A 57,139-nucleotide genomic window follows, 5' to 3' on the forward strand; every position below is an offset into this window, starting at 1 on the left:
TGAAACCCCTGCGATCAACATCACCCATGCCAGCCGCGTTCTCTTCCCCGAGAGCGGTCAGACCAAGGGCGATCTGGCCGATTACTATACAGCGATGGCCCCCTTGATGCTGCCCTTTGCCGCCAACCGTCCGATGAGCCTGGTCCGCTGCCCCCAGGGCCGCGCCAAGGCCTGCTTTTTCCAGAAGCACGACAGCGGCTCCTTCGGCCCGGAGATCAGCCATGTGCCCATCACCGAAAAGGACGGGGGCACCGAGGATTATCTCTATCTGACAGATGCCGCCGGTATCCTTGCCTGCGTCCAGATGGGCACCATCGAATTCCATGGCTGGGGCAGCCGCGCGCAAGAGGTCGAACGCCCCGACCGCATGATCTTCGATCTCGATCCCGATGAAGGGCTTGACTTTGCCCATGTCCGCCGCGCCGCGCAGGACATCGCTCACCATCTCTCCGACATCGGCCTTGTCAGCTTTGCCATGCTTTCGGGGGGCAAAGGCGTGCATGTGGTTGTGCCGCTTACGCCGGGCCACGACTGGGACATCCACAAGGATTTTGCCAGACGCTTTGCCGAGGCCATGGTGCTGGCAGAGCCTGACCGTTTCACCGCCACCATGAGCAAGGCAAAGCGCAAGGGGCGCATCTTCATCGACTGGCTGCGCAACCAGCGCGGCAGTACCGCGGTGCTGCCCTATTCCGCCCGCGCGCGGCAGGGCGCTCCCGTCGCCCTGCCAATCACATGGGATGAACTGGAAGGCATGGACAATGCCCATCCTTTTTCGATCGCCGATGCCGGCTGTCTGATCGAACGCGCCTCCTACCCCTCATTGCGCGGTTGGGGTTTTGCCGAGCAGGTGCTGCCAGCGCTTTGATCTCCGGCACGGGTCTGCCTGTCCCGGGGGTCTGCTGGCCTCCGGTGTCAGAGAAGTGGGATAACTGCTGCGATCGACCAACGCCCCGCCAGCCCAGATTTCCAGCGCCTGAGTGCGCTGGCTGAAGATCGTTGAGGCAATCTCGAAGGGGGACAGCAAAGCGGAAACCTCTCATCACCGTTTGCTCTTTCGACGCCCTTCTTTTGTACGTGATCGCTCAATCCGCACGTATCGTCTGAATGCACTGTCCATTCGCTGGAGACCCGGTCACGAAAACTAGATGTTTATGGGGGGAACACAGAATGAGCCAGCATCCCGAAGGTGAACCTGGCGGACCGTTTCCGCCTATGCATGTCATCGGCGCGGATGAGGCGGGACTCTTCATAGCCCGACAGGCCTATCTGACCGCCATCAGGGCTGGCATTGAAGAGGTTCGGGAGCAAGGCGGCGAACCGGACTACGATGTTTTGGCGCAGGTGGCCTGCGACATCGCGCAAGAAGCCTATGATAGCTTCTGCGGCCGATGAAAAGGCTTCCATCCATTGAGCGTCAATATTCTTCCAGAAAAGTGACGGACCCGGACCTCTTCGAACAGATCAGCCTCTCCCACCTCACACCTTGCCCTCTACTCAAGTGACAAGACAACTGGCGACCTTGGGTCTCAGTTTGTCCAGCATGCGCTGGGCTCTGAAAGAAAGGAATTCCTCTTCCGATCCCTATTGGCCCCCAAGCCAAGCCTGACGTTAGATCCGCGGCAAATTGCTGCTTTGTCACGTCGCCCGTTTCACGGAACCGCCCGGCCAATCATTGCTTCCCTCTGAAGACAACCCTGCGGGCAACAGCAGAGGAGCGAGACGATGCGTGACTTGAGCGAAAAAGGCAGGGCGAACCTCGATAGCGCCGCGGCGCGCCAAGGCATCGATCCCGAGGCGGCCTTCATCCTTCTTGAGTCCCTTTCAAAGGGCGGGGGCCTTCAGGCCCGGTTCAACCATCCGGCACTTGGCGGCATGGGACAATGGTCGCAGGGTGCAATGACCATGATCGGGGATGTCTCGAACAACGATCTCAAACATCGCCTCGATGCCCTATGCTTCGAATTCACCGGCATGCTCGCGGATGAAACAAATTTTTCCGATCGCCAGGCGATGCAATCCGACGGTGCAGAATCGCAGGACCCGCACATGATACCTGCCTTCTTTCAAAGGCCGGATAGCGTCTGATCGTAGGGACTGGCCCGGCGACCCTGCCGCTAATCACCGGTCTGGGTTTGACGCCAGCGCCGATCCTACATTGTCGATGCGATCCCTGCCAAGCGCACTTGCCCGGTCGATCTCCCCCGGCGAAAGCGGGACTCTCAGCTCATCTGCAGAGTGAGGGCAAGCTTCTCCGCGAACCGCGCCGCGGGGATGCGCCGCTGGATTTCCTGCGAATTACGTATCCGGGCCGGGTCGCAAAAGGCCCGGATACGCAAGACAACGCCATGAATCGGTGGCCACGGCATCGATGTGAGCCGTAGTTGCTTCGCACCGGGGTGGCTACCCTCTGCTTTGACACATGCAAAGGCGGCGAAAACGGCCCGGCACCGCATGAAGCTAAGCCGATGGCTCCAGTTCAACCTTCATCCATCCCGGCTGCCTCTCGTCGAATGCCTTATAGGCCTCGATGGCACCCGTCATGGGTTCGGTCTGGGACAGGATACGTGTCGGGTCCAGCGTCCCGGACCGGACATGATCGATCAGCACGTCATAATAGCGACGGTGATTGCAGTTCCCCATGCGCATGGTGATGTTCTTGTTCATCGCCGCGCCGATCGGGAAATGGGTATCGGTCGGCGGGTAGACACCGATGATCGCCAGCGTTCCGCCCTTGGCTATGGCCTCCACCACCCATTCGAGGACCTGGTTCGGGCTGTTACCGGCAACAAAATGACTGCCGATTGCGCGCGCGGCCGGCTCGACAAACCTCTGCTCGACGGCAGTCGCCAGCTTGTCGAGCAAGCCGGGCGCTGCCGGCCCATCATGCGCATGCTGGGCATCGATGCCGACCGCATCGATGATCCGGCGAGCGCCATCGCCATCGGTAAGCTTGCGGATTGCCTCGACCGGATCGACCTCATCGAAGTTGATCACCTGCGCGCCTTGTCTCCGCGCAAGATCCAGGCGGTCTGGGAGCCGATCGACCGCGATCACCTTGCCGCCCATCACCATCGCCGAGGCAATCGCCAGCTGTCCCACCGGACCGCAACCGAAGACGACCACATGATCCCCCTCCTCGATCTGGGCGAGATCCGCGCCGAACCAGGCGGTGGGGAGAATATCGCTCATGAGGATGGCCTGATCGTCGCTGATGTCGTCCGGCACCGGAACAAGATTGGTATCCGCCCAGGGCACGCGGGCTTTTTCGGCCTGAAGACCCTTGTATCCGCCTGCCGCCACAGGCCCGCCAAAGAAGGCGGTTCCGGCCAGCTTGCCGCCGGGATTGGCATTGTCGCACTGGGCAAAGAAGCCCTTCTCGCAATATTGGCAGTGGCCGCAACCGATCGTCGAGGGAATGATGACGCGCTGCCCCACCTTAATGTTGCTGACGCCCTCACCGACGGTCTCGACCACGCCGACGCCCTCATGTCCCAGGATCTGGCCCTTGTCGACGCCGCTGAAGGTGCCGCGCACAAAATGAAGATCGGTGCCGCAGATGGCGCTGGCTGTCAGGCGGACAATGGCGTCGGTGGGCGCCTCGATGGTGGGCTCGGCCACCTCCTCGATGCGGATGTCGCCGATGGCGTGAAAGATAACAGCCTTCATTGCGCTTGCTCCTGTCGATTGCGTGATGCCTTGGCGCCCAGGGCGGTCAACAGCCCCAGACCGATGTGATTGATCGTATGCATGGCGATGACCTTGCGCGCGGAGGTCCATTCGGGCTTCTTTACCCCGAGGAGAGGACCTGCGATCCAATGGGCCAGGCCATAGAAAGCAAGGCCAAAGCCTATACCGCTGGCAAGAACCGGTGCGTCCTCCTCAACGGTGGCGGCGTAGGCCGCACCCGCCAGCGCCGAGAGCGCGAGATGGCCGGCCTGTACGAAAGCCTGCTCCCCGGCTGAAGGCAGGGAACCGGGTGGCGGAGTATCCAGTTTGAGCTTTTCCGCGCTCGCCCGTTCGAGCTGGGTCAGTTCCGAAGGCGCGCGGGCCCTGCGCTCGCCGGCAATCAGCATCGCTGTGATGGCCAGACCGGCGATCAGCCCGCAGGCGATAGCGCCGGCTGCGTGTGATTTGCTCATTGTCTTATCTCCCTGAGGGGTTGCCTAGCCGGTGATGTCCTTGAAAATCTGACGAGCCGTGTCTGCGATCACAGTCCCCACGCTCTCGTCGCCCTTCGCCATCGCACTCATGAAGCCCTTGGCCTGGGCGAGGGTCAGATGGGGCGGGAACGGCGCAACCGAAGGATCGGTTTTGACCTCGATCACCGTCGGGCGATCGGCGGCGAGCGCCCTCTCCCATGCGCCCCCAAGTTGCTCGGGATCGTCGACATAGATGCCGCCGAGGCCGATCATCTCGGCAAAGCGCGCATAGGGAACGTCGGGAATGTCCTGCGTGGTGGGGAACCGCGGATTGCCTTCCATCACTCGCTGCTCCCAGGTGACCTCATTGAGATCGCAATTGTTGAAGACGCACACGACAAGGCGCGGATCGCTCCAGCGCTGCCAGTATTTCTGCACGGTGATGAGCTCGGCCAGATTGTTCATCTGCATCGCCCCATCCCCGACCAACGCCACGACAGGCCGTGCGGGATGCGCAAATTTGGCGGCGATGGCATAGGGCACAGCCGCGCCCATCGATGCCAGGCCTCCCGATAGAGAAGCGCGCTGCCCCGCCTTGACCCGGTAATCGCGCGCATACCAGTTCGCGCAGGAGCCGGAATCGGAGGTAACGATGGCATCGCTGGGCAGGCGCGGCGACATTTCCCATACCACGCGCTGGGGATTGACCGGCTCGGCCCTGGCCATGGCACGCTCTTCGAGCGTCTGCCACCAGGCTTGGATGCCCTTTGCGATTTCATCCTGCCATGTGCGATCTTCCTTATGGCGAAGAAGCGGCAGGAGGGCGCTGAGCGTCTCGGCGGCATCGCCGTGCAGATTGACCTCGACCGGGTAGCGCAGAGAAAGCATGGCCGGGCTGAGGTCGATCTGGACGGCGCGCGCCTGACCGTCCTTGGGCAGGAATTCAGCCCAGGGAAAACCGGTGCCGATGAGCAGCAGCGTGTCGCACTCCCTCATTAAATCCGAGGAAGGCTTGGTGCCAAGCAAACCGATGGCGCCGGTAACGAAAGACAGATCGTCAGGGAGCACATCCTTGCCGAGCAACGCCTTGGCCACCCCGGCCCCGAGGCGTTGAGCCACCTCGACAACCTGCGGAGCCGCGCCGCGCGCGCCCGCGCCGATCAGAATGGCGACCTTGCTGCCGGCGTTGAGTATCTGGGCGGCCCGTTCAAGATCCGCGGCATGGGGAACGACCAAGGGGGCGGCATAACCGGTTCCCGATCTTATATATCCATGTTTCTGGGCCGGGGTTTCATAGGGCTGGTCCTGGACATCCTTGGGCAGGATGATCGCCGAGACATCGCGCTGCGCTATCGCCACCCGGATAGCTCGATCGGTGACATGCCGCGCCTGGGCCGGCGCCGACACCTCCTGAACATAGGAAGCGACGTCCGCAAAGAGTCGATCGAGATTGAGCTCCTGCTGATAACTGGCGCCGCGAACCGTTGTTTCAGCCTGGCCGGCAATCGCCAGCACCGGCACGTGATCGAGCTTGGCATCGTAGAGCCCCGTCAGCAAATGAGTGGCTCCGGGGCCACCCGTCGAGAGGCACACGCCAAGCTCGCCCGTGAATTTGGCGTGGGCGGTCGCCATGAAAGCAGCCATCTCCTCATGGCGCACCTGAATGAACTCGATGCCCTCGCCATTTTTTTCGGCCCTCTGCAGCGCCCCCAGCACGCCGTTGATGCCATCGCCCGAATAGCCGTAGATGCGCGTCACACCCCAAGATTTGAGCCGTTCCACTAAGAAGTCGCTTGTCATCTGCGCCATTGCCTTGAACTCCTTGCAGGAACGGGAAAATCCCACGCCCGTCACGCCGGACGGGGCTGTGCTGAAGGGAAGCTATCGGTCCTTGCCGACCGGGAATGCGCTCTCGATGCGCGCCCATTGCTCGAGCTCGACGAGGCCCTCGAAGGCCTTCATGTCAATGCTCGCGGAAGGGTCGAGGGGCTTGGCGGTCCGCAGGTCCGCCAGCGCCTGCTCCGTTGCAAAGGCAAGGCGAAACAGCACGCTCGTGGGGTAAAGAATCATCGAATACCCCATCGCCCGAAACTCGTCGGGCGAGAGCCATGGCGTCACCCCGCCGCGCTCCAGCACGCTGGTCGCCAGGGGAGCGCCTCGTAGCGCTTTGCCGACACGCTCGAGCTCCTCGATGCTTGTCGGCCCTTCGACATAGACCCCATCGGCGCCCGCATCGAGATAGGCCTTGGCACGGGCGATGGCGCTCTCGACCCCTTCGGGGGCGAGCGCGTCGGTGCGCGCCAGGATGAATGTGTCACCGTTCTGACGCGCGGAAAGGGCTGCGCGGATTTTCGCGACCATATCCTCGCGCGGAACCACCGATTTGCCTGCCATATGCCCGCAGCGCTTGGGCGCGGTCTGGTCCTCGAGAAAAATCGCCGAGGCACCCAGGGCCTCATATCCTCGCACTGTCCTTGTGACGTTCTTGGCATCTCCGTAGCCATCGTCGCCATCGACCAGCACCGGCAAGGCGCAGCCATCGATAACATCCTGGACCGCGCGGTTCTTCTCTCCGAAATGCTCGAGATCGATATCTGGCCTTCCGTAACGCGCGCCGACAAGGGCAAATCCGCCGACTTGATAGGCGGGAAAGCCTGCCCGCTCGATCAGCCTTGCAGTCAAGGCATCGTGAGCAGCGGGGAGCTGGAGCAGTCCTTCGCGTTCCAGCAAAGCTTTCCACGTCACGCGCGCACGACGCACGGCCGGGATGTCCAGTTCGGGTTCCTGCATAGCCGTGCCTCGCATACCGTAACGTCGAGCAGGGGAGTGCAGGAATGGGTATCCGTCCGGCGGGTCGCGCCTTGCCCTGCCGGTAGGCAAACGCTCTCAAGGGCGCTCTCGAGAGCACTCTCAGGAGCGGTGAATGGTAAGCGGTGTTCTGGCGCCACCTTGCAGGCTCTGCTGATTGGGGCAGATGCTGTCCGTGATGGAAGACGACAAGCTTACGAGCGCATTGGACACCCGCATTGGAGTGGGTCTGAAGCCACCTCGGCGCGTGGAGGTGTTGAGCACGATGGCCGGGCGACGACGGCTGTGGACGCTTGAGCAGAAGTTGGCATTGGTCGCCGATATGGAACATTGCGACAATATCGCGGCTTTTGCACGGGAACGTGATGTCAGCACCGCGCTGCTGTACACATGGCGGCGCGAGTTGCGCTATGCGGTCGAAGCCAGCCAGATGCCTCCTCGCCACGACCCCATGTTTGTGCCTGTCGTCGGCCCGGCCTCGGCCCCGGTGCCCAATGATGGGACCGTGGAGGTGGAGATCGGGGGTACGGTGGTTCGGATTGGGCGAAACGCCCGCACCGATCTGGCTGTCGCGGTGATCAAAGCTCTACAGGCAGGCCAATGATCGGGATTGCGCCGGGGGCGCGTGTCATGGTCTCGACCCGCCCGGTGGACTTCCGCAAAGGACCCGATGCCCTGGCGGCGCTGATCGGCGCCGAATATGGTGGCGATCCCTATTCCGGGGTGATTTATGTATTCCGAGCAAAGCGTGCTGACCGGATCAAGCTGGTCTGGTGGGACGGCACAGGTCTTTGCCTGATGGCCAAGAGACTGGAGACAGGCGGCTTCAAGTGGCCCGGCATTCAGGATGGCGTGATACGCCTGACCTCCGCGCAATTGGGCGCGTTGCTGGAAGGTCTGGACTGGCGTCGGGTGCACGGTGGGCGCCGCCCTATCGCTCCACAAATCGCCGGTTGACGGCGATGCTTCTGGCTGATTCACTGCCTCCATGCTCATCGAGGCGGATCTTCCTGACGATGTCGAAGCGCTGCGGGCGCTTATCCTCGCACAGGCCCGCGAACTCGACGCGCTGAAGGGATTTCAGGCCGAGGTTGAACGCCTGAAGGCGATCATTGCCGCCTTGCAACGCCATCGTTTTGGCCGCCGCTCCGAACAGCTTGAACCCGACCAGTTCGAGTTGGCTCTGGAGGAAGTCGAAACCGCTCTTGCCGAGGCCGAGCATGCCCGGGACAGGGCAAGCCGTACTCCGGCGGATCAACCGCGCAGGGTTAATCGCGGCTCGCTCCCCGCCCATCTCGAGCGGATCGAACAGGTTGTCGATGTCGAGGACAAAGCCTGCCCTTGCTGTGGCGGCCAGCTTCATCAGATTGGCGAAGATGTGGCGGAACGCCTCGATGTCGTGCCGACCACCTTCCGCGTGCTGGTCACCCGCCGACCGCGCTATGGCTGCCGGTCATGTGAGAGCACTGTCCGGCAAGCTCCGGTTCCCGCCCGGATCGTTGAAGGCGGATTGCCCACTGAAGCGCTGATCGCGCAGGTGCTGGTCGCCAAGTATGCCGACCACCTCCCGCTGTACCGCCAGGCGCAGATTTACGCCCGGCAAGGCATTCAGCTCGATCGATCCACGCTGGCCGACTGGGTCGGGCGGGCAGCCTGGTATCTTCGCCCGCTGCGTGACCATATGCTGGAACGGCTCCGACGATCCGAGCGGCTCTTTGCCGACGAGACCACGGCCCCCGTGCTTGATCCGGGGCGCGGGCGAACGAAGACGGGTCAGCTCTGGGCTTATGCCAGCGATGACCGGCCATGGGGCGGCACAGCCCCACCGTTGGTAGCCTACGTCTATGCCCCTGACCGCAAGGCCGAGCGCCCGGAACTTCATCTTGGTGACTTTGCCGGCATTTTGCAGGTCGATGGCTATGGCGGTTACGCCGCGCTCGCCAAGCGCCGGCGACAGCTGCGCCTGGCCTTCTGCTGGGCGCATGTGCGGCGCAAGTTCTATGACCTGGCCGACTCATCGCCGGTCGCGACCGAAGTGCTACGCCGCATCGCCTTGCTCTACGCCATTGAGGGCGATGTGCGCGGTGCGCCTGCACAGCAGCGGCAAGCCGCCCGCAGCGAGCGTTCCCGCGCCATCGTGGAGGATTTGCGCCACTATCTTGAAGCCCGGAACCGACAAGTCAGCGCCAAAGCCAAGCTTGGCGAGGCAATCCGCTATGCACTCACGCGATGGGATGGCCTCATCCGCTTCCTCGACGACGGCCGTATCGACCTGGACAGCAACACCGTCGAGCGCAGCATCAGGCCGCTGGCCCTCAACCGAAAGAATGCACTGTTCGCGGGTTCCGACGAGGGCGGTGACAACTGGGCGGTGATCGCCACGCTTATCGAGAACTGTAAACTCAGCGGGATCGATCCGCACCGCTGGCTGAGCGAAACCCTCACCAAACTGGCGAATGGCCATCATGCAAACCGGGTTCACGAACTCATGCCATGGACCGCCGTGGGCTGAAAACACCGCTTACGGTGAATGCGGCAAATCACGGTGATGAACGGGCCTGAGCGGCGCCGACGGTGGAATGACGAGGAGCGGCTGCGGATCTTGACCGAGGCTTTCGCTCCCGGCGCATGCGTCGCAGACGTGGCCCGTGAACACGATATTTCGACGGCGCGGATCTACACATGGCGCCGCAAGCTCCGGCAGCCGGTCGAGATGGCGGAATTTGCACAGGCTCTGATCTTACCCACTGACAATACGCCGACGCCCAAGTCGCCGGGCCCGGTTATTGTTGTGGATCTGCCAGGAGCTGGGCGCGTCAGCATCTTTGCTGCGGCATCGCCAACGCTGGCGGCAGCCACGCTGAAGGCTCTGCGGTGATCCCACCGGGCGCGCGGGTATGGATCGCCATGGGCCATACCGATATGCGCAGAGGCATGCAGGGTCTGGCGTTACAGGTCCAGCAGGGGCTGGGGCGCAACCCCCATGGCGGCGACCTTTTCGTCTTTCGCGGCCGGGCTGGATCGCTGCTCAAGATCATCTGGCATGATGGCATCGGCATGTCGCTGTACGCCAAAAGGCTGGAGAAGGGCCGCTTCATCTGGCCCTCCGCCAAGGATGGCATGGTATCGCTGACCAGTTCGCAGTTGGCTTGCCTGCTGGAGGGCATCGACTGGCGGAACCCGCAGCATTCCTGGCGACCGGAGAGCGCCGGATAGGCCCTATTTCTTTGGCGACGCGACTCTTTCCTGCTTCACCTTGGTGCGTTTCTATGATTCCATCTCTCCATGGATACCGCCGTTTCGCCCTTTCCGGACGATCTGGAAGCGCTCAAGGCGCTGCTGGCGGCCACCCTTCAGCGCGCCGATCAAGCCGAAGCGCAATTGGCCAATGCTCAGGCCCAAGCCAGCGCCACCGAGGCGATGATCGCTCACCTCAAGCTCCAGATCGCAAAGCTGCGCCGCGAGCAATATGGCGCCACCGCCGAGCGCAGCCGCCGCTTGCTCGACCAGATGGAATTGCAACTCGAGGATCTCGAGGGCGACGCCCGCGAGGATGACCTGGCTGCCGAGGCGGCAGTGGCAAAGACCACCAGTGTCCCGCCTTTCGAGCGCAAGAAGCCATCCCGCAAGCCGTTCCCCAAACACCTGCCGCGTGAGCGGGTTGTCATTCCCGCGCCATGCTCGTGCCCGGCCTGTGGCGGCAACCGCCTCTCGAAGTTGGGCGAGGATGTGACCGAGACGCTGGAGGTGATCCCCCGGGCATGGAAGGTCATCCAGACCGTCCGCGAGAAATTCTCCTGCCGGGATTGCGAGACCATCACACAGCCGCCGACGCCCTTCCATGTCGTGCCGCGTGGTTGGGCCGGTCCCAGCTTTCTGGCCATGCTGCTGTTCGAGAAATATGGCCAGCACCAGCCCCTCAACCGGCAGGCCGAGCGCTTTGCCCGCGAAGGCGTGCCGCTTGCCACATCCACGCTGGCCGATCAGGTTGGCGCGGCAGCCTTCGCCCTGATGCCGCTCTATCGGCTGATCGAGGCCCATGTCCTGGCTGCGCAGCGCCTCCATGGCGACGACACCACCGTGCCGGTCATGGCCAAAGGCAAGACCGATACGGCGCGCTTGTGGACCTATGTCCGCGATGACCTCCCCTTTGGCGGCGCCGATCCGCCCGCAGCCCTGTTCTACTACTCTCGCGACCGGCGTGGCGAACACCCGCGCGCCCATTTGAAGTCATGGTCAGGTATCCTGCAGGCAGATGCCTATGGCGGCTATTCCGAGCTTTATGCCATCGGGCGTGAACCGGGCCCGATCCTGGAGGCAGGCTGCTTTGCCCATGCCCGGCGCAAGTTCTTCGAACTGGCCGATGTCGAGGCAACCGTCCGCCGGCGCAGCCGTGGCGAGCGCGCCAGCCACATCTATCCCATCGCGCTGGAGGCGGTGCAGCGGATCGACGCGCTGTTTGACGTCGAGCGCGCTATCAATGGCAAGGGGGCGAGCGAACGGCTCGCCACTCGGCAGGAGCTGAGCGCGCCGCTGGTGGACGGACTGCATGTCTGGCTGACCGCCCAGATGGCCAAGCTGTCGCGCAACCACGATCTGGCCAAGGCGATCAACTACATGCTGCGCCGCTGGGATGCCTTCACCTGCTTCCTTGATGACGGACGAATTTGCCTGACCAACAATGCAGCGGAACGGGCATTGCGCTGCGTGCCCTTGGGCAGGAAGGCATGGCTGTTTTGCGGGTCAGATCGTGGTGGGCAGCGGGCTGCTGTGTTCTACACGCTGATCCAGTCCGCCCGGCTTAACGACATCGACCCGCAAGCCTGGCTAGCCGACGTGTTAGCCCGGATCGCGGATTATCCGGTCAGCAGTCTGGGCGATCTGCTGCCCTGGAATTGGCGATTTCGTCACCCACGGCAAGACCATTGCGAATTGCCTGTTCCCGACGCTTGAAAGGCTTGGCCCGATTGCAATCTGCCGCCATAAATTCCCGAACAGGGAGATGGTGATAGCATGGGGCAAGGTATGAAAGTTTCGCGCAGTGGGGTCGCACACATTGTTTTTGCGATCATTGCGCTTCTACCCCTCTCATGCAGCGCCCAACCTGCCAACATTGATCCTGCCCAAACGGCGATTACCTTGGAACGATCTGCCTGTTATGGAACGTGCCCCGTCTATCGGGTAACAATCCATGGAGACGGCCGCGTCGTATTTACCACTGGGACTGCGCCGGTTGACCCGGTGGATGCCCTGCATCGACGATTTGCCCAATCGGATGGCGTCCTCCTGCCCGGCACACACGAAGCGCGGATTGATCCCTCGTCAGTGGTTGAATTGATCGAGAAATTCAAATCCGCTCATTATTGGCAGCTCAAATCCACCTATAGAGCGCCAGTGACAGACAGTCCTACCTATGTCCTCACATTCGACATCGGTCACCAGAGGAAAACCGTTGTCGACTATGTAGGGCGGGAAGCGGGCATGCCCAAGGCAGTCACCGAGCTTGAAAATGCCGTTGATCAGGCAGCAGGCACGGATCGCTGGGTTAACGGGAGTCCGGCCCTCATCCCCTGGCTTGAACAAACCGGGTTTGATTTTCATTCGGATCAAGCAGTCGAACTGGTCAATGCCGCAGCGTGGGGGGATGGAGCGGAGGAAACCGTCATCGGGCTTATTGATCGAGGGGCGCCGCTGGACCGCATTGTCGGTATTCGAGGCAGTTCCCCGATGAGTACCATCGCCGAACCGCAAACCGCTGGTATCTTCATGCTTGAAAGCGCGATCAGGCGCGGGCAGGCCAATGTGTTCAAACGGCTCGTTGCGTCTGGCTGGCTTGATAAGCTGGGCAAGGACAAGGCAGCAGAAGTTTTCTCCAAAAACGCAGGCGGCTGCTCTCCGGCCCTGGTCGATGCAGCGGGAGAGGCCGGCATCGGCGTTGACAAGCCTTCGAAGGAAGAACCGTCCTATCCGGGAGCGGCTCAGGGCAAAACTGCACTCGCCGAGCTGGGTTCTTCATATGCTTGTGAAGAAAAGGAGGACCTGCTGGTCAAAGTCGCCGAAAGGTTGATCGCTCGAGGAGCAAACCCGAACGCACGTGATAGCTTGGGACGTACACCCATCTATGGGGTAGAGAATTTGGCGCTGCTGCGTTTCCTTCTTCAACACGGCGCCGATGCCACGGTCAAAGACAACGATGGCCGCAGCATGGTGTTCGGAAGCTGGACCGATGCGATCGTGTTGGAGCTTCTGGAAGCTCGCGCCAGCCCGGTCGGGAAATACGACATTGATGGGAACAAAACGTTGGCACAGCAGGCAAAAGATCGGAAAATGCCGCTCGTCGCCAAATGGCTCACAGATCATCCGGAAGCCTACAAACGCTGAACTTCTGCATGCCTTAGGCAGGTGACCGCAAAACGCGATCAAGCGCGGCTTTCACCGGATGCATACAGGAATGGCTTGCGGGTTCCTCCGGCATCGTCGGTGCGGGGCCCGCCAGGGACGAACCGAGAAGGGACAAATCCATGATAAGACGGTGGCGGCATTCCAAGCGCGCGCCATTGTATCCAACGCTATATCCTCTCACCCTATGAGGGAGACGCCAGCATTCTACTGGCGTGATCCTGCACCCGGTTTATGGATGTCGGTCAGGAGTTCGCAGCAACGATACCGTGATAGCCGGAATCGATGCGGATCGGAAAAGGCGGGGACTCCCAAACAGATCGGTGTTGTCGCTCGATTGGGATATCGTTCAGGCGAGAGGTTGCCTCGCCATACGTGCTGGCGCTACCTTGCGCAATTCGTCGATGAGCGCATCATGCACATCATCCCTTAGATCGAAATTACCGCGCGTCTCGGGCAAGATGCCGCCTTCGATGGCGCCGGACAGAGCAGCTCGAGCGCGGGCCATGCGGCTTTTCACAGTACCGAGCGGCGTGCCGCAGATTTCCGCGATTTCCTCATAGCTCATGCCGCCGATGCATATGAGGACAAGCACTTCGCGCTGGGCATCCGGCAGGATAGCCAACGCGCGAAGCACGTCGGCCGCCTCCAGCCGGCCTTCCTGCGAACCCTGCATCGTCAGGATCCGTTCGGCTTCGACTTCATTGTATTCGCCCACAAATCGGTCACGGCGGATTTGACCAAAATAGTGGTGGCGAAGGATGGTGTAGATCCAGGCGCGGAATCTGCTGCCTGCGATAAAGCTGTCTCGTGCAGCCCACGCTTTCATGAGAGCTTCCTGAGCAAGGTCGTCCGCTCGATCGCGGTCTCCACAAAGCATGCGGGCAAAGGCACGCAAATGAGGAATGACCGCAGTTAGCTCCTTATGGAAATCGGCGTCGGAAAGCCGGGTGCCCTCGATTTTGTCTTGCAGGATCACAGAGGTACTTTGCTTTGGCTCGGTCTGCCTAGACGGTCCATCGGAAGAAGGAGGGAGCGCCAGGGGGGAATCCTGATTGTTCCTTGCTTCCTGTGCGATGACGGTATCTCCATTAAGGTATGTGCCTACCTAACAGACGGCATGGATGGGGGTTCCACATCGCCTTTGCCGGGATGACCACCCCCAAATTCAGCAGCATGTCGGAGCAGTAGTTCGGGGTTTACGGCAACGGACACAGCGTGGGAGACAATGGTTGATCCTCACAGCGCCACCCTTATTTGGGAAGGACGCTGATCTTGCCGCCGCGCTCGAAGGTGACGAGACGAGTGTCCTCCACACGTTCAACCTGTTGCATGCGCAGGGCCTCGGCAAGGTCCTCTTCGCTGGCCTCATGGCGTATCATAGCTTCCCGATTGATGACCCCATCGCGTGCCAACACATCCGCCTTACCCTTGATAAAGCCCGACAGCCAGTTCGACCGCATGGTCGCCATGGCCAGCAGGCGATGCATGACCACCACGACCATCGTGGCGGTAAGCGAGGCGACGAACGGAACTTTCCCTGTCATGACCCGACTGATGTTCGAGCCGACTACGATCGCGATAAAAATATCAAAGGGGCTGAGGCTGGAAAAACTGCGTCGTCCAGCAATGCGCATGCAAAGCAGTCCGTAGAGGAACAGAATGAAAGCCCGGATACAAAGCTGCGGGGTGCTGGGCGAAGTCTCGTCCGGACCGATGATCTGGGTGATCCAGCCTGTGTCCATCGTGCTCATTCCTTGTGAAACAGGGCCCGCAGTTCCTCCTTGGCCTGTTCCAATATATCTCTCTGTTTCTTGTCCAGATTGTCTCCGGCCCGGTTGATGTAGAAGGTCAGCATGCCCATCGCCGATTGCAGGGGTGTGCCCTTGCGCCGATGGCTATGCTCGGCCGAACGTTTGAGGGATTGGGCGATTTCCTTGGGATCATCCTTTTTGAACACGCCTTCATCCAGATCGAGGGCATCGGAATGTTCGGTGACGTCCTGGGACCATTTGTGCTCGCTCATGGCGCAAATCCTTCACCCGTTCACCACCGTACCGCCATTGGGATGCAGCACCTGCCCCGACATGTAGCTGGCATCCTCACACGCCAGGAAGAGGAAGGCGGGTGCCACCTCGTTGGGCTGGCCGGGACGCTTCATCGGTGTCTTCTCGCCAAAATACGCGATCTTCTCCTTATCCGCGCCGCCGCAGGGGTTTAGCGGAGTCCAGATTGGCCCCGGCGCCACGGCGTTGACACGAATACCCTCACCAATGAGGTTTTCGCTCAGCGATCGTGTGAAGGCCGTGATCGCGCCCTTGGTCGCGCTGTAATCCAGCAAATCCTTGCTGCCCTGATACATGGTAACCGAGGTGCAGTTGATGATCGCGGCTCCTTCGCTCAGATAGGGCCGCACCGCCTGGACCATATGGAACATCCCGAAGATGTTTGTCTGAAAGGTGCGGTGAAGCTGCTCCTCGGTGATGTCGGTGATGTCCTCATCGGGATGTTGTTCACCGGCATTGTTGACCAGAATGTCGATCTGGCCAAAGACCTCCAGAACGCGTTTGGCGACTTGCTCGCACATTTCTCGCGAACCCACGTCCGCCTTGATCGTGATCGCCCGCTGCCCCTCGACCTCGACGATGCGCTGCGTCTCATTGGCATCGTCCTCTTCCAGCAGATAGACGATCGCCACATCGGCCCCCTCACGCGCATAAAGGGCCGCCACCGCGCGCCCGATGCCACTGTCCGCGCCGGTGATAATCGCCACCTTGCCTTTGAGCCGTTCAGATCCGGCATAGCGGGGCTGCCATTCCGGCTTGGGTTCCAGCGCACTTTCGTGGCCGGGCAGCGGGTCCTCGTGCAGCATTGCCTGCGTGTCGGGCATGATCCATCTCCTTGTTGGGAGATGCAACGCGCGATGGCAGTGCAGGTTCATTCTCCTGCGACCAGACGTTTCGCTGTTGCCAGATCTGCGACGAACGCCCTTCTTTCCCGCTGCTACTTCCCGCTTTTGCCGGGGCGCGGCAGAAGGAAGGATAGCTCGTGAGCGGTTATCCGCGTGAGGAAATCATCGAGTGAAACGATCGCTTTTCCTTGGTCGCGCGCGAAAATCATGGGTTACGAAGCGCCGCTTATCGAGAAAACAGGGATCCAACCGGCAGCCCGACGTCGCTCACAAGGGGGTTGTTATGGTGCAAACGACACCTGCTGGCTCGAAGGAGATATCAACCTTGCCATCGGGCTGCGCGTGCAGGCCAGTTTGAATCAGCTTGGTTCCGAAGCCTTTGCGGCTTGGAGGCGTTACCGTCGGGCCGCCCCGTTCGACCCACGTCAGGCTCAGCATCGAGTCGTTCGTCAATGACCAGGTGATCCGAACAAGCCCTCCATCAACGCTCAACGCGCCATATTTGGTCGCACTGGTAGCCAGCTCATTGATGCCCAAAGCGAGGTTTACTGCGAGGGCGGGAGACAACGCCAGCCTGGGGCCAGCCATTCTTATCCTGCTTTGACCGGGCGGACAGTAAGGGGCCAAGCACGTCTGAAGCAGGCCGTCGATGTTGACCCGATCATCCTGCCGCTTCGCGATCAGCTCGTGAGCGTGCGACAGTGCGGCCAGGCGGCCCTGGAAATCAGCCTTGATTTGAGCCGGTGCCTCCCGGAACGTCTGCCGGGCAATCCCTCCGGCGACCGCTAGCGTGTTTTTCACGCGATGGTTCAACTCTTGGACCACCAACTGACGCTCAGCGTCGAGCTTTGTGCGCGCTACATCGGCTTTCTCGATTGCGTTCTGGTAATAGGCGATAACCCAGAGCACCAAAAGCTCACTAAGCATGGTGACGACTATAGCCACCGCCTCTTTGGCCGAAGCAAGGGCGAATGAGTACCGCGGCGCAAAAACGACATACCAGATGAGGCAATGGCCGCTGATCAAGGCAGCTAAACCTGCCCGCCAACCCGCAAGGATGGTGGCGACAGCAACTGAGCCATAAGACGAGGGCGAAGGGCGTTTCCCCGCCCATTAAAGGGCTAAGAGCAATTCGCAGGCATGCAAGGCCAACCCCTAGCACCAATCCGACAATGATGCCCGCAAACCACGTTCCGAGCGGATGCCGCCGGTGGTAATAAAGGGCGCGAGCATGAATGTTTTGCTGTTCATGGCCGATGCTCCTTGAGGCGCAGCATCGCAAGCCGGGCAACTCATGCTTACAGATCAATCGCCTCCGCCGCCACCCTTCTTCGCTCTTCGCATTTCCAACCTTCGAAGAACGAGGCTCTGCCGCCGCCTTCAAGCTGATGCGACATGGCGACGTTTCTCCTTGGATCAGAGGCTTGTAGCTGCAGCAGCGAAGTCCACCTAAGGATTTCGGGGCAAGTGCGTTCGAGCGTTCTTTCAATGCGCCTAGGCGTCGCTAAGCTCGATCCACACGGGTGCATGATCGCTGGTTTTCTCCCAGCCACGAACACCTGTATCCACTTGAGCATCGCGCAGCATGGCGGTAGCGAGCGGATTGAGCAGCACATGGTCGATCCGCAGACCGGCGTTGCGTTCAAAGGCGTGGCGCAGATATTTCCAGAAGGTGTAGACAACCTCATCAGGGTGGCGCTCGCGCAATGCGTCACACCACCCTTGATCGAGGAGCCGGGCATAGGCTTGGCGCACTTCGGGGGAAAAAAGGGCGTCATCCCGCCAGCGCTCGGGCGCGTAGACGTCGAGTTCTGTGGGCATGACGTTGAAATCGCCCATGCAGATGACCGGCGCGTCGAGGGAGATCAGCGTTGCGAGGTGCTGTTCGAGCCGCGCAAACCAGGCGAGCTTGAAATCGAATTTAGGTCCGGGGCGCGGATTGCCGTTGGGCAGGTAAAGCCCGGCAATCAGCACGCCGTTGACGGCCGCTTCGATGTAGCGGCTTTGTGTGTCGTCCGGATCACCGGGCAGACCACGCCGTGTTTCGTGAATCTCGCCGACGCGGCTGAGGATAGCGACCCCGTTCCAACTTTTCTGACCATGCCATATTGACCGGTAACCAGCATCGAGCAGCGCGGCTTCCGGGAATTTGTCCTGCGGAGCCTTGAGCTCCTGAAGGCAGACGATGTCCGGCTCGGCATATTCGAGCCAGCGGAGGAGAACCGGCAAGCGCCCATTGACGCCGTTCACATTGTAGGTGGCAATTTTCAAGGTCAGCCCCATATGCATGTGCGCGGGGTGATCAGCTCGGCTTCAGGCAGCGGTTGCCTTTGAACGAAACAGTGCGCTGCCCCTCATCTCGGGGGTGGCGATATGGAACTGTGTGGGTATGCCGACTTTTCCATTTCTTCGGTCATTACCTGTCGCACATTGAACCGGCGGTAGTGTGTCAATCATCCGGGTCGATTTTGGCTCGGTCTGCCTCGGGATAATCTTCTGGCGTCACCTGGCCAACATTCGATCGGTCCTCGGTCTTTTCAGGCTTCTGACTGCCCGGTGTTTCCAGATCCGGAGCGTCGGGAGTCGGGATAACATCGCCCAATGGGCCTTCACGCTTCTGATCAACCATCGGTCAAATCCTTGTGGAAGAGTGATAAAGTCTCTGTCAGTGGATCGTAGGGCCTCGTCCGCCAAATCGTGTTTGGAGTGCCAGGGTCAATCCCAAAGATGCCGTCGATAGCGCTCAAAGCAGCGGGCGCCGCAACGCAATCGGATGAGCGCGCCTTCAGCAATGGCCCGTGCGCGAGCGGGATTCTCTCGAATGGCCGGTGTCAACGCCTCGCGGTTCCAGTCCTGGCTGTGCTTGACATCGAGGACAGCATGAAGATCGAAGTAACGCCGCTCCTTCCCTGATAAGCCAACCCGCCGCAGCCCCTGTGCAACGAGCGCGGAGCGACCGGGAGCTGTCAATTCGATCACTCCAAGCGCTCCCACAGAATGCCAGGCATAACGCCGCGACGATGCCATGGCTGTCATGGCGTTGGCCAAGGCAAGGCTTTCCCAAACCGTCGTCTGGATCGAAGGCTGGACCTCCAACGTGTCCACCAAAGCATCAAGCATAGGACCATGCATTCCGCGTAAGTTTCCGCGACCCATTTCATCCCAGTAATTGCGGGCCAGTTCCAGCTTGGGCCCGACAGGCAGCTTGACCTGCGTCATGGCGACCAGATCGTCGAACCCGGCTTCCCCGGCGGCTTCCTGTTCGAAAAACCAGCGTAGCTCGTCGCGAGACGCTTCCTCAGCCAGCCACGGAAAGAGCGGATCCCCTTGCCCCGGCCCATCTGCTTTGAGAGCCTCGAACCATTCCACGAATGTGGTAGCCTCCGTCGGGACGTCAGCAGCTTCGGCTCTCGTCTCGTCGCGCAGTTCTTCAAGGAAGCCGCCTTGAAGGCGAACCATTTTATGATCCCGCTCAAGTTCTTCCTGCCAATCACCATCAGCTAGGCCCGGCGCCAAACGCAGCCTGTTCCAATCAGCGAGCCCGCGCTGAAAGTCATCGTTGAGGAATTGCGAAGCTCTCTCTCGCTGGTGAAATCTCGTAGCCATGATGCACCCATTCTCGCAAACTTGTCTGCTGAAGAAAGGGGCAGGGCTTGGCTTTGTTCGTCGTCCAGCGCCGCAATCGCATTAACCCAGATCAACCTCATCTGAAGGCGGGGGCATGCAACTATCTGGAAACACGTGCTATGAAGGTGTTCTGCGAGACGCCGCCTGCTCGGCGCTTGAGGCGGGGTGAAAAAAAGACGGGATTAAATGCAAAGGTCGATGGTCGCGAGCCTAAAGCTCATGCCGGACCTGCGCATGGGCCAACACCGCAAACAGCCCCGTGCCGCCGATCACATTACCGATGAAGGTCGGCAGCATGATGCCTGCCAGCGCATGCAGCACTGTGGTCTTGCCCCTCAGCGCCAGCAGCCAGGCCTCGCCCGATCCGGCCACCACATGGGCAAAGCCGCCCAGGGAAATGAGATAGGTCAGCGTCACGATCACCCAGAACTCCTGCCCCTTTGAGGAGGGCAGCATCCAGGGCACCGCCGCAATCAGGAAACCGGCGGGAATGCCCATCCGCAAAGTCTGGACGAAATTGCGATCGAGAAGATGGCCCGAAAGCTCAAGCATTGCCTGATGCTGACGCGCGGTGATGATCCATTCCTGATCGAAGGTGACGGCGATCAGCAGTGTGCCCGCCAGATTGGCCCCCAGCACCAGAAACCAGAAGCGCAGCAGCCGCAACACATTGGACCTAGTCGGATGCGTGGCGACCGGAATCACCGCCGAGAGCGTGCTTTCGGTGAAAAGCTGGAGATGGCCCAGAATCACGATCAAAAAGCCCACCGTATAGCCAAAACAGGTCACCAGCGGGCGCCATGGCTCATCGGGCAGCATCATCTCCAGCTGCGCCTGCGCCAGGATCGAGGCGCAGATGCCGATGCCGCCCGCTAGCCCCGAAAAGAGCAGCGAGAGTGCCGGTCGCTCCATCTCCTCATCGCCGTGGCGGCGCACAACCTCGTGGATGATCCGGGTGTTGGCAGCCTGTTTCTCCACGACGACAGCACGCTCCTCATCGGTGAGGGCGATGTCGCGTTCACGTGCCGCCAGATCCTGGTCATCTGGGGTGGCTGTCTGGGCAGACAGAGTTTGATCTGGAGATAGGGGCTTGCCGTCGTGCGCGCTCGTCATGCTCGAACTCCCGCGCCCTTACCGCAGGGTGCTAAGCGTTCCAATGCTTGAGAAGGCTTTTTGCTGCAGCGCGATAGGGATGCCGTGCGAAGCCCAGCTTCGGTCAGCCGCTGAACTGATCCGAGGTGATTTCGGGCGGCGCGGTTTTCTGGAATATCGATGTCGGACAGCGGTTCAACACCGGGCAGATCGGTGTCAGTGGATCGGGTCGGCCGGCCATGGCTTTCCTCCGGACAGGAAGGGAGTAGCGCCCGACGCAACAGGTTCCTGCAAGCTGCAACAGGAGGTCTATCTGGCTGAGAGCAAACCGTCTCATCCCGTCACGCCTGATGGCCGCTATCTGGTGGTACGCGGCAGGCTGTGGCGCACCGCCAATCCGGCCCTCTCCGAGGACCTGCGTGACCGCCTCGTCCATGAACTTATGGAAGCGCGCCGCGCGATCCGGGACGCCCGATTGGCCGGAGACAAGCCTCGTGAAAACGAAGCTCACCAGCGCGTCCACGCCACCAAGCAGGCCTTGGGCGAGCGGGGTACCGTGTGGTGGGCGGATGGCGCACCAGATTACAACCGCCATCTTGCGAAAAATACGCCTTATGCTGGCTGGTTTGCTGCGCTGGCACCGTGATCATTGCGATCTGGGGCAATTCGCTTCGAAGTGACAGCCTTCATTTAAAGTTCGCTTCACTGTGTCACTTCATCGGCAACATGCCAGTCTTCTGAGTTCCGTTTATTTATGTTCCAACATAGTTCGGATCTTGGAGGACAGATGCTCAATGGTGAAAGGCTTTGTGATCAATTCCATGCCTGTTTCCAACATGCCATTACCGACCGCAGCCTTATGCGCATAGCCTGTCATGAAAAGGATTTTCAACTCAGGCCGAGCAAGGCGACCAGCATCGGCGAGGTGTCGTCCGTTAAGCCCGGGCAGACCCACGTCGGTGACGAGCAAATCAATTCTGACACCTGATTGCAGCACCTCAAGGCCGCCCGGGCCATCAATCGCCTCGATTGTTTGAAATCCGAGGTCTCCGAGCGCCTCGATGACAAGTCCCCGAACGGCTGGTTCATCCTCGACCACCAGAACGGTACCTTGGGCAGAAATGGTCGCTTGCAGCTCGCCATCGTCCGAAGGTTGATCTTCCTCTCCCGCCTGCATGTCACGCGGAAAAACCAGTGTCACACTGGTGCCTTGCCCCGGCGCGCTATCCAGGGCGATATGGCCACCAGACTGCCGAACGAAGCCATAGATCATCGAGAGCCCCAATCCCGTCCCCTGCCCGATCGGCTTGGTTGTAAAGAAAGGCTCGAATACCTTTGCTTGCGTGTCGCTGGTCATACCCGTGCCGGTGTCCGTCACGCGTAGACTGACATATTCACCGGATTTAACGTCTCGAATTCGATCATCCTGCGTGACAGTCACATTCGTTGCCTCAATTGTCAGGCTACCCCCATTCGGCATGGCATCACGGGCATTGATAGCCAGATTGAGAATTGCGCTTTCAAGCTGATTGACGTCACAACGGACAGGCCAAAGCCCGCTGGCTGAATGGGAGGAAAATTCAATGGCCTCGCCGATCGAGCGGCGTAAGAGCTCATCCATACCTTCGATCAGTTCCTCGACGTCCACCCTTCTGGTATCGAGCGATTGGCGTCGCGAAAAAGCAAGCAGCCGTTGTATGAGTCCCGCCGCGCGCAAGGCACAAACCTTGGCCACATCCACATAACGAGGGATATCAACGTCACGGCCCTGCGCCGCGCGTCGCTCCATCACCTCGAGCGAGCCGATGATCCCGGTCAGCAAGTTATTGAAGTCGTGAGCGATCCCGCCGGTGAGCTGTCCCACCGCTTCCATCTTTTGTGCTTGCCGAAGCGCCTCCTCGGCTTCGGCCAGGGCCGCTGCTGCGATCTTCTGCTCGGTGATGTCCCGCCCGTAGCCGTAGACCAGCCCATCTTCCTGGGCTGTACGCCATGAAATCCAGCGCACCTTACCATCGAGAGTACGGAACCGATTTTCAAAGCCGGCCAGATCCTTATCGCCCACCGCCTCCTCCAACGCAGCCTGGCTCGCGAGGACATCGCCGGGTTCCATAAATGTCTCGAAGTGCTGGCCAACAACCTCATGGGCCTCATGACCTAAAATCCTGGTCCATGCCGGACTTACCGAACGGAAAAGCCCATCCGCTCCGATCACCACCATAAGGTCGCGAGAGTGCGACCAAATGCGATCTGCTCGCTGACGTTCATGCTGCAGGGCCGCAACACTCACCAATGCGCCGCTGATTTGGCCTGCAATCAGAACCGCAAAATCCTCCAGTTTACCCTGTGTCCTGAAAGGCTGCCCACGGAATGGATTGAGAGCCAGGATCAATGATCCAAGCAAGTGTTCTCCCAGCCCCCCGCGCAATGGAACAACAATCGCCTCTACAGGAGAATTCTGCCAATCGCCGGTTGGATAGGTTGGGCCGACCGGAAGTGCGAATGTATCGACGCTGTCAACCTCCGTCGGCCAGGCAAGCGCCTCAAGGTGCCTGCTATCGTCATGACAAGCAACATATCCGTGGTCGCCGCCGTCATTGAATTGAAGCAAAGCGAAGGGGAAATCCTTGCGGTAAGCACTCAGGACATTCTGAACGGCCCGACGCACCGCCTGATGGTCGAGGCTGCCTGCAACCTCCGATCCGAGCGAGCGCAGCATGGCCAGGTGTCGCTCGCTGACCACCCTCTCGGTTTCTTCATTCACGATACATAGCAGCCCGGCAACCTTGCCCTGATCATCAAAAAGCGGGCTGTAGGAAAAGCTGTGATAGGTCTCCTCGGGGAAGCCGCTGCGTTCCAGCAGCAGTAGCAAGGCATCGTTCCATGTGGATTGACCTTGAGCCACAGCGGCAACCTGATCTTCAACCTCGGCATAGACCTCGGCCCAGACCTCACGGAAGGGCTCCCCCAGCATGGTGGGGTGCTTTATGCCAAGGGTCGGGATATACGCATCATTGTAGAAAAAATGCAGGTCAGGGCCCCAGCCCAACCACATTTCGAAACGCGAGGTCAGCAGCATACGCAGCGCTGATTTCAGACCTTCAGGCCAGTTGGTCGGGCAGCCAAGCGGTGTCGCGGACCAGTCCGTCTCCCGCATTCGCCGGCTCATATCGCTGTTGCCCGGGAAAATGGACTCCAAAAGCGTTGACCCGACCCTCAGCATAGCCCCCTCAAATGTAACTGGTTCGCAGTCCAAAACGCACGAACCTTCTGTTAGCTCCGGAAGAAGATCTGTCCAAGATCAGCGGCTCGTCCGGTCGCCGAGCACGAAGGCAAAAAAATGCGCGCGCATGCGCCACGGTCTAGGCGATCGCAGCCCATGGGGGCTAAAAAGGCTAGCGTTCACGCCTCTTCATCACCAACCGATGATGAGTCGCCCGTTGGCAGGGACATGAAAATCGACCCGCTCGTCCGTCCGCTTGACCGGACGCAGTCGATCCCCACCGGCTGTCTGAACGAGGAAACCGGGTAAATCCTCGGTTCCGACGCGGACCAGGCAAAGCAGGGCGGAGCATGTTTCACCGCCATCGAGCAGGATGCTCATCGCCCGCTCACCGGTGCGTTCGCTCGCCATGATGAAGTGATCGCAAAACAGATGGAATGGCGCTTCGGGCACCGGGTGGAAGGAGCGCGCGGCAAAGACAAGCGCCGCGCCCGCGCCATAGATCTCCTGACCGACCTGGCCCGCAGGCTGGCCATCGATGTAGAGATCTTCCAGCGGAAACGACAGGGCGCGATCAATCTCGCCGTTGCGGCTTTCTTGAGCCAGAGCCTCCCGCGGCAGCGTGTCGGGATAGTAATACCATGCTCTGTCGAGCGCGTAGCGGCAATATTGGCTTATGAGCATCCGCGCGGCCGGCTCGAGCTCGGGCCCGCTGTCACGCAGATAGTCCTCGAAGGCGCAGAAACTGTCGAAGCACTCATAGACGGCCATATAGGGGGCGTCCTGCAAGCAGGTGACACCCAGGAAATTGCGATAATGTGCGGCCTGCCCGATCTCGGACTCCCAGATGGCACTGTTGTGGAAGAAGCTGGCGAGATAGACATAGCTCTGCAGCCGGTAACGATCGATATTGGTGATCCGCCAGAGACGCAGACAGGCCGCTGCACCCCATGCCGTGAGATTGGCCTGATAGTTGAGATTGAAGCGGAGATCCTGCGCGGCATCCAGCGCCGCTTGCGCCTCATGCAGGAAGCGCTCCTCCCGGGTCAGCTCATAGGCCTGGAGCATGACCCAGGCATACAAACCGCCCACATCGGTCTGGCCGCGTTCGTCAGCGGGCGCCACCGCTGTAATCACCGAAAAATCAGTGATCCGGTACTGCACCGGCCATTTGTATTTGAAATGGCGCGCCGCTTTTATCCCGAAACCGACCGAGCGTTCAAAGAGGTCACGGGCCTTGGCATTGCCCGCGAGTGCCAGGCGCCCGAGGTTCATCAGGGGATGATAAAGATACCAGCTGTCGACCGCGTCGCCATCCTTCTCCTTGCCGACATTGGGCAGATAACGGCGCAGCGCTTTGAGTGCGGGATCGTAGAACTTCTCGAGCCCGGCCTCGAATTCCGCCTGCAAGGGGATCGGCGTCCCGCTCCAGCGGGCGAAATCGTGCATTGGCCCGATCAGCGCCATCTGAACCATGATGTCGGGATATTCGCTGGCCGTATAGGGATGCGCATAGCGATGGCCGTAATGGCGGATCGTCGCCTTTGGAGAGCGCGAGAGATCCCTGATCGTCCGCGCCGCCCGATCGACCCAGTCATGGTACTCGACCGCAGGCAATTCCAGCGCCGTATAGGCGGCGCCCAGCATCTGGATAAAGCGCCTGGCGGAATCGCGCTCATCAGGCGGCGTGCTGTCGCGCAGTACCAGGATACCCTCCGACATGGTCACAGGCTTGCCCGCCGGTAAAGGATGCGTAGGCGGCGTTCCGCTTTGCGGCGGCGTGGGCGGCAGGTAGCCGAGTTCCGGCCATTCGCCGCCGACCACGCCATCCGGCCTTGTATGGGTGTCGCGGAAAAAATCGTTCATCCCCGTCAGGTTCTGGAGATAGAGAACGCTTCCCAGCTCCGGCTTGTCGAGGTGAAAATAGATGAGGCCCGTGTTGAGGGCGCGCTGGGCCGCTTCGACGGTGCCGACAGCGCCTGCCGGATCGTCATGAGCATCGAGTGGATAGAGATCGCGCGGAAGAAAAGGCAGAAGGAGAGCAGAGACCGGCGTCAACTCGGTTCTGAAGCGCAGCCGCTGGAGGTCGAGGCCATCGGTCTTGAGCACGACGAGGTGACGTCCGATGGCACTTCGGGCCGAAATGCGCAGCCTTTCGCCCGCATGGCGGCGCAACTTGCGCACCTGGTCAAAGCCGCCCGGCGAGAAGGCGAGCCGAATGGCCAGCCCGCCCCGACCCGGCCGACGCAGGATCGCCCAGAGCGAATCGCTGCCTTCCGAAACGTTCAGGGTCATATCGCTGAGGCTGAAGGCATCGAGCGTCCGCATCGAGCCTTCAGCCAGTTCCTCGCGCAACGCCAGGACCTGGGGGCTCAAGCCTTCCCTCGCGTCCGTTCGCTCCCGCTTCATGATCGGCTCCTCTGTTCCCCACCACTCGCGGAAAAGCCGCTCGGCCGCCTAAAGCTGATTATCGATTTCCAGCAGACGCTTGCTCATGGGCCAAACGCGCCGCTGACATCAGGCTGTGGCCAGTCAGGGATGCGGCCTCCGGGGTCATCGTCACAGCCACCCCGTCAGGCCCGTCAAGGATGACGAAACCCTGTTCAGCGGTTGCAATGCCGGGCTCGGTTTCGGGCTGGGGAACACTGCCCTCTTTCTTCATGCATGCATCCTCTCACAGCATCGAGACCGCGCTTGCGGCCCGTTCGTTGTAAAGATAGCCGTCGTCGAACTGGCCGCGCCTGCTCAGGCGCTCCGGGTCAAGCAACTCGACCACTGACGCGCGGAAGACACACAGCCCCTCATCGCGCAGCTGCCGCAACACGCGGTTGATGTGCACCGTGGTCAGTCCGCAGATCTCGGCCAGATCCGCCTGCGTCAGATCAAGGGCAAAGCGTCGGCCATCGCTTAATCCAGCTGAAACCATCCTGGCGTTGGTCTCACACAAAAAATGCGCGACCTTGCCAACCGCGTCGAGGCGGCCCATCCGGAAGAGCCATGCCCGGTGGATGGCGGCATCGATCAATGTCGCGAACCACAGCTTGCGGTTCATGGCTGGAAATTCGGACAGCACATCCTCGAGCGCCGCGTGTGGGATGATCGCAACGGTGCTCGCCGTCATCGTGGCCACGTCATGTTCGAGGACCTTGAGCGGGAAGGCATGCAGGTCGACGAAATCGCCTGGCACATGCACCGCGACGAGTTGGCGGAGCCCATTACGGTCGTCGATGTAGCGCGACATGATGCCCTCGACCAGCAGCGTACTCGCGTTCACCGGCTGTCCGGCACGCAAAAGTATGGTGCGCGCGGGCACTTGACGCACATCGCTGATGGCGTTTTCGAGCGCGGCCCGTTCCGATGGGGCGAGGTTGACGCCGCGTTTGTCTTTGAGAAATCGCTGGGTGAACATGATCCGTTCGTTTCTCCCCTTGCTGACATTCTCCCCTGTCGCCGATCTCTAAGGGCAGAGAGGGCAAAAAGTTTCCACGGGGCGCGGTGCGGCCCGTGGGAATGCGCCGGCGCGTCGGCATGACGCGCCGGCGCGCAACGCTTACCCAGCCTGCTTCATAAGCTCGGCCTTGCGGGCAGCCATCTGCTCGCCAAGAGTCTTGAGATCGAGATCGCTATCCCGGCTTTCGGGGAACATCTCCCTCTCCTCTTCCTCGACGTGATGGTTGATGTATTCACCCAGCACCGTGACCTTGGCGTCGAAGAGGTGATCGCCCGCCTTCATGCCCTGGATTTCGGCAATGAGCTGCTTGGCGCTTGCATGCTCGACCTCAGCCTCGTCGAGGAGGTCATCATCATCGATCGCCTCGCGCGTGGCGGGGTAGTAGATTTCCTCCTCGATCTGGGTGTGGACGGTAAGGGCGAGGCAGATCTTGTCGGCAAGCGCCTGCTTGTCCGCATTGTCCTCCAGATCTTCATACTGCTTGAACCAGGCCCTCACCTCCTTGTGGTCGGCCTTCAGCAGCTTGATCGCGTCGGCGGGCTTGGCGGCGGCGCGCGCCGTCTTGCGGCCAGATTTCGAGCCGCTGCCGGTGCTTTTGGCCTTCGTCTTCGTGGCGGTCATCATGTCTCTCCGAATTTCTGGTGAATGTCTCGGAGAGAAAGCATCGATCGGGCCTCGGGACCCATCGCCTTGGTCAGAAGTTAACCTGCATCAATACGATTGTCGGCACGGTTCCTAAAAATCCAGGATCTCCGCCGCCCTTTCCAGATCTGGACGGTTCGCGCCAGAAGCTGCTAGCGGGAGCGAAGAGGGCGCTGGCCCAAAAGCGCCCTGAGGATGCCGCGAACCACCGGCCGTAACCCGCCCCGTCTCGCGCCCTGTCGCGACCGCACACCGGGACACTCCAGTGCCCCAGTAACCTCTCTGGAGAATAAGAGGGCAAGAAATGCCGTCAGACGGTCTTGCGATCCCGCTTGTCACAACGCCATCGGGATACAGCAGGTACATGAGCAGGCCCCTCACGCTGTGCACAGCGCTTTGAACCTGCCAATATTGCCGGATTCCATTTCGTTGATTCCGACCGTCGCCCTGATCAAATGCTAATGTAACCGCCTGCGGGAAGGTTCTGACGTTTATAACCGGCTGCTGCCGGGATTTGTCGAGGCAAGCGCGACAGCGAGGTCGTCCTTGCGGAACGGCTTGGTAAGCCTGGGCAAGTCGCTGTCCACTCCTTCGGCTTCCGCATAGCCGGAGACCAGCAGGACCGGGATCTGCGGACTCCCTCCCTGAATGTGCCTCGCCAGATCTGTACCGGTCATCCCAGGCATCAAATGGTCGGTGATGACAACGTCGAACCGTGCACCGGTGCTGAGGATCTGTACGGCTTCCTCGGCGGAGCTAGCCTCTTCGACCTCATAGCCCAGATCAGAAAGCATGTCTGCGGTGCTCATACGCACCAGATGCTCATCATCCACCAGCAGGGCCTTACCGCGCCGTGAAAAATCAGCCGAAATTTCAAGTCCGCCTTGCGGTTGTGGAACCTCATCTTCGCTGACTGGCAGCCATAATTCTATGTTCGTCCCGATACCTAAACTGCTCTGGATCGTGAGCGCCCCCCCAAGCTGCAAGGCCAGCCCGTGCACCATCGACAGGCCAAGCCCCGTCCCCTTGCCGATGCCCTTCGTGGAGAAAAAGGGTTCGATGGCCCGTGCCAGTGTCGCCTCATCCATACCCAGACCCGTGTCGGCCACCGAAAGGCAGATATAGCGCCCGGCGGCCAGGCGAGACCTATGGGGCGGCGTCACCGTTTCGGCCGTGGCCGAGATGCGGAGGGTTCCGCCATCAGGCATGGCATCGCGAGCGTTCACGGAGAGATTGAGCAGGGCCATCTCCAGCTGATTGGGGTCAGCCTTGGCCGGCGAAAGATCCTCCGCAGTTTCCACGACGACTCTGATCTGCGGCCCGGTCGTGCTTTCGACCAGGTCGCCCATGTCGCTTACCAGCCTTGCCACATCGACCGAGACCGATTGAAGGGGTTGACGCCGGGCAAAGGCAAGCAGACGCTGCACCAGGGTTTTGGCACGCTCCGCCGATTGCACCGCCGCTGCAATCAGTCTTTGCTCGCGTTCACCTCCAACGTTTCTGCGCTGGAGGAGATCGAGCGAGCCGACGATCGGTGTGAGCAGGTTGTTGAAATCGTGCGCAACCCCGCCGGTCAGCTGGCCCATGGCTTCCATCTTCTGGCTTTGCCGAAGTGCTTCCTGCGCCTTTTCCCGCTCCTCGATCGCCTCGGACACGCGCGCTTCCAGCGTGGCATTGAGTTCAAGAAGCGCTTCCTCGGCACGGCGACGCGCAGTGATGTCGAGCGCCGTGCCCGTCACGCGGATGCAGCGGTTCTCATCATCAAAGATGCCGCGTCCCTTCGCGGCGACCCAACGCTCAATGCCATCTTCTTTACCGATTGTCCGATATTCAACGTCATACAGCGCCCGCTTTTGTGGGTCAGCGGCTGCAAGATAGGCCTCTACGGTCTCTTCATAGTCTGCGGGATGAAGGCCGTCGTAATAATCCTGCATTGTTACCGAGACGTCTGGCGAAATACCAAACATGGCTTTGGTCCTGGGCGGCCAGATGAGACGGTCGTTTATGACGTCGACATCCCAGAAGCCGACATCGGCGTTATCGACCGCGAGGCGCAACCGCTCCTCGCTTTCACGCAGCCGCTCCTCGGCGCCGACCCTCTCCACATGCGCCCAGCACCGCTCGACCGTTTCCCTGACCAGCGCGATTTCGCCCGGCGTCCACGTTCGTGCCTGATCCTGATGAATCGCCATCATCGCGGTAAGGTGCCCCTCCTTGACCAGCGGGCAGCAGATGATCGCCTCAATGCCGATCGCCTGGAACATGGCCCGGCCGTCCTCTGCCGCAAGTTCGCTCGTCACATCCTGAACGATGAGAAAACGTCCTGCGCGCATGTCGGCAGCGGCGCGTGATCCGAAGAGATCGAGGCTGTAGGCGCCCTTTGACGTGGCAATACCGGGCGCGGTATAGTCCGCGCGTATCCAGAAGCGATCACCATCGACATCGACGTCAGCGTAGGCGCACCGCGATGCACCCAACTTGAGCCCGACCATCTCCGTCGCGATGAGCAACGCCGAGGATGCATCCGACGCTGTGAACAACCGATCGTCCATCTCGCCAAAGAAACGAAGACGTGCTTCGCTTTCTCGCAGCGCCGCCGCGGCTTCGTGCTGGCTGGTCTGATCGCGAAATATCTTGACGTAGCCGCCACTAGATCCCGCCAGGGGCATTGTCAGGCCTGAGCCCCAGAAGCGTCCACCGTCCTTACGAAGGTGCCACCGCTCATCAATGCCTCGCCCGAGGGCGTCGGCCTGTTTCATTTCACGTTCGTATGCATGGGCAGCCTGATCCTCAGGCGTGAAAAAGAGGGCGCAATGTTGGCCGATCGCTTCCTCTGGGCTCCATCCGATCAGCCGGTGCGCGCCGCTGTTCCACCCGGTGATGACCCCAGCAGAATCAAACGAGACGATGGCGAAATCGTCTGCGCCCTCGACAATCTGTCGGTAGCGCTTCTCACTCTCACGGATCGCCGCTTCCGAGCGGGCGCGGCCGATCACGATGCCCGCCGTTCTCACGACAAAATCCACGATTTCGAGATCGGTTGCTACGGGTTCGCGAGGCTCGCGGTGGTACATGGCGAAGGTGCCAATGATCTTGCCGCGCGCAGAGCGGATCGGCAGAGACCAGCAAGCACGCAAGCCGTGCCCCAGGGTCACGTCGCGATAATCTGCCCATAACGGATCGTTGGCAATGTCCGCGACGAAGACCGGCTCTCCCCGGAAGATTGCCGTGCCGCATGATCCGACCGCTGGTCCGACGGGGATGCCATCCACAACGGCATTGTAAGATGCGGGCAAGCTCGGTCCCGCGCCATGACGCAGATGAAGGCCATCCTCGTCGAGGAGGAGAATGGAGCCGATTACACCAGTGTCGGAGAGCGCTTCCACCGCCAGAACGATTGCATCGAGTGTGGCTTCCAAGGGCGCGTCCTGAACCGCCAGTTCGAGAATCCGCGCTTGCGCCGCACTCAAGGCGGCAGCACGATCGCGCGCCTCAGCCAATCTCGCATTTTCAATGGCAATCGTTGCGAGGCGTGCCAGGCACTCGACCCGCTCGATTGTCTTGGCGTCGTGGGAAACGACGTCTGACCAATAGGCCCCCAGCGCGGCAACCGGCTCAGGCTTCCCGATCGGAGCCATAACGAGGCTGCGCACAAAGGTTGCTGCATAGGCATCTTGGGGCACACGGGAATCGAGCCGGACATCGCTGATTGCGACGGTTTCGCCGGTACGCATACTCCACCCGGAGACGCAATCCTGGGCGGAAAAACTTCTGCCCTGCCACAGGGGTGCAATCGCATCCTCGGCGATATAGGCACAGCGGTCACCATCCCTCAGGACAATAGCGATTCCTTCCGCGCCGACAGCCGCCCGGGCCGATTTGCGGAGGACATCGACCACCTCGTTCAGTGACCGGGCATTAACAAGACGCTCTCCCACCACAAGCACGTCACCTTGCCGGGTCGTGCTCATCTCATCGCTAACGGGCGCGGTTTCCTTAAATTGCAAAACGTAACGCTCCCTTGGTGCGCGACCGCGTCCGATTGTCGCATTTTACGCCTATAGAACATGCGAGGGTCTACGTCATGAACGAAGCTGGAACTGCCGCCAAAAATCGGCGCCTTTAAACCATGCGATGGAAAGCTGCGGCTAGTGCCCGGTTCTCGAAAGGCTTGGCCATGACAATGCCGGGCGGAGCACAGGGGCGGCATTCATCCGGGGTGGCGCTGATGAACACCACCGGCACCTCGCCCAGCTTGCTGAAAATTTCGGCCACGGCTTCAGGGCCCGTGCCCTGAAGGAGTCGAACATCGGAGGTTATGAAGTCCGGCTTCTGATTACAGGCGCACCGAACCGCCTCGGCCTGGGTGGAGGCAACCTCGAAGGACGTCGCGCCCTCCTCTTCCAGCACCTCCTGGATCAGCAAGGCGACGAGTGGCTCATCTTCGATAATCAACACGTGGCACATACAGTAACCTCAACCCCGGCTAATCGTAACGCACTCCCGGCTTCGGAGGTCCGGCTGGTCTCGCGGCACCTGCGCGTTTTATTTTGCAGCCAGTTGGTCGATCCCGAAGGGCTTCGGAAGCACGTTGCTGCCGGCATCGAAAGCACCGGGCACAGCCGCATTTCGGGTATAGGCGGTTGCAAAAGCCGCCTAGACGCGCGCCACGAATTCGCCCGTTCCCTCTGTCGGTCCCTTGTCGGCGCCTCGGCCGAGCAATGCGCGGCTCGCACACGACCGTGGCAAAGGGCTCAACGAAGCCCCAGCCATCATCAACCGGCAGCTTCCAGAGCAGACGATTGCAAGAAGTGATGCTCCAACTGGCGCGCAAAAATGTCGCGCAAAGCGAGTCCTGATCATGGAACGAGCGAGTATATAGGTTCTTTATGCAGCATGTTACTCCGGTCCACTCCGCGCGTGTTTTTGCTGGTCGTAGCATCGCTGGTGAGCGCCTCCTCTCCAGCCAATGCTGAGGACGAAGGGCCTGCGCCGGTTTTCACAGCAACCCTGCGTGACATTGTCGATGGATGGCTTATCCCTAGCAATGCTTCGCCGGGACCTGTTGTCCTCAACCGCCTCCAGGTTGCAGCGACGGTCGCAGGTGACCGTTTGGGCATGCCCGGCCTTGCGATCCATGCCCAGGTTTTCAACCTGGCGGGAAGCAGCCTGAGCGCCCGTACACAGGACATCCAAACTGCCGACGCCATCGACGCCGTGCCCATGACCCGCCTGTTCGAAGCCTGGATCGAGCAGCGTTTCGGGTCGAGCGAGCGCAATGTCGCGGTCCGCGCCGGACTGATGGATGTCAACGCGGACTTCGATTCCATCGTGGCCGCCAACTGGCTCGTCAATTCATCGCAGGGGATTGGAGCTGATATCGCACGCAGCGGCCTCAATGGACCCTCGATCTATCCCGTCTCCTCGCTTGGCGCGCGCGTCAGTTGGACGCCCAACAAACATTGGACCGCGCGGCTGGCCGTTCTGGATGGGGTGCCGGGCGATGTGAACCGACCGCGCGCTTTCGTGTTGGCTCGCTTGTCGCGCGAGGACGGAGCCCTAACGATCGGACAGGTCGATTATCGATGGTCCGACGAAGGTCGAGTGGCCGTGGGTGCGTGGGACTATGCACTTGCCCGGCCCGGTCTCGACGGCAGCGGCATGCATCATGACCAGGGATTTTATGCCGAGGTCGAGAGTGCCCTGCCCCACTCAAAGCACTGGAGCGGGTGGCTGCGGTATGGACGCGCAAACGGGTCAGTGCAGGAGGTCGAAGGCTATTGGGGCGGCGGCCTTGTTGGCAAGGGTCTCCTACCCGGCCGGAAAGAAGATCGACTGGGTTTGGCATTCGCGCGAGCCTCGATCAGCACGCTCGCCATGGCGTTGAATGGACTGCCCAGGTCCGAGACCTCGTTCGAGGCGAGCTATCAGGTCAAATTGAACGAACGGTGGGCGCTACAACCCGATGCACAATATCTGCGTCACCCGGCGGCCGCGGCCGGTGCACCTGACGCAGTTGTTGTCGGAATGCGGCTCATCCTCTCAATCGGCGGCCCCAAACCTGCCCCAGCGACGGATGCCTCGGATACCACGGTGCCATCAGACACACCCGATACCAAGGATAGCGATGCGAAAAAATGATCGGATGGCCTTCGCAAGAACGGCTTCAAGAGAGGAAGAAAATCCCCTCGATTGCCTGATCATCGGGGCAGGTCCGGCGGGGCTAACCGCCGCGATCTACCTTGCGCGTTTCCGCCTGAAGATCGCAATCGTCGACGCGGGCAAGAGCCGGGCGGCCATGATCCCTCGCACACATAATCATGCCGGATTTCCCGGAGGCATTTCCGGCAAGGAGCTTTTGGAGCGGATGCGCGAGCAGGCGCTAACCTTTGGCGCCGAGATTACACCAGGCCTGGTGGAGGGTCTGGACAGGAAGAAGGACCTGTTTCTTGCCAACGCAGGAGATGCCGTCTTCCAAGCGCGTAGTGTCCTTCTGGCGACCGGCGTGGTCAACAATCCTCCAAGCATGGCACCGCAAATCCACGATGCAGCCATCGCCGGGGGCCAGCTACGCTATTGCCCTATATGCGATGGCTTTGAGGTGACCGACAAGCGGATCGCCGTGATCGGCACGCGGGCGCATGGCGTCAACGAAGCCGTATTCCTGCGCATGTATTCCCCGGACATCACGCTGATCGCGCCTGACGGCAACCACGTCTTGAGCGCGGATGAGCAGTCGCTCTTGGCAGATGCGGGCATTGCCGTCCTTGATGGCCCCTGTGGCGGGTTGCGGTTGGAGGGCGAACGCATCGTGGTCCAGGTTCGCGGTGATACGCTTTCCTTCGAGACGATCTATCCGGCGCTCGGATCGGTCATACAATCCGAGCTTGCGCTGATGCTGGGGGCTGACGCCACACCGGAGGGCTGCCTTGTCATCGATCGCCACCAACGAACCTCCGTTGCAGGGCTTTATGCCGCGGGCGACGTCGTCAAGGGGCTCGACCAGATCAGTCATGCGATGGGTGAGGCCTCCGTTGCGGCGATAACAATCCGCAATGATCTCACAAAACAGCGCCGCCTGTATCGATAGGCCGCCTCGGTAGAAACCAGCAAAGCATTGATGGTCTCACGATGCCGGCACGAAAGCCATCCCGATCGCGGCCACAGCCATGGCGGCGGTGGTGATCCACCCAAAGATTTTGAGCGGCAAAGGCGCGACGAAATCTCCCATGACCTCCCGCTTTGAAACCGCGACCATCATGGCGATCAACACGGGCACGGCGACGATCCCGTTGATGACCGCGCTCCAGAACAAGGCCTTCATCGGGCTTATCGGCGACCAGTCCAGCCCGACGCCAAGCACCATGCCAAGAGAGATAATCGCGTAGAAGACGCGCGCGCGGTTTGGATTGTCCTGAAGGCTCGCCGACCAGCCACCCACTTCGCAGACCGCATAGCCCGAGGCTCCCGCGAGCACGGGAACGGCCAACATGCCGGTGCCGATGATGCCGAGGCTGAAAATGGCGAAGGCCAGCTGACCGGCGACCGGCTGAAGCGCCTTTGCAGCGTCAGCGGCGCTCTGGATGTCGGTCTTGCCGGCCGCGTGAAGTGTCGCAGCTGTGCCCAGCATGATCGCGAGCGCCACGATGTTCGACACAGCCATTCCTCCGAATGTGTCGATACGGATGCGGTTGAAGGCATCCTGCGCCTGTTCGCAAGCCTCCTTCAGGGGCTCGCGCTCCGCAACCTGGTCAAGCTCCTCGACCTCCTGGGCCGCCTGCCAGAAAAACAGGAAGGGGCTGATCGTGGTGCCGAGGACGGCGACCACTGTGGTGACAGCTTGCCGGCTGTCGATATGGGGCACCACGAGGTCTCGCAGCGCCTGGCCCCAGTCCACCTTGACCATGAAAACCAGCGCGACATAGGCCAACAGCACGAGTGTTAGCCATTTGAGGACAGAAGCATAGCGATCGTAGGGAATGAACATCTGAAGCAACAGAGAGGCCAGAGCGAAGACAAGGGTAAAAACATGCTGCCCTCCGCCTGCTGTTAGCCCTGCTGCCTCACCCATGGCCGCCAGATCGGCGCCGATGTTGATCGTGTTGGCGACGAACAGCAGGCCAACAATGCTGACGATGGCCCAAGATGGCATAACCTTCTTCAGGCTGTGACCGAGGCCTTTGCCGGTCACGCGGCCGACGCGTGCGCTGGCAAGCTGCGCGGCGACCATCAGGGGGAACGCAAAGAGCATCGTCCACATGAGGCCGGTTCCAAACTGGGCTCCGGCCTGTGAATAGGTGGCAATGCCGCTGGGATCGTCATCGGCCGCGCCGGTCACCAGGCCAGGTCCGAGCCGCTTGAGGCTTTCGAGGATGCTCATAAGCCGTCATCTCCGAAAAAAGCGATTGTTCTTGTCATCACGGCCTCTCCAGTGTTGAGCCGCTATCGGCGGCCTCACATCTTTTTCTACGATTGAAGCCCATCGGGTATGATCGGCCATTGGCCGTCCTGAAGTGGAGGAAGCGCCAAAAACCAGCTGCTGCTACGACACAAGGTAAAGTGATCGCAGGAAAACTTCATGTCGCTGCGTGGCACGGCGCGCAGATATTCGCCCAAACCCGCGACCCCGCCCGATCTTACGACAATGTAGCTCATCACGCCGTCATCACACGAGACAAGCGCTTCTACCGCTTCGCCGAGGTCATGGCCATGCTGGTCCAGGACTGCCATGCCATCGACATGGGTTGCGGCGAAAAGGGTGGGATGAGCCGAGCGCCGGCTTGCCTCGGCGGCTGATGTGCCACCGTCCTCGTAAGCCCGCTGGCGCCCGAGCCATCGCCAGATCCCAACGAGGTTGATCAGGGTCAGAAAACCGTTGCTGACGAGCAGGTTGGTCTGACCCGAGGCGTAACCAACCCAGGACCAGCAAATCGAACCTGCGGTGAAGACGACGAACCCCCAGCCCGTCACGCGGGCCCCAAGATTGGCAGCGGTCATGATCGCGGCGATCATCGTGGCCGCGGGCGCGATCCAGGCCGGAAGTTCGGTCACCATGTCGACTCCCCCGGTCGGCGCTTGACCGCCAGATGTGTGGCTGGCGCTGCCATCTAGCAGCGGGTCAATCGTCGAGCATTGTCAGTCGCACCGCGATGAATCGGGGCGAGCGCAGCCGCCCCTATCTGGGCAACCGCCTCGATGGACTCGACAGCCAAGGCCAGAACCGTCTGGCCAACCTCCGTCTCCCCGAGCGGGGCTGGAGCGACACCAATGGTCGACTTTTCACACAGTTGCCCGATACGGTTGAGCCAACTTGCCTGGGCCGCCCACCAGGACGACATAATGGCGAGACCCGACTGGGAGAACGCTTCGACCTTCTCGGGAACCATGAGACTGAGTTCGGCGTGATCGGCCCACAAGGGGAAGATCAGCGCCATCCCGATGATCGGCATGCGAGCGGCGATGACTTCAGTGGCCGCGCTGACAGTCTCGATAACATCACGACTGCTTTTCCGTACCGACGACCCCGCCGTGATCAAACGCTCGAAGCTGGCTGACATGTCAAGCAACGGGGCGCTCCTTCGTCTGATTCAGTGATGAAACCGCCGAGATGTCGGCGTGTTGCAGCGCTGCCGGGACAATCGATATAACCCATGTTAACTTCCAGCTTACGACCGCAACTTGGAGGCAGGCGTTGCATTTCGGGTATGCGGCCCGCTGCACGTAAGGATGCGGCGCGGTGGAGGCTGCACGTACAACCCTGAGACGAGGAACGCGCACCATGGCCAAAAAGCCAGCTCCATCCAAAGCCGTCGCCAAACCTGCATCCACAGTGATCCCTTCAGATCTGGCCGGGGCGGACCTGCCCGGCGAATCTCCGCAGAAATCTTCCCCCATACCTTCGGATGCGGCTGTCTCTTTGTCTTATGCCGAGACACAGGGGCCAGGCGGTGAGACCCGCCAGGTCGCGGGCGACGGCATTCCGATACTCACCAGCGCACAGGGTATTCCTGTCGCTGACGATCAAAACAGCTTGAAGCAAGGCGTCCGCGGTCCCACCCTGCTTGAAGACGCGCATTTTCGTGAGAAAATCTTCCACTTCGACCATGAAAGGATCCCCGAACGCGTCGTGCATGCGCGAGGCTACGGTGCCCATGGCTTTTTTGAGCTCACCGAAAGCCTCGCCGACGTGTCGCGTGCTGACATTTTCCAGCGGGTGGGTGAACGCACCCCGGCATTTGTGCGTTTTTCCACCGTGGCAGGATCGAAGGGCTCTTTCGACCTGGCACGTGACGTGCGCGGTTTCGCGGTCAAGCTCTACACACAGGAGGGGAATTGGGATCTGGTCGGCAACAACATCCCGGTGTTTTTCATCCAGGATGCGATGAAGTTTCCCGACCTGGTACACGCGGCCAAACCGGAACCCGATCGCGACTTCCCCCAAGCGCAAACCGCCCATGACAATTTCTGGGATTTTGTCAGCCTGAGCCCTGAGAGCATCCACATGATCATGTGGACCATGTCGGACCGCGCCATCCCCCGCTCGTTCCGCACCATGGAAGGATTTGGCGTCCACACCTTCCGGCTGCTCGACGCAGCAGGCAAATCCACCTTCGTCAAATTCCACTGGAAGCCCAAGCAGGGTCTCCAATCGGTTGCCTGGAATGAGGCGGTCAAGATCAACGGCGCCGATCCTGATTTCCATCGGCGTGACCTGTGGGACGCCATCAACAGCGGCGACTTTCCCGAATGGGAGCTGGGAGTCCAATTGTTCGACGACGCCTTCGCCGACAGCTTCGACTTCGATGTGCTGGACGCGACCAAGATCATCCCGGAGGAGCTGGTTCCGGTGCGTATCGTCGGCCGCCTGGTGCTTGACAGGGTCGTCGACAATTTCTTCGCCGAAACCGAACAGGTGGCGTTCTGCACACAGAATGTCCCGCCCGGCATCGACTTTTCAAACGATCCGTTGCTTCAGGGGCGGAATTTCTCTTACCTCGATACGCAGATCAAGCGCCTGGGCGGTCCCAATTTCACTCACATTCCGATCAACGCCCCCAAATGCCCGATGGCGCATTTCCAGCAGGACGGCCATATGGCGATGCGCAATCCAAAGGGCCGGGTCAACTATGAGCCCAACAGCTGGGGCCCGACGCAGGGGGGGGCGCGCGAGAATCCGGCACGCGGCTTCTCCAGCTTTGCGGAAGCGGCCGATGGTCCAAAGGCGCGGGTCCGCTCCGAGAGCTTTGCCGACCACTACAGCCAGGCACGCCAGTTCTATGTGAGCCAGACACCGATCGAACAAAAGCATATCGGTGATGCGCTCGTGTTTGAGCTGTCCAAGGTCGAGCGGCCCGATATCCGATCCAGAGTGGTATCGCATCTTCTTAATGTCGATGCCGGGCTTGCAGCGACGGTGGCCAATGGTCTTGGCCTTCCTCTCCCCGCTGCTGCCGTCGCGGCGCGCGAGCCCATCGTTGATCTGCCCGCGTCCGACAAGCTGAGCATCGTGAAGAACGGGCCTGCAACCTTCAAGGGTCGCAAGCTCGGCTTGCTCTTGAGCGATGGCGCGGACGCTGGCGTCGTCAAGGCACTGATCAAGGCGGTGACCGCCGAAGGTGCTGTCTATGAAGTGATCGCCCCGAAGGTTGCCGGCGTCACCTTGTCCGATGGCACCACCATCGCCGCCAAACACAAAGTGGATGGCGGGCCATCAGTGCTCTTCGATGCGGTGGCCGTTGTGGTCTCGGCGGAAGGCGCCGCCTTGTTGGCCCTGGATGCGGCAGCCAAGGATTTCGTCACAGATGCGTTTGCCCACTGCAAATATATCGGCATCGGCGTCGAGGCCCAGCCTCTTTTCGCCAAAGCCGGCATCGCTGAGGATCTGGACGAAGCGTGCCTGCCGCTGGGCAAAGCCGCGGACGGTAAGGCATTCGTCGAGGCGGCCCGGGCTCTGCGCTTTTGGCCCCGCGAACTGAAGGTCGATCTGGACGCCGTAGGCTGAGACCTCGTGCGACACCTGCGTGCCGAGCGCTGGTGTCGCACAATGCGAACAGCGCCTTATCACTTGCCCCGCGCACGGAAGCGCGGGGACCGCATGAGGAAGGACATGAGATGCCGATTTCAGAACTGGGTGCTGTGGAGCGCGTCGCGCGGGTGCTTGCCGCGCTCAAACTCAGCGCAAATGGGGATGGGTACGAGCCCTCGGTGAGCGACGAGGTTGAGGATGAGTGGCATCTTTATATCGAGCAGGCGGTCTCGATCCTCAAGACGCTGCGAGAACCCGATATCGTCATGGCAAATGCCGGAGACGCCGACATATGGCGCGCGATGGTCCAGGCCGCTCTCGATGATTACGCAGATGGACCGTCAGAGGACTGACGAAGCGCGCGGGCTTGAACTGCGAGCTCGACTCTGCCCGCACCGGTACGGTCTTATAGTGCCTCAAGCTTGCAAACGCGGCCGAAGCGCTGACGCGCTCGGATCATGGCCTGAGCCGAGGCAACAGCAGCCGGCAAGGTTTCGAAAGTCAGCTGTTCTCTGTGACCTGGGTGCGCAGGATCAAGCGCATGGGGAAGAGTGTATGTCTCGTGGAGTGGTGCATCTGGATCCTGCTCGATCCAGCGGGCAAATGTTTCCGCCATGCCGCCGCTTGCCCGACCTTGCGTTCGGCTCGAAGTGAAAACTCGAACATCAAGCGGATGCCGCACGCGCCCTCCGGCCTCACGAACCGCGGCAAAAAGAGCGCGATCTTCTCCCACGCATGGGGTGGGCGCCCCTCCGATCCGCCGATACAGCTCCAGGGTCAGGGCAATGCTGGCACCGCCTTCATAGTAATGGCGAGGCCACGGGTCCTGGAGGGCGCCCGGTTCTGTCCGTAACCAGTCAAGCGCTGTGTAATAGCGCCCGAGCATATTGAGCCGCCGCGCAGCCTCCTTCCCCAGCACCGCGCGATCACGTCGGCGCGTGAGCGCACGGCCGGCAACGGCATCCGCGCCTGCATCCAGATGAGCGACCGTGCGCGCCAACCAGTCCGGGGATACAATCGTATCAGCATCGGTGCAGGCAAGCACATCACCGGGCGCAGCCAGCAAGGACACAGCTTGATCGAACGCCATACGACGTGCCCAACCGGCGTGAGCAAAGGCCGGAAGCAGGGACAAGGCGGTCCATTGCAATCGGGCGTGGGTTAGTTTTGTCCGGGCAAGGACTTCTGCCGTTCCGTCATGGCAATTGTTCGCGAGCACGGCGATCGACACGGGGCCGCCATAGCGGGCTGCAGCTGTGTCCAGCGCTGCCAGACAATCTGGAAGATCGGCTTCCTCATCCTTCGCCGGCAACGCCACGGCAATGTGACGTAACGGCTTTTGATGGGGCCACGCCGCTCCGGATGCAGGCGATAGGGAGATCCCGTCACTTAATCGCAGAAAGGCCATCTATGCTCCTTTCCGCAGGTTGTGCGCCTGTTCATGGGCATCAAGATGCCATTGACCGATCGCCATCAACCGGTCGTCGACGGCCGCTTGGCGGATGTAAAAGGAGAGATCACGGCGCAGCCGCGATGTCGCGCTGTCTTCGCGATGAGCGATTGTCCCTAGGCCCCGCTCGGCGATTTCAAGCGCCTTGACGATGCAATGCTCCATGCCCTCCCGCATAAGCACGGCCTCGCGCGCAATATCGCTCGGGGCGGCCTGATCGGCGATCCGGCGAGCGAGCCGTTCGACTGTTGCCAGGGCCATGGCCCTTAGACTGGCGATCTGACCGATGCGCAGGCGTGACAGGCTGTCTTCGCCCTTTCCCTTCCCACGCAGCGCGCTCACGCATTCCTCCAGCAATGCATCGAGCCCGCCCAACTGGACCGCCCCCATGCGCATCATGCCGCCCAGAAAATGAGGCTCGATAAAATAGGCATCTGGCCCGCCAATGGCGGCATCCTTCGTCAGGGTGACAGCCTGGAAATCATAGCCGCCCGACCGCGTGGCTCGCATGCCGGAGACCTGCCATTGCCCTTTGTCCATGCGGGCCTGATCTCGGACATCGACGTAAAAGAGATGGGTGCGGCCCGCCATCGGCGCGCTGACAAGGGCCGCGGCCACGAGGCCAAGGCCCGAACAGAATGCCTTGGAACCGCTCAGTTCAAATCCGTCTCCTTGCGCCCGCGCGGTGAGTGGCGTTCCGCCATCGGCACCCCATACCCCCAACAAGGCACCCGTTCTGGCAGCTTCCGCGCAGCGCTTCTGCACCGAGGGTTCTCCATAAAGACCGATCAGTTGCGCGGCATTCACATGCCCCTCGAACAGGCGTCCAACGGGAAGGCTGGCTTTGCCCACACGTCTGAGCAAATCGAAGGTTTGCAACGGATCGTCGCTCCATCCTGCCTGCCCGGACATGGCCTCCGGTAAGGCGCCTTCCAGCAGACCTGCTTCGTGCAGCCAAGCAACCTCTTCGGTTAGATCTTCGCCCGACTGATCACGCTGCGCCGCCGCCGCGCAAATACGGTCCATGGCTGTATCAAAGGAGATCGTCTCGCGGCGCCTGAGCAGCCTGACATGGTAGCCCTCGCGCTGCTCGGACCGAACGAGCTTGAAGAACGGCGCTGCCGCCTCGAGGAAGACATCGGTAGCCTGACGGCCGCTCAGAGCAGTCTGGGTCTCGCCGTCGTAATTGACGATAAGCACATCCCCCCCGGGAAGAACCCGGCGCTTTGCCAGATCGGCCATCGCGGCGACCTCGTCGCGGGACAGAAAATAGAGCACCTCGGAGAGGACCAGGAGATCGCACGCCTCGTCAATATCGTCATGCGGGAGATGGAGGACGCGAATATCAGCATGGGCGAAGCGTGCCAACCGCGCCCGCGCCTCAAGCGCCGCGGCCCGCGCAATATCCACCCCAACGAGCCTCCCGCAGCGCGGTGCCAATTGCTCCGTCAAGACGCCGATAGAGCAACCGACTTCACAAGCCTGATCGTAATGCTCGCGCAGGAAGCTTATTGTGTCGCTTCGCTTGGCACGTTCATAGGTGCTGTCCTCAAAATCCCACGGGTCGATGTCGTGGGCGTAGAGCGCATCGAAATAGCCTTCGCGCTCGCTCGCGATATCGCTTTTCAAGACGCTCTCCTCTCTACGGGCATGAAATATTCCGCGTCAGCACAAAACCGATCGATTGTGGCGACCGTCATGGGACAGACCGCTGTCATTTCCATTTGCGAACGATGCTCAAGCAAAGCCGCACGCTTGGCGTCCCCTCGCCATGTCTCAAGCCGGATCGCTGCATCGGGCGGGCTGTAGGCTTCGCCATCGAAGCGCGTGCTGACGGGATAGCGAAGCACCTGCAGATCGATCCCCAGCCCCGTGGCGATTGCAAACGCTGCGCGGTGATCTGGGTGGTTGTCACAAACATCGGTCACCGCCAGGACACCAACATGGTGATCTTGGCAAATCCCGCCGACAGCTTCTCTTGCCTGTTCTGCGTGTCGCTCCAACTCACCATCGGGATGACCAAGGTGATAGGTGGCAGCAGGTGAAACGCCCAATGACTGCAAACCCGCCGCAGCTTCTGCCCTTCGGCGTTGCACGAGCGCTTCGCGCTCGTCAGCCGCGAGCAATCCGTGCGAAGCGCCTCCATCGGTCAGCCAAATGATGACGAGAGGGCACATTATAGTGTGAGCCCGCTGCATAAGACGGGCGCATCCCAGCAATTCGTCGTCCGGATGGGGCGCCAGCACCGCCAGAGGAGTTGAAGGCCTGAGCCAGTCGCCGAGCTTGCTCATGATCTCGTCTTTGAACAAGAATTGGCGCCCGCACATCCGGTCTGGCCAGTCTGAAACCGCATGAGCGCTCTCCAGTGTTCGGGAGTTTGAAGGCAACAGTCGGGGAGAGGCAGAGTTCCGCGAGGAAGATTGTTGCAGCCTGCTGGTCCCTGGCGCGCAAGAGAGAGCCGCTGGCAAGACCGGTTAGGATGCTAGGCTCAGGACCCATTGATTGATCGCTGACGATGTGATTCAGGGCTCCGGAAGGAGACTGAGCTTGAGCGACCTGTATTGGCTGACGGACGAGCAGATGGCGCGTCTGTCGCCCTATTTCCCCAAGAGCCACGGTAAGCCGCGGGTCGATGACCGGCGAGTGCTGAGCGGGATCATCTTCGTCAATCGTAACGGCCTGCGCTGGCGTGATGCTCCCAGGGAGTACGGACCACACAAGACATTGTATAACCGCTGGAAGCGATGGGGCGCGATGGGGGTGTTCCCCCGGATGATGGAGGGCCTGTCCGCTCAGAAGGCCGAGCCTCAGACCGTCATGATCGATGCGACCTATCTCAAGGCCCACCGCACGGCTTCCAGCCTTGGGGTAAAAAAGGGGATGTCGGGCGCCTGATCGGACGAACCAAGGGTGGCATGAATACCAAGCTTCACGCCGTTACCGATGCCAACGGCCGTCCCTTGAGTTTCTTCATCACCGCAGGGCAAATCAGCGATTACCCCGGCGCTGCGGCCTTACTCGATGATCTGCCCAAGGCGCAGTGGATGCTGGCCGACCGGGGCTATGACGCCGAGTGGTTCCGGGATGCACTTGAGCAAAAGGGCATCAAGCCTTGCATTCCGGGCCGGAAATCGCGTTCCTTTCCAGTTAAATACGACAAGCGCCGATACAAACGGCGCAATCGCATCGAGATCATGTTTGGGCGTCTCAAGGACTGGCGCCGCGTCGCGACCCGCTACGATCGCTGCCCGACGGTCTTCTTCTCCACCCTCGCGTTGGCCGCCACCGTGCTCTTCTGGCTGTGATCAACGAGTCCTGAGCCTAGCGAGGCCGAATTGCCTATGTTCCGGGACGTCGATTGGTGGCCAGTCGCCCTCTAGCCTCAGGAGGCCGTATAGCCCACCGGCTTTCCCCGCCCGTGTATGAAATATGGACTGCAACGCCGACGCTGACGACTTTGGCTCCCGGCGAACGAGCGAGAATATTTATTTTTAAAAACTTCCTAACCTGTGTTGTTTCAGGGCGGACCCGCCGGTCCGCCCGCATCTTGCACAGGTTGCATAGTCTAAATCCCGCTATCGTCACGCCATCAGAAGCAGCCTCATGACCGATATACAGGAGATGATCCACGAAGACCCCCTCCCCGGCCATGAAAGCAAACTCAATCCCAAGCCTGAATGGCAGCCGCGCTATAGCGGGTCGGGCCGCCTGGAAGGCAAGGCCGCCATCGTTACCGGGGCCGACAGCGGCATCGGGCGCGCTGTCGCAGCGCTTTATGCGCGCGAGGGTGCCGATGTAGCTATCGTCTATCTGCTCGAAGAGGACGATGCGTCGGAAACACAGCGCATCGTTGAGGCCGAGCGCCGCCGCGCCATCACCATTCGGGCCGATGTCGGATCGCGCAAAATGTGTGATCACGTCGCGCAGCGCGTGCTCGAGGTGTTTGGTCAAATCGACATCCTGGTCAACAATGCCGGTGAACAGCATCCGGATGAGGATATCACCGATATCACCGAGGAGCAGCTCCAGCGGACCTTCCAGACCAACATCTTCGGTATGTTTCATATGGTCCAGGCGGTCCGGCCTTATCTTCAAAGCGGCGCCGCCATCGTCAATTGCACGTCTGTCACGATGTATCAGGGAGCCGGCAATCTCCTCGATTACAGCGCCACCAAGGGGGCAATCACGGCCTTCACCCGTTCGCTCTCTGAAAATCTGATCAGTGAAGGCATCAGGGTGAACGCCGTGGCACCCGGCCCGATCTGGACACCGCTCAACCCTTGCGGTGGAGCGGATCCGGAAAAGATCGCACATTTCGGTGAAACGACCCCGATGAAGCGTCCTGGACAGCCCAATGAGGTCGCCCCCGCCTTTCTTTTCCTGGCATGCGAAGACGCCAGCTATATGGCCGGCCAAGTCCTGCACCCCAATGGCGGAACAGTCGTCAACGGATAGGTGATATGCCGTGTCCGCCCAGCGCGAATGGTAAGCGGCGACGCCGCAATGACATCCGCAGGGGCTCGAGCGTGAGCTCTTCTTACAAGACGATCCCAAGCTTATCGCCTCTTCGCTCAAATGCATGGTCGAGCGCGACCATGGGCGAAAGGGTACGCCTCTGCAATCAGCGATGAGCAAGCTGACAATTTATATGAACCGTGCCGGTACAGAGCTCCCAAGGCACCAGCACGGAGTGCTCGAACAGATCAAGGATGAACTGCGCTTGCTGGTTCACGCGCACACCTGATCTTGCGGCTAAAGGGCCGATACATCTGGTGTAGTCTCCTCTTGTCTCTTCCCACTGCTGCGCTGGTAAAACGCTCGACCGGATCACGAAACTTAAACCTGGTTGATTACACGCCTCGGCGACTGCAACCTGACCGCCAATGCCCCGTCATTTCGCAATCTCAGACTTAAATTGGCAGAATATGTTAAACCGGACAAAACGAGAGGCGCCGATCCAGTTCCTGTCCAATCGCTGAAAGCAGATTTGTCCCGGACCGCGGAACCTTCACGGCCATGAGGCCTACTAAAGGGAATAGCGCAATCCAATCAGTGGATAAATTGAAAGGCCGCAGCTTCTTCCAGCATTCTGCCTGCCATCTTCGCGCATATTGCCCTCGAACGGAGAACACCGCATGACAGACAGGCCGCCTCAGAGTGTCGGGCGCCGGACCGTGCTTGGCGCAGGTGTTGGATTTGCGATGGGCTCAGTGGCTGTAGCAGCCCCAGTCGCGCTGGGCGGAGCACCCATCGACGAAGGATCCGCTCGAGGCGGCAAGGTCAACTTTCCGGCCATCCACGCCGGGACCGAGAGGCCCGATGCCCCGCCGCCCAACCAGGCCCCACCCACACGCCGAGTCGGCTTCGCCATCATGGGCCTCGGGCGGCTTGCCCTTCAAAACATTCTTCCGGCCTTCGCCCAGTGCAAGCATGCCAGACCCGTCGCGCTGGTGAGCGGGGACAAGGACAAGCTGCGGATCGTCGCTGAGCAATATGGCATCCCGGCTAGCTCATGCTACGATTACGCCAGCTTCGATCAGATCAAGGATAACCCCGCGGTTGACGCTGTGTATGTCGTCCTGCCCAATGCGCTGCATCATGATGCTGTTCTGCGCGCTGCCCGCGCGGGCAAGCATGTCCTCTGCGAGAAACCGATGGCAACATCGCCCGAGGAGGCGCGTTCGATGATCTCGGCCTGCGCCAAAGCGGGGAAAAAGCTGATGATCGCCTATCGCTGCCAGTACGAGGTCTACAATCACGAGCTTGCCAAACGAGCGCGCGCGGGAGAGTTCGGAGCCATCCAGTTCATCGATGCAATCAACACCCAGAATCAGGGCGATCCAGGACAGTGGCGCCAGAAGAAAGCCCTGGCCGGTGGCGGTTCGCTTCCCGATGTCGGCCTCTATTGCCTCAACACCGCCAGAGCCCTGCTGGGCGAGGAACCCGAAGAGGTTCAGGCGTCAATCTTCAGCCCGCAGGATGATCCGCGCTTCGCGGAGGTGGAAGCGACGGTCACTTTCATGTTGCGCTTCCCCTCGGGAATCATTGCCAATTGCGCCACGAGCTATTCCGCCCATGAGCATCGCAGCATGCGCGTCCTTGGATCGCAGGGACACGCCGAAATTGACAATGCATTCGCCTATGAGGGACAAAAGCTGCGCGTGACCCGCCGCGACGGGATGGCCGAGGCCAGCACCGAGTTGACGCTGGGACAGAAGAACCAGTTCAGCCAGGAAATCGACCATATGGCGCAATGCGTGCGCAGTGGTGCCACGCCCAGAACGCCGGGGGAGGAGGGACTACAGGACCAGATCATCATGGCGGCGATCTATGAAAGCGCGCGCAGCGGCAAACCCGTCAAACTGGCACCAATGTCGAGGCCCGACGCCTTTCGCGGTCCGATGCAACCGGAAGAGACGTCGTAAAAGCCAGCCCCGTCTGCACCTGGGTACGGGCTGGCGACCATCTACGAAACACAGCGGCTGAGCACAGTTTACGTCGGCGGGCCAGCGTCTTCTAGCCCATCATCATCTCCTTGCCATCGCCATGGAGGATACCCTCAGGAGCGCCGAGAGTTTCTCTAGCCGATTTGATCCGAGCAAATCACTTCTCTCTCATGCCCATCCCCCCAATGTCTTCCTGCGACCGAGCCTACGCAAAAGGAGGGCATTCTTGCGAACGCCCTCCTGCACGTTTGCGATTCCAGTGAATCCATCAGCGCAGCCGGATGCGATCCTCATGATCGTCGCGCTGGCGGCCGCCATAAGCGGCGGCAACGCTGGCGATAAAAGCGCCGATCACCATCGAGAGCGCGGTAAAGAAACCGATCGCCGAAGATGCCTTGCGCGCCTTGTCAGCCGCTTCACGCAATTGCTGAAGCGTGCCACCGACACGCTGGCGCGCTTCATCTTGCGACAATCCGGTTTGCGCCGACACTGCGCTGGTCAGATAGGTTCTGTCTGCCTTGTCCACCTCGGTGTCGTGAGCCAGAATGCGCGCGATTTCCGTGCGCACAGCCGCCGCCGATGGTTCGGTCGACGGATGGTTGGAGCGCAGCATGGTGTCAGCGCCATAGCTTGCCGAAGTGGCCGCCATGCTTGCGGTGGCGCTCGTTGCCCCCGCGGCTGCGTTCAGTGCGATACCCGCGACCAACACCGCAGACACCGCCCAGGCGAGAAACCCGTGCGCCGTGTCACGAAAGAAGACTTCATCGGTGTGGATGTTGGTCCAGCGCGTCCGCATCCGCCCGGCGATGTAACCGCCCAGGAAAGAGGACAGCCACTGCGTCACAATCAGCCAGATGCCTGTTCCAATGACGAAGGTTGTCGCAGCCACGCCTGCACCTGGCCAAGGCGAAGCAACGGCGAAACCGAGCCCAGATCCCAGCGCAAGCAGGATCAGGGTGCTGGCGATGGCCACAGCCGCGCCAGCAAAAATCGGTCCCCAATTCACGGCCGACCGGCTCGACTCGACCGCGTCGATGCCCGTGGGAGCGAGGGTATGGTTAGGATGTGTCGCCATGTCCGTCCTCTCAGTGCCAGAGCAGCAGCAAAAGGATGATGACCGGGATAGGAACACCTAGCAGCCAGAGAAGAATAGGCATGTTTCGCCTCCTTGTGATCGGTCGCCGCACAGGCGACCCGTTCGTAAGGCTAAAGAGGCAGAGAGGGATTTGGATCCCTCGCTCTTGGCACCGTAACGAGTTCTGGCCTGCTCGTAGGGTAGGAGAAGGTATGGATATTCCGGCGATATTTACGAAAGGAACGCCTGGCGAACCGCTGATGGAATTCAAGCCTTGTGCGACCTCATTAACATAGATCAGCGTAATTCCAGCCCGTCTCCGCAATCGTTCGGATATCGATTGCATCACTCCGTTCACGAACTCCGGATTATGGGCGAGGTCTGGGCTGCATCACTAAGGGTAAAGATACGTGGTTTCGTCGCGCCTGCTTCGATGGGTCGGAAATATTGGAAGTGACGATGCGCTGGCTGTCGCGCAGGCAGTCTATCTCCGGCGCCAGGTCCCATTGCTTTACGGGCTTTTGCTGATCAACTCGCTGGCCGTGGCCATTACCCATCTCGATGACGCGCCGAGCGCACTCACAATCAGCGCACCCAGCGTGCTGTTCGCAATCACGTTCCTCCGCATGATAAAGTGGGTTCGCGAATCCCGTAAAGGGGCACCTGATCCACTGGAAGCCAAACGCCAATTGCGGTTGATGACGACGGTGGCGGGGCCTGTCGCCCTCGCTTACATCTGCTGGGCTTTGGCACTTTCTCCCTACGGCGGCCCCTATGAACAGGCTCATGTCGGCCTTTATATTTCGACAACCGTCATAGGATGCATATTTTGCCTCGCTGTGCTTCCGCAGGCTGCGTTGGTCGTGGCCGTCACGGTACTGCCGGCCTTCCTTGTTTTCTGCTTTGCCAAGCATACGCTGATATTCATTACGATCGGGATCAACGTTTCCCTCGTTCTTGCCGTCTTACTCAGGGTGCTTCTGAACAGTTTCGAGCACTTCAGAAGTCAGATCAGACCATCAGAGGCCCTGGTGACCCAACATCAGGAACTGCAGCGGTTAAACGACGAGAACCAAGCCCTTGCCCTGACGGACAGTCTGACCTCGCTGCCCAATCGTCGGAAATTTTATGCTGATCTGGACGCGCTCACCGCTCAGGAGGACGGCGGGTCTGCATTTGCTGTGGGCGTGCTGGATCTGGATCGCTTCAAGCTGGTCAACGACACATATGGCCATCAGGTCGGCGACCGGCTCCTGGCGGCCCTCGGCGGACGACTGCACGCGGCAGCCAGCCCGTTTTCGCGCGTTTATCGGCTTGGGGGTGACGAATTTGGGGTCATCGATCTGGGTGGCGACAAGGAGTCGCTAGGCCGCCTGCTGCAACAGGTTGAGGCGCCGCTCCATGTTGGCGAGATCACCTTGAAGGTTGGTGGATCACTCGGCATCGCCCACTATCCTCAGGCCGGCAACACAGCCGCTGAACTGTTCGACCGGGCCGACTATGCTCTCTATCATGCCAAACATGTGAATGGGGGAGGACTGTGCGTCTTCACCCCCTCGCTCGAGACCTCGGTGCGTGCAGACCAAGCCATCGAGATCGCCTTGCAAAGCAATACGCTGTCGGATGAGATCAATGTCGTCCTTCAGCCTATTGTGGCGCTGGCGACAGGCCAAGTTCAGGCTGTAGAAGTCCTGGCACGTTGGAACAGCCCCCTATTAGGCCAAGTCTCGGCATCAGACTTCATCCCTATCGCTGAGCGTTCCACGGCGATCCACAGCATTACCAAGGCCGTCGTCAAAAAGGGGTTGGAGGCGGCGCGCCTCCTTCCCAAAGACGTGGCAGTTTCTCTCAACATTTCAGCCTGCGACCTATCTTCGGCGATAACACTCGCCTTCATCCAGAAAGTGATTCAGGAGGCGAAGGTTGATCCATCACGCATCTGGATCGAGGTGACAGAAACTGCCGTTATGCGCGACGCTGATGCGGCTGCGGCGGCTTTGCAGTCTTTTCGCGACATTGGCGTGCGCGTCGCCCTGGACGATTTTGGGACCGGCTATTCGAGCCTCGGCTATCTCGAGCAATTGCCGCTCGACAAGATCAAGATAGACCGCAGCTTCGTCAATGCTCTGGAAAAGGGTCGGGGAAGCGCCATCGTACAGGCTATGATCACCTTATGCCAAACAATCGGCATCGAATGCATTGCTGAAGGCGTTGAAACCGCCAGACAGCGCGACATCCTGCGCGACGCCGGTTGCGAGCAGGCCCAAGGGTATTTCTTCAACCAGCCTTTGCCGATCAATGACCTTCTTGTGCTATGTCCAAGGCGCTTTGGCGATATCAGCTCTCCGGACCAAAGCGAAATCAAGGAGGAGAAGGTCGGGAGTCAGAAGATCGAGACCCTATCCCCATTGCTCTTGACGGACCAACGGTCGCGACTGGCTGGCTGAGGCGCAAACTCATAAAAGAGTTTGAGATCCGGACGGTTGCGTGAGTCAGGAGCCTTCCGGCATGAAGGATTGAACGGCGCGTCGCTGGTATGAACTGCCGGATCGGGAACTGGGCCTCATCGGCCGCTACTGCCCATCAAGCCTTGCGGCGTCCCCCGGGTCGATGATCGGCGCTTGCTCGACGGCCTTATGTGGCGTTTTCGTTCGGGCACGCCTTGGGCGGGAATTCCCGAATGCTATGGGCCGCCGACCACGTGCTGAAACCGGTCTGTCCGATGTCGCAAGGCAACCGGGCATCGCAACCAGGGCAATTGCGGCAGTTGCCCTCACCGCGGCAGTCAGCCGGCCAAAGATTTTGAGTGATAGGGACTGCTGTGAGCAGCGGTACGTTCACCAAAGGTCCGATGAACCATTTCGGTCATGAGCGTGATACGGAACAGGCAAACGGGACCGCTCGTCATCAGGTGCCGTCGATGCTTCGCTGACCAGTCTGACCGCTCGGTCCGGCCCGCCGGTCGCGACAACCGTGAACACCTTGCCTTTCAGCTGGTTGTAGTTGACGAAAAACTGCCCGAGATGCTCGATAAAGAGTGTGCCCAAATCATCGATATGGGCAGTGTGCCCGTAGGAGATGGACAGCGCAAGACGCGCAATCAATCGATCATTGCGCACGAGGGTGCCATCGCGCTCCCTCTGTTCAGCCTCGATCACGCCCAAAAGCTGAATGTGCGATATGCATCCCACCGAGCAAGGCTCGTCACCGATGATGAGCACATCGAGTGGATCGCCATCCTGCGCAATCGTGGCAGGGATAAAGCCGAAATCGAGCGGGAAGCTCATGCCTGTTGGGAGCAGGCCGGAGAGTTCGAAGACACCGATCTCGGGGTCGTAAGTGTACTTCGAGCGGCTACCCTTGGGCGTCTCGACGATGGCCCGGCAGGTTGCCGCCTCCTTGTCGAGCAAATGGTCAATCGCTGCCAAATTGGTCAATGGAACTCTCGCTGCTTGGAGCCCGATAGGGCGGAGCTTACCCGTCTTCAGGAGCCAGTCGCCCCAGGAAACGGGTGGCGGTCATGCCAACTCCATAAGAGGGAAGTTCAGTTTTAGGCGTAGGTTCCGCTTTCGGGTTGAAGGCCACCGGCGGCATATCTGTCAGGGACCACGGGCCCTTTCGATGCGCTGAAGATATGCAAACGCGCGCCATGCTGATGCCGGTAGCGGACCCCTCGGCTGCATTCCCCATTTCGTCAGAGTTCCAATCACTGCCGGCCCCGGCCTCAGGAGGACCTGCTATGACGCTGATCCTGGTTGTAGACGATGAGCTGGCGCTCGCTGATTTGCTTGAGGATGCTCTTCTCGATGAAGGCTTCGAGGTGTTGAAGGCAGGCGATGGCCTGCGAGGCCTACGCATTGCCGAAGTTCATAAACCGGATGTGGTGGTGACCGACTTCATGATGCCGGTGAAGACCGGGCTAGAATTGGCGGAAGATTTGCGAAGCGACCCGGAACTTCGCGCAATCCCGGTGATCCTGATGACCGGCGCCCAGGGCGGGGTTGCCGGCAAGCGTACCGATCTTTTTAGGGCGGTTCTAAACAAGCCTTATAAACTGGAGGCCATGGTCGACACGATCATGCACTCCTGCGAGCAAGACCCCTGGCGCTGACAGTGCGGCCATTCCCACCCCAATTGGCGTCCATTGTAGCTTGCCATACATTCAGTTGCTGGCCGTGGATCGCGAATGGAAAGACGTGGATCGAGAGCAGCCGGTTCAGACACCGACTTAACCGGGAGTTGCTGACAGAGCCGACATCGAAAACCGGAGTTGTTTGTCCGATAGCCGACAGTTGCTCATCACCGTGCTCGGCATTGATCTCGCGATAGCCCACGCAAGGCTGTGATGATGCGCGAGCATCCTGCGCTCTAAGGTATGCCTGGCAATGCCTATTGCTGGCCAGCGTGGTGCGGACATGCTAGCCAAATTCCACGTGTATCGTCGCCACCCATCTCAGGCGTTTATGGCTGCCCGATTATCCAAGCGATCGCCTTTACCGCCAAACTCGAGGCTGAATTCAATGATGTTGTCCGGACAGACCGGGAAATCTGAGGGCACCGGTGCCATCCTTCGCTTGAATGCTCGCACAGCCGGCTCCGGCGAGCAGGCGATAATGTTCGCCCATGGCTTTGGCTGCGATCAGAACATGTGGCGCTATGTCTCCCCTGCTTTTGAAGATCGCTTCCGCACGGTGCTGTTCGACTATGTCGGATCGGGTGGTGCCGACATCGACGCCTATGTCATTGAGAAATATGCCACGCTCGATGGCTATGCGCAGGATGTGGTCGATCTGGCCCGCGCGCTGGAGATCAAGGATGGCATCTTCGTCGGCCATTCAGTCAGTGCGATGATCGGGCTGATCGCGGCTCGGCAGGCGCCCGAGCTGTTCTCGAAGCTGGTGCTGGTCGCCCCGTCGCCCTGCTATATCGATGAGGCCGACTATGTCGGCGGCTTCAACCGGGCTCAGATCCTCGAGCTGCTCGACTTTCTGGATAGCAATCACATGGGCTGGTCGCAGGCCATGGCCCCAATGATCATGGCCAACCCCGACCGGCCCGAACTGGGTGAGGAACTGGCAGGCAGCTTCTGCCGCTCCGATCCGGAGATCGCCAAGCGCTTTGCCCGCACCACCTTTCTGTCCGACAATCGTGGTGATTTGGGCGCCATCGAGGCGCAGGTGCTGATCCTGCAATGCCGCGAGGATCTGATCGCGCCGTTGGCTGTCGGAGACTATGTGCATGCCGCCATTCCCGGCAGCGAACTGGTGGTGATGAAGGCCACCGGCCACTGTCCTAACTTGAGCGCGCCTGAGGAAACTATTGCCGCGATAACCGCTTTTGTCTGAAATGCCTCTCGATTATGCTGACTTGTTTGAGACCGCACCCTGCGGCTATGTCCTGACCGACAAGGAAGGCCGTATCACTCGGGCCAACGCGACCTTTGCAAAATGGGTGGGGTGGGCGCCGCACGAGCTGCAAGGCAGGCGTTTTGCCGACCTTCTGCCGATTGCGGTGCGGATCTTCTATGAAAGCCATGTCGCGCCCATGCTGCATGTGCAGGGCAGCGTGAGCGAGATCGCCCTCGATGTCCTTCATGCCGAAGGACACAAGCTCCCGATGCTGATCAACGGAGCGGCGGTGCGCGATGATCATGGACAGGTCGCCTCTCTGCGTTTCGCCGTGTTCACCGCCACGCAGCGGCGCAACTATGAGCAAACCCTGCTCCATTCACGCAATGAGGCCCAGGCCAGCGTACTGTCCGAGCGGGCTGAATCCGAACTGCGTGAACAATTCATCGCCGTGCTGGGCCATGATCTGCGCAACCCGCTGGCTGCGATCGCCGGTGGCGCCCGCATGTTGCTCAAAGAGCAACTGAGCGAGCGCGGCAGCATGATCCTGCGCCTGATCGACGGCAGCGTGGTGCGGGCTGGTGGGCTGATCGACAATGTGCTCGATTTTGCGCGCGGACGGCTCGGCGGCGGTATCACTTTAACCCGCAACGACCAGGAACCGCTCGAACCCGTCCTGCGTCAGGTCATCGGCGAGCTTCGCGCGATCAGCCCGGATCACTGGATCGATGCAAAGTTCGCCATCGACGCCCTCGTGGATTGCGACCATGTGCGAATGGGGCAATTGCTCTCCAACCTGCTGGGCAATGCCCTGACCCATGGTGCCAAGGACCAATCCGTGCGCGTCCGGGCAGAAACAACCGATGGCAGTTTCATCATCGCGGTTGCCAATGGCGGCGAGCCTATCCCCTCAGCAGCACTCGAGCGCCTGTTCCAGCCCTTCTTCCGCGGCGGGAGTCATGATCGTCAAGAGGGACTGGGCCTCGGGCTTCACATCGCATCGGAGATTGCCCGGGCACATGGCGGTAAGCTAACTGTGTCCTCTGATCCGGTCGAGACCTGTTTCACCTTTACCATGCCCATGGGCGGTTTGCCGCGAAATTCACGCGGACGGCAACATTCCCGCTGAACCTTACCAGTCTTCGAAGCTTGTGTTTGCAGGGCCTTTCGCCCGGAAGGGACCCCGCCATGCCGAAAGAAGCGCTGAAAACCACCGTCCTGGTCGTGGAGGATGAAATCCTCGTGCGCCTGTACGGCATGGATATTCTCGAAGACGCCGGCTTCAGCGTGTTAGAGGCAGGTAATGCCGATGAGGCAATCAACTTGCTGCAGGAGCACGACCACGTGAACCTGCTGTTTTCGGACATCGACATGCCCGGAAGCATGAACGGCCTGGAGCTTGCCAAATTTGTCCGCGACCGCTGGCCCAGTATCAAGTTGCTTCTGACCTCCGGGCACCGCCACCCGGCGCCCGAAGAACTACCCGATGAAGGTCGCTTTGTGCGGAAGCCGTGGCGTGAAGACGCGCTGATGGAGAAAATTCGCGCGATGCTCGCCTGAGCGTCAAGATGGCTCGCAGTTCGGGCAATTGGGGCAGACGCGAGAAGCCCTTGGTATCATGTGCCCTGGGCGCAACCGGTAGCCCCATGCTCCGAACGTTATTGTTACAGCCGGAGAGATGAAGAAGGCTGGAGGCAGCATCAACGCCGCCTCCAGCGACCAGGGTTTAACCCTGGAGCGAGTGCTTGATGTCACGAATTTCATCGTGCCCGGCCTTGACCGAATCATAGGCCGATCCGACCAGAGTCAACACAGGCGCAGACAGGTCCCTATCACCGAGTGCATCCTCGAACTTCGCCTTGATATGATCCTCACCGGCCTCGACTTCGTTGATGATGGCCTTGTCGTCATGGCCGGTTACGGCAGACTTAAGGTTGAGAAAGGCACGATGGGCACCAGCGAGAATCGTACCATCGTCTTCGGCGTCGCCGCCCAGAGTGGTGACTTCCTGCTGAAGGCGCGAGACCAGATCGCGCCGTTCACTGGCAAGGCCATTGAAAAGCGTGATGAAAGAGGGGTTCTTGGTCTCCGTCGCCGCTTCGGTATAACCGTCGACGCTATCCAGGGTTGTGGCAATGAGACTGTTCAGCACAGAGATGTCATGGTTGGTGTCGGTCATAATCGCTCCTGAGAATAGGAATCGCTGCAGGAGGCAGCAGACTCTATGACCCAATGTGCTGGCAGGCCAAAAGTATCCTTTGGCTGCGCTAGGTTTTCTTTTCATGCGACGAAGCGATGCTATGGGGACGGTTTGCGTGAGGGATTCAGAATTCCGCTTGCTCTGTTATGGCAGACTCCGGGCGCAGAGGCAGTCCAGTAAACCCAAAATGGGTGATCACCGCGCCTCTTCCCCAATGGCAGGTCACGGCTCCTAACATGAGCACACTCCGCGGCATGCGGGGATCAATTTCGTCAATTCAGTCTTGCTTGTGCAAGGTGGCGG

Annotated in this window: 52 protein-coding genes and 3 pseudogenes; 25 read left to right on the top strand and 30 right to left on the bottom strand. The window is 60.5% G+C overall.

Annotated features, from left to right (window positions below):
- The 3 genes from ligD to SR3_RS19790 all read left to right on the top strand — a co-directional run.
- On the top strand, positions 1-868 hold an 868-nt coding region (gene ligD, locus SR3_RS19780; RefSeq protein ID WP_218018855.1), incomplete at its 5' end, for a non-homologous end-joining DNA ligase.
- A 302-nt stretch (positions 869-1,170) separates the two neighbouring features.
- Entirely contained in the window at positions 1,171-1,395 is a 225-nt protein-coding gene (locus SR3_RS31465) for a hypothetical protein (RefSeq protein ID WP_157098988.1), read from the top strand.
- Positions 1,396-1,725: 330 nt separating this feature from the next.
- The gene (locus SR3_RS19790; RefSeq protein ID WP_068090025.1) at positions 1,726-2,088 is read left to right on the top strand and encodes a hypothetical protein; all 363 of its coding nucleotides are present in this window, start codon (positions 1,726-1,728) and stop codon (positions 2,086-2,088) included.
- Between the two features lie 372 nt (positions 2,089-2,460).
- On the opposite strand, the gene SR3_RS19800 is transcribed toward SR3_RS19790, so the two are convergent.
- The 4 genes from SR3_RS19800 to SR3_RS19815 form a co-directional block, all read right to left on the bottom strand.
- Positions 2,461-3,780 (bottom strand): zinc-dependent alcohol dehydrogenase, encoded by a 1,320-nt coding sequence (locus SR3_RS19800; protein WP_218018856.1) that lies wholly within the window; start codon positions 3,778-3,780, stop codon positions 2,461-2,463.
- Positions 3,666-4,142 carry a hypothetical protein gene (locus SR3_RS19805; protein ID WP_068090028.1) on the bottom strand — a complete coding sequence of 159 codons (477 nt, stop codon included), beginning with the start codon at positions 4,140-4,142 and terminating at the stop codon, positions 3,666-3,668. Before SR3_RS19805 ends, SR3_RS19800 begins: the two co-directional genes overlap by 115 nt.
- Positions 4,143-4,166: 24 nt before the next feature.
- Positions 4,167-5,951, bottom strand: coding sequence for a thiamine pyrophosphate-requiring protein (locus tag SR3_RS19810; protein ID WP_068090029.1), 1,785 nt, complete (start codon positions 5,949-5,951; stop codon positions 4,167-4,169).
- 72 nt (positions 5,952-6,023) lie between these two features.
- Positions 6,024-6,932: an isocitrate lyase/PEP mutase family protein gene (locus SR3_RS19815; RefSeq protein ID WP_068090030.1), complete on the bottom strand. Its 909-nt coding sequence runs from the start codon at positions 6,930-6,932 to the stop codon at positions 6,024-6,026.
- A 196-nt stretch (positions 6,933-7,128) separates the two neighbouring features.
- Between SR3_RS19815 and SR3_RS19820 the strand changes: the two genes are divergently transcribed.
- The 7 genes from SR3_RS19820 to SR3_RS31470 all read left to right on the top strand — a co-directional run bounded on the left by SR3_RS19820 (position 7,129) and on the right by SR3_RS31470 (position 13,331).
- Positions 7,129-7,554 carry a transposase gene (locus SR3_RS19820; RefSeq protein ID WP_068090072.1) on the top strand — a complete coding sequence of 142 codons (426 nt, stop codon included), beginning with the start codon at positions 7,129-7,131 and terminating at the stop codon, positions 7,552-7,554.
- A 26-nt stretch (positions 7,555-7,580) separates the two neighbouring features.
- Positions 7,581-7,907 (top strand): IS66 family insertion sequence element accessory protein TnpB, encoded by a 327-nt coding sequence (tnpB, locus tag SR3_RS19825; protein ID WP_168353142.1) that lies wholly within the window; start codon positions 7,581-7,583, stop codon positions 7,905-7,907.
- Positions 7,908-7,938: 31 nt separating this feature from the next.
- Entirely contained in the window at positions 7,939-9,462 is a 1,524-nt protein-coding gene (gene tnpC, locus SR3_RS19830) for an IS66 family transposase (protein ID WP_068090032.1), read from the top strand.
- Between the two features lie 90 nt (positions 9,463-9,552).
- Positions 9,553-9,828, top strand: a complete 276-nt coding sequence (locus tag SR3_RS19835; RefSeq protein WP_245654008.1) for a transposase — start codon at positions 9,553-9,555, stop codon at positions 9,826-9,828.
- On the top strand, positions 9,825-10,166 hold the full coding sequence (gene tnpB, locus SR3_RS19840) for an IS66 family insertion sequence element accessory protein TnpB (RefSeq protein WP_245654009.1): 342 nt from the start codon (positions 9,825-9,827) through the stop codon (positions 10,164-10,166). The genes SR3_RS19835 and tnpB (SR3_RS19840) overlap by 4 nt, the downstream gene beginning before the upstream one ends.
- A gap of 69 nt (positions 10,167-10,235) precedes the next feature.
- Positions 10,236-11,903: an IS66 family transposase gene (gene tnpC / locus SR3_RS19845; RefSeq protein ID WP_068090035.1), complete on the top strand. Its 1,668-nt coding sequence runs from the start codon at positions 10,236-10,238 to the stop codon at positions 11,901-11,903.
- A 72-nt stretch (positions 11,904-11,975) separates the two neighbouring features.
- Positions 11,976-13,331: a DUF6438 domain-containing protein gene (locus SR3_RS31470; RefSeq protein WP_157098990.1), complete on the top strand. Its 1,356-nt coding sequence runs from the start codon at positions 11,976-11,978 to the stop codon at positions 13,329-13,331.
- Between the two features lie 367 nt (positions 13,332-13,698).
- Here the strand turns inward: SR3_RS31470 and SR3_RS19855 are convergent, their stop codons facing one another.
- The 9 genes from SR3_RS19855 to SR3_RS19895 all read right to left on the bottom strand — a co-directional run bounded on the left by SR3_RS19855 (position 13,699) and on the right by SR3_RS19895 (position 21,000).
- Positions 13,699-14,328 (bottom strand): sigma-70 family RNA polymerase sigma factor, encoded by a 630-nt coding sequence (locus SR3_RS19855; protein WP_068090037.1) that lies wholly within the window; start codon positions 14,326-14,328, stop codon positions 13,699-13,701.
- A gap of 274 nt (positions 14,329-14,602) precedes the next feature.
- Entirely contained in the window at positions 14,603-15,094 is a 492-nt protein-coding gene (locus tag SR3_RS19860) for a DUF421 domain-containing protein (protein WP_169805670.1), read from the bottom strand.
- A 5-nt stretch (positions 15,095-15,099) separates the two neighbouring features.
- Positions 15,100-15,375: a DUF3175 domain-containing protein gene (locus SR3_RS19865; RefSeq protein ID WP_068090039.1), complete on the bottom strand. Its 276-nt coding sequence runs from the start codon at positions 15,373-15,375 to the stop codon at positions 15,100-15,102.
- A 12-nt stretch (positions 15,376-15,387) separates the two neighbouring features.
- Positions 15,388-16,239 (bottom strand): SDR family oxidoreductase, encoded by an 852-nt coding sequence (locus SR3_RS19870; RefSeq protein ID WP_068090040.1) that lies wholly within the window; start codon positions 16,237-16,239, stop codon positions 15,388-15,390.
- A 288-nt stretch (positions 16,240-16,527) separates the two neighbouring features.
- The gene (locus tag SR3_RS19875; protein ID WP_068090041.1) at positions 16,528-17,286 is read right to left on the bottom strand and encodes a sensor histidine kinase; all 759 of its coding nucleotides are present in this window, start codon (positions 17,284-17,286) and stop codon (positions 16,528-16,530) included.
- Positions 17,287-17,754: 468 nt separating this feature from the next.
- Complete coding sequence (gene xth / locus SR3_RS19880) at positions 17,755-18,531, bottom strand: exodeoxyribonuclease III (RefSeq protein WP_068090073.1); 777 nt, start codon at positions 18,529-18,531, stop codon at positions 17,755-17,757.
- A 178-nt stretch (positions 18,532-18,709) separates the two neighbouring features.
- On the bottom strand, positions 18,710-18,889 hold the full coding sequence (locus SR3_RS19885; RefSeq protein WP_068090042.1) for a hypothetical protein: 180 nt from the start codon (positions 18,887-18,889) through the stop codon (positions 18,710-18,712).
- Positions 18,890-18,975: 86 nt separating this feature from the next.
- A complete protein-coding gene (locus SR3_RS19890; RefSeq protein WP_068090043.1) occupies positions 18,976-19,866 on the bottom strand; it encodes an iron-containing redox enzyme family protein in 891 nt (296 codons plus the stop codon).
- 231 nt (positions 19,867-20,097) lie between these two features.
- Entirely contained in the window at positions 20,098-21,000 is a 903-nt protein-coding gene (locus SR3_RS19895) for a formate/nitrite transporter family protein (RefSeq protein WP_084455742.1), read from the bottom strand.
- 43 nt (positions 21,001-21,043) lie between these two features.
- Between SR3_RS19895 and SR3_RS32755 the strand changes: the two genes are divergently transcribed.
- Positions 21,044-21,625, top strand: a complete 582-nt coding sequence (locus tag SR3_RS32755) for a hypothetical protein (RefSeq protein ID WP_307562931.1) — start codon at positions 21,044-21,046, stop codon at positions 21,623-21,625.
- A gap of 102 nt (positions 21,626-21,727) precedes the next feature.
- Here the strand turns inward: SR3_RS32755 and SR3_RS32835 are convergent, their stop codons facing one another.
- The 8 genes and pseudogenes from SR3_RS32835 to SR3_RS19935 all read right to left on the bottom strand — a co-directional run bounded on the left by SR3_RS32835 (position 21,728) and on the right by SR3_RS19935 (position 32,750).
- Positions 21,728-22,801, bottom strand: a complete 1,074-nt coding sequence (locus SR3_RS32835; protein ID WP_407668184.1) for an ATP-binding protein — start codon at positions 22,799-22,801, stop codon at positions 21,728-21,730.
- A gap of 99 nt (positions 22,802-22,900) precedes the next feature.
- Positions 22,901-24,199 (bottom strand): annotated as a pseudogene (locus SR3_RS32840) (PAS domain-containing protein); the annotation flags it as partial.
- Between the two features lie 192 nt (positions 24,200-24,391).
- Positions 24,392-26,608, bottom strand: coding sequence for a hypothetical protein (locus tag SR3_RS19910; protein ID WP_068090046.1), 2,217 nt, complete (start codon positions 26,606-26,608; stop codon positions 24,392-24,394).
- Positions 26,609-26,666: 58 nt separating this feature from the next.
- The gene (locus tag SR3_RS19915; RefSeq protein ID WP_068090047.1) at positions 26,667-26,861 is read right to left on the bottom strand and encodes a hypothetical protein; all 195 of its coding nucleotides are present in this window, start codon (positions 26,859-26,861) and stop codon (positions 26,667-26,669) included.
- Positions 26,862-26,873: 12 nt separating this feature from the next.
- Complete coding sequence (locus tag SR3_RS19920; protein WP_068090048.1) at positions 26,874-27,608, bottom strand: Crp/Fnr family transcriptional regulator; 735 nt, start codon at positions 27,606-27,608, stop codon at positions 26,874-26,876.
- 141 nt (positions 27,609-27,749) lie between these two features.
- Positions 27,750-28,274, bottom strand: a complete 525-nt coding sequence (locus SR3_RS19925; RefSeq protein WP_068090049.1) for a hemerythrin domain-containing protein — start codon at positions 28,272-28,274, stop codon at positions 27,750-27,752.
- 509 nt (positions 28,275-28,783) lie between these two features.
- Positions 28,784-32,263, bottom strand: coding sequence for a GAF domain-containing protein (locus SR3_RS31910; RefSeq protein ID WP_169805671.1), 3,480 nt, complete (start codon positions 32,261-32,263; stop codon positions 28,784-28,786).
- Between the two features lie 151 nt (positions 32,264-32,414).
- Positions 32,415-32,750, bottom strand: coding sequence for a response regulator (locus tag SR3_RS19935; protein ID WP_245654014.1), 336 nt, complete (start codon positions 32,748-32,750; stop codon positions 32,415-32,417).
- Positions 32,751-33,188: 438 nt separating this feature from the next.
- Between SR3_RS19935 and SR3_RS19940 the strand changes: the two genes are divergently transcribed.
- Complete coding sequence (locus tag SR3_RS19940) at positions 33,189-34,433, top strand: carbohydrate porin (protein WP_407668183.1); 1,245 nt, start codon at positions 33,189-33,191, stop codon at positions 34,431-34,433.
- A 4-nt stretch (positions 34,434-34,437) separates the two neighbouring features.
- Positions 34,438-35,382, top strand: coding sequence for an NAD(P)/FAD-dependent oxidoreductase (locus tag SR3_RS19945; RefSeq protein ID WP_068090053.1), 945 nt, complete (start codon positions 34,438-34,440; stop codon positions 35,380-35,382).
- Between the two features lie 36 nt (positions 35,383-35,418).
- Here the strand turns inward: SR3_RS19945 and SR3_RS19950 are convergent, their stop codons facing one another.
- From SR3_RS19950 to SR3_RS19960, 3 genes are all read right to left on the bottom strand, one after another.
- Positions 35,419-36,672 carry an NRAMP family divalent metal transporter gene (locus SR3_RS19950; RefSeq protein WP_068090054.1) on the bottom strand — a complete coding sequence of 418 codons (1,254 nt, stop codon included), beginning with the start codon at positions 36,670-36,672 and terminating at the stop codon, positions 35,419-35,421.
- Between the two features lie 86 nt (positions 36,673-36,758).
- Entirely contained in the window at positions 36,759-37,346 is a 588-nt protein-coding gene (locus SR3_RS19955) for a PRC-barrel domain containing protein (RefSeq protein ID WP_245654011.1), read from the bottom strand.
- Between the two features lie 53 nt (positions 37,347-37,399).
- Positions 37,400-37,858, bottom strand: a complete 459-nt coding sequence (locus tag SR3_RS19960; RefSeq protein WP_068090055.1) for a hypothetical protein — start codon at positions 37,856-37,858, stop codon at positions 37,400-37,402.
- A 212-nt stretch (positions 37,859-38,070) separates the two neighbouring features.
- Between SR3_RS19960 and katE the strand changes: the two genes are divergently transcribed.
- Together katE and SR3_RS19970 are read left to right on the top strand one after the other, a co-directional pair.
- Positions 38,071-40,293 (top strand): catalase, encoded by a 2,223-nt coding sequence (gene katE, locus SR3_RS19965; RefSeq protein WP_084455744.1) that lies wholly within the window; start codon positions 38,071-38,073, stop codon positions 40,291-40,293.
- A 110-nt stretch (positions 40,294-40,403) separates the two neighbouring features.
- Positions 40,404-40,670, top strand: a complete 267-nt coding sequence (locus SR3_RS19970; RefSeq protein WP_068090057.1) for a hypothetical protein — start codon at positions 40,404-40,406, stop codon at positions 40,668-40,670.
- Between the two features lie 53 nt (positions 40,671-40,723).
- On the opposite strand, the gene SR3_RS30745 is transcribed toward SR3_RS19970, so the two are convergent.
- Genes SR3_RS30745 through SR3_RS30750 form a run of 3 tightly spaced genes read right to left on the bottom strand, consistent with a single transcriptional unit; the run spans position 40,724 to position 44,058 of the window.
- Complete coding sequence (locus SR3_RS30745; RefSeq protein WP_084455745.1) at positions 40,724-41,725, bottom strand: glycosyltransferase; 1,002 nt, start codon at positions 41,723-41,725, stop codon at positions 40,724-40,726.
- Positions 41,726-43,396 (bottom strand): SAM-dependent methyltransferase, encoded by a 1,671-nt coding sequence (locus SR3_RS19980; RefSeq protein WP_068090059.1) that lies wholly within the window; start codon positions 43,394-43,396, stop codon positions 41,726-41,728. It abuts the gene before it with no gap.
- Positions 43,393-44,058, bottom strand: a complete 666-nt coding sequence (locus SR3_RS30750) for a PIG-L deacetylase family protein (RefSeq protein WP_169805672.1) — start codon at positions 44,056-44,058, stop codon at positions 43,393-43,395. Before SR3_RS30750 ends, SR3_RS19980 begins: the two co-directional genes overlap by 4 nt.
- Before the next feature lie 256 nt (positions 44,059-44,314).
- Between SR3_RS30750 and SR3_RS30755 the strand changes: the two genes are divergently transcribed.
- From SR3_RS30755 to SR3_RS20005, 4 genes and pseudogenes are all read left to right on the top strand, one after another.
- A protein-coding gene (locus SR3_RS30755) for an IS5 family transposase (RefSeq protein WP_157098991.1) occupies positions 44,315-45,072 on the top strand; the annotation gives its coding sequence in 2 pieces (ribosomal slippage) (positions 44,315-44,648 and positions 44,648-45,072; 759 coding nt in all).
- Positions 45,073-45,370: 298 nt separating this feature from the next.
- A complete protein-coding gene (locus SR3_RS20000; protein WP_068090062.1) occupies positions 45,371-46,222 on the top strand; it encodes an SDR family oxidoreductase in 852 nt (283 codons plus the stop codon).
- A gap of 73 nt (positions 46,223-46,295) precedes the next feature.
- Positions 46,296-46,511 (top strand): annotated as a pseudogene (locus SR3_RS30760) (DUF3175 domain-containing protein); the annotation flags it as partial.
- Between the two features lie 457 nt (positions 46,512-46,968).
- Entirely contained in the window at positions 46,969-48,192 is a 1,224-nt protein-coding gene (locus SR3_RS20005) for a Gfo/Idh/MocA family protein (protein ID WP_218018857.1), read from the top strand.
- Positions 48,193-48,481: 289 nt separating this feature from the next.
- Here SR3_RS20005 and SR3_RS20010 read toward each other — a convergent pair whose 3' ends face one another.
- Positions 48,482-49,288, bottom strand: a complete 807-nt coding sequence (locus SR3_RS20010) for a hypothetical protein (protein WP_084455749.1) — start codon at positions 49,286-49,288, stop codon at positions 48,482-48,484.
- Between the two features lie 410 nt (positions 49,289-49,698).
- On the opposite strand from SR3_RS20010, the gene SR3_RS20015 reads away from it, so the two are divergent.
- Positions 49,699-51,735: a putative bifunctional diguanylate cyclase/phosphodiesterase gene (locus SR3_RS20015; protein WP_157098992.1), complete on the top strand. Its 2,037-nt coding sequence runs from the start codon at positions 49,699-49,701 to the stop codon at positions 51,733-51,735.
- Between the two features lie 94 nt (positions 51,736-51,829).
- Positions 51,830-51,993: pseudogene (locus SR3_RS30765) on the top strand (transposase); the annotation flags it as partial.
- 132 nt (positions 51,994-52,125) lie between these two features.
- On the opposite strand, the gene SR3_RS20020 reads toward SR3_RS30765, so the two are convergent.
- The gene (locus SR3_RS20020) at positions 52,126-52,725 is read right to left on the bottom strand and encodes an inorganic diphosphatase (protein ID WP_068090066.1); all 600 of its coding nucleotides are present in this window, start codon (positions 52,723-52,725) and stop codon (positions 52,126-52,128) included.
- A 302-nt stretch (positions 52,726-53,027) separates the two neighbouring features.
- Between SR3_RS20020 and SR3_RS20025 the strand changes: the two genes are divergently transcribed.
- From SR3_RS20025 to SR3_RS20040, 4 genes are all read left to right on the top strand, one after another.
- Positions 53,028-53,399 (top strand): response regulator, encoded by a 372-nt coding sequence (locus tag SR3_RS20025; RefSeq protein ID WP_068090067.1) that lies wholly within the window; start codon positions 53,028-53,030, stop codon positions 53,397-53,399.
- Between the two features lie 502 nt (positions 53,400-53,901).
- Positions 53,902-54,633 (top strand): alpha/beta fold hydrolase, encoded by a 732-nt coding sequence (locus tag SR3_RS20030; protein ID WP_068090068.1) that lies wholly within the window; start codon positions 53,902-53,904, stop codon positions 54,631-54,633.
- A 1-nt stretch (position 54,634) separates the two neighbouring features.
- Positions 54,635-55,765: a PAS domain-containing sensor histidine kinase gene (locus tag SR3_RS20035; RefSeq protein ID WP_068090069.1), complete on the top strand. Its 1,131-nt coding sequence runs from the start codon at positions 54,635-54,637 to the stop codon at positions 55,763-55,765.
- 59 nt (positions 55,766-55,824) lie between these two features.
- Positions 55,825-56,196, top strand: coding sequence for a response regulator (locus SR3_RS20040; RefSeq protein WP_068090070.1), 372 nt, complete (start codon positions 55,825-55,827; stop codon positions 56,194-56,196).
- 166 nt (positions 56,197-56,362) lie between these two features.
- Here the strand turns inward: SR3_RS20040 and SR3_RS20045 are convergent, their stop codons facing one another.
- Positions 56,363-56,815, bottom strand: a complete 453-nt coding sequence (locus tag SR3_RS20045; protein ID WP_068090071.1) for a PA2169 family four-helix-bundle protein — start codon at positions 56,813-56,815, stop codon at positions 56,363-56,365.
- Positions 56,816-57,139: the final 324 nt, after the last annotated feature.

Origin of the sequence: Novosphingobium rosa NBRC 15208, assembly GCF_001598555.1 — a bacterium.
Classification (GTDB): domain Bacteria; phylum Pseudomonadota; class Alphaproteobacteria; order Sphingomonadales; family Sphingomonadaceae; genus Novosphingobium; species Novosphingobium rosa.

Coding starts and splice junctions, on each gene's coding strand:
- SR3_RS20025 (WP_068090067.1), top strand. CDS start 53,028: ATGACGCTGATCCTGGTTGTAGACGATGAGCTGGCGCTCGCTGATTTG.
- SR3_RS19815 (WP_068090030.1), bottom strand. CDS start 6,932: ATGCAGGAACCCGAACTGGACATCCCGGCCGTGCGTCGTGCGCGCGTG.
- SR3_RS19805 (WP_068090028.1), bottom strand. CDS start 4,142: ATGAGCAAATCACACGCAGCCGGCGCTATCGCCTGCGGGCTGATCGCC.
- SR3_RS19945 (WP_068090053.1), top strand. CDS start 34,438: ATGGCCTTCGCAAGAACGGCTTCAAGAGAGGAAGAAAATCCCCTCGAT.
- tnpC (WP_068090035.1), top strand. CDS start 10,236: ATGGATACCGCCGTTTCGCCCTTTCCGGACGATCTGGAAGCGCTCAAG.
- SR3_RS31465 (WP_157098988.1), top strand. CDS start 1,171: ATGAGCCAGCATCCCGAAGGTGAACCTGGCGGACCGTTTCCGCCTATG.
- SR3_RS19790 (WP_068090025.1), top strand. CDS start 1,726: ATGCGTGACTTGAGCGAAAAAGGCAGGGCGAACCTCGATAGCGCCGCG.
- SR3_RS20040 (WP_068090070.1), top strand. CDS start 55,825: ATGCCGAAAGAAGCGCTGAAAACCACCGTCCTGGTCGTGGAGGATGAA.
- SR3_RS19940 (WP_407668183.1), top strand. CDS start 33,189: ATGTTACTCCGGTCCACTCCGCGCGTGTTTTTGCTGGTCGTAGCATCG.
- SR3_RS19890 (WP_068090043.1), bottom strand. CDS start 19,866: ATGGCTACGAGATTTCACCAGCGAGAGAGAGCTTCGCAATTCCTCAAC.
- SR3_RS20005 (WP_218018857.1), top strand. CDS start 46,969: ATGGGCTCAGTGGCTGTAGCAGCCCCAGTCGCGCTGGGCGGAGCACCC.
- SR3_RS19970 (WP_068090057.1), top strand. CDS start 40,404: ATGCCGATTTCAGAACTGGGTGCTGTGGAGCGCGTCGCGCGGGTGCTT.
- SR3_RS20010 (WP_084455749.1), bottom strand. CDS start 49,288: ATGGCGACACATCCTAACCATACCCTCGCTCCCACGGGCATCGACGCG.
- SR3_RS19895 (WP_084455742.1), bottom strand. CDS start 21,000: ATGACGAGCGCGCACGACGGCAAGCCCCTATCTCCAGATCAAACTCTG.
- SR3_RS20045 (WP_068090071.1), bottom strand. CDS start 56,815: ATGACCGACACCAACCATGACATCTCTGTGCTGAACAGTCTCATTGCC.
- SR3_RS19950 (WP_068090054.1), bottom strand. CDS start 36,672: ATGAGCATCCTCGAAAGCCTCAAGCGGCTCGGACCTGGCCTGGTGACC.
- SR3_RS19915 (WP_068090047.1), bottom strand. CDS start 26,861: ATGAAGAAAGAGGGCAGTGTTCCCCAGCCCGAAACCGAGCCCGGCATT.
- SR3_RS20035 (WP_068090069.1), top strand. CDS start 54,635: ATGCCTCTCGATTATGCTGACTTGTTTGAGACCGCACCCTGCGGCTAT.
- SR3_RS19925 (WP_068090049.1), bottom strand. CDS start 28,274: ATGATGACCGCCACGAAGACGAAGGCCAAAAGCACCGGCAGCGGCTCG.
- SR3_RS19810 (WP_068090029.1), bottom strand. CDS start 5,951: ATGGCGCAGATGACAAGCGACTTCTTAGTGGAACGGCTCAAATCTTGG.
- SR3_RS30745 (WP_084455745.1), bottom strand. CDS start 41,725: ATGGCCTTTCTGCGATTAAGTGACGGGATCTCCCTATCGCCTGCATCC.
- SR3_RS19865 (WP_068090039.1), bottom strand. CDS start 15,375: ATGAGCGAGCACAAATGGTCCCAGGACGTCACCGAACATTCCGATGCC.
- SR3_RS19910 (WP_068090046.1), bottom strand. CDS start 26,608: ATGAAGCGGGAGCGAACGGACGCGAGGGAAGGCTTGAGCCCCCAGGTC.
- tnpB (WP_168353142.1), top strand. CDS start 7,581: ATGGTCTCGACCCGCCCGGTGGACTTCCGCAAAGGACCCGATGCCCTG.
- SR3_RS19885 (WP_068090042.1), bottom strand. CDS start 18,889: ATGGTTGATCAGAAGCGTGAAGGCCCATTGGGCGATGTTATCCCGACT.
- SR3_RS30750 (WP_169805672.1), bottom strand. CDS start 44,058: ATGAGCAAGCTCGGCGACTGGCTCAGGCCTTCAACTCCTCTGGCGGTG.
- SR3_RS19860 (WP_169805670.1), bottom strand. CDS start 15,094: ATGGACACAGGCTGGATCACCCAGATCATCGGTCCGGACGAGACTTCG.
- SR3_RS31470 (WP_157098990.1), top strand. CDS start 11,976: ATGAAAGTTTCGCGCAGTGGGGTCGCACACATTGTTTTTGCGATCATT.
- SR3_RS19870 (WP_068090040.1), bottom strand. CDS start 16,239: ATGCCCGACACGCAGGCAATGCTGCACGAGGACCCGCTGCCCGGCCAC.
- SR3_RS31910 (WP_169805671.1), bottom strand. CDS start 32,263: ATGAGCACGACCCGGCAAGGTGACGTGCTTGTGGTGGGAGAGCGTCTT.
- SR3_RS20000 (WP_068090062.1), top strand. CDS start 45,371: ATGACCGATATACAGGAGATGATCCACGAAGACCCCCTCCCCGGCCAT.
- tnpC (WP_068090032.1), top strand. CDS start 7,939: ATGCTCATCGAGGCGGATCTTCCTGACGATGTCGAAGCGCTGCGGGCG.
- katE (WP_084455744.1), top strand. CDS start 38,071: ATGGCCAAAAAGCCAGCTCCATCCAAAGCCGTCGCCAAACCTGCATCC.
- SR3_RS19955 (WP_245654011.1), bottom strand. CDS start 37,346: ATGGTGACCGAACTTCCGGCCTGGATCGCGCCCGCGGCCACGATGATC.
- SR3_RS19920 (WP_068090048.1), bottom strand. CDS start 27,608: ATGTTCACCCAGCGATTTCTCAAAGACAAACGCGGCGTCAACCTCGCC.
- SR3_RS19820 (WP_068090072.1), top strand. CDS start 7,129: ATGGAAGACGACAAGCTTACGAGCGCATTGGACACCCGCATTGGAGTG.
- SR3_RS20030 (WP_068090068.1), top strand. CDS start 53,902: ATGTTCGCCCATGGCTTTGGCTGCGATCAGAACATGTGGCGCTATGTC.
- SR3_RS32755 (WP_307562931.1), top strand. CDS start 21,044: ATGCTTGAGAAGGCTTTTTGCTGCAGCGCGATAGGGATGCCGTGCGAA.
- SR3_RS19800 (WP_218018856.1), bottom strand. CDS start 3,780: ATGGACCTCCGCGCGCAAGGTCATCGCCATGCATACGATCAATCACAT.